The 57,671-nt window shown below is 36.7% G+C and carries 57 protein-coding genes and 2 riboswitches (1 of these 59 running past the window's edge); of the genes, 15 read left to right on the top strand and 42 right to left on the bottom strand.

Features of this window, described 5'->3' with window-relative positions; translation table 11 throughout:
- The 4 genes from HHO41_RS15350 to HHO41_RS15335 form a co-directional block, all read right to left on the bottom strand.
- Nucleotides 1-2,844, bottom strand: partial view of a proton-conducting transporter transmembrane domain-containing protein gene (locus tag HHO41_RS15350; protein ID WP_169100188.1) — the 5' portion only. The gene continues 969 nt to the left of window position 1, outside the view; 2,844 of the gene's 3,813 nt are visible here — the first part of the coding sequence; its start codon is at nt 2,842-2,844; the stop codon falls past the left edge of the window.
- Between the two features lie 50 nt (nt 2,845-2,894).
- Nucleotides 2,895-3,164 carry a ubiquitin-like small modifier protein 1 gene (locus tag HHO41_RS15345; RefSeq protein ID WP_169100186.1) on the bottom strand — a complete coding sequence of 90 codons (270 nt, stop codon included), beginning with the start codon at nt 3,162-3,164 and terminating at the stop codon, nt 2,895-2,897.
- Nucleotides 3,165-3,250: 86 nt separating this feature from the next.
- Nucleotides 3,251-5,053: an aldehyde ferredoxin oxidoreductase family protein gene (locus HHO41_RS15340; RefSeq protein WP_169100184.1), complete on the bottom strand. Its 1,803-nt coding sequence runs from the start codon at nt 5,051-5,053 to the stop codon at nt 3,251-3,253.
- The gene (locus HHO41_RS15335) at nt 5,050-5,532 is read right to left on the bottom strand and encodes a 4Fe-4S dicluster domain-containing protein (RefSeq protein WP_169100182.1); all 483 of its coding nucleotides are present in this window, start codon (nt 5,530-5,532) and stop codon (nt 5,050-5,052) included. Before HHO41_RS15335 ends, HHO41_RS15340 begins: the two co-directional genes overlap by 4 nt.
- Nucleotides 5,533-5,754: 222 nt before the next feature.
- Between HHO41_RS15335 and HHO41_RS15330 the strand changes: the two genes are divergently transcribed.
- On the top strand, nt 5,755-6,612 hold the full coding sequence (locus tag HHO41_RS15330) for a helix-turn-helix domain-containing protein (RefSeq protein ID WP_169100180.1): 858 nt from the start codon (nt 5,755-5,757) through the stop codon (nt 6,610-6,612).
- Nucleotides 6,613-7,056: 444 nt separating this feature from the next.
- Here the strand turns inward: HHO41_RS15330 and HHO41_RS15325 are convergent, their stop codons facing one another.
- The 6 genes from HHO41_RS15325 to HHO41_RS15300 form a co-directional block, all read right to left on the bottom strand.
- A complete protein-coding gene (locus HHO41_RS15325; protein WP_169100178.1) occupies nt 7,057-7,851 on the bottom strand; it encodes an XdhC family protein in 795 nt (264 codons plus the stop codon).
- Between the two features lie 46 nt (nt 7,852-7,897).
- The gene (locus HHO41_RS15320) at nt 7,898-8,764 is read right to left on the bottom strand and encodes an FAD binding domain-containing protein (protein WP_169100176.1); all 867 of its coding nucleotides are present in this window, start codon (nt 8,762-8,764) and stop codon (nt 7,898-7,900) included.
- The gene (locus HHO41_RS15315) at nt 8,749-9,225 is read right to left on the bottom strand and encodes a (2Fe-2S)-binding protein (RefSeq protein ID WP_169100174.1); all 477 of its coding nucleotides are present in this window, start codon (nt 9,223-9,225) and stop codon (nt 8,749-8,751) included. Before HHO41_RS15315 ends, HHO41_RS15320 begins: the two co-directional genes overlap by 16 nt.
- Entirely contained in the window at nt 9,222-11,384 is a 2,163-nt protein-coding gene (locus HHO41_RS15310; protein ID WP_169100172.1) for a xanthine dehydrogenase family protein molybdopterin-binding subunit, read from the bottom strand. The genes HHO41_RS15315 and HHO41_RS15310 overlap by 4 nt, the downstream gene beginning before the upstream one ends.
- 137 nt (nt 11,385-11,521) lie before the next feature.
- On the bottom strand, nt 11,522-12,124 hold the full coding sequence (locus HHO41_RS15305) for a nucleotidyltransferase family protein (protein ID WP_169100170.1): 603 nt from the start codon (nt 12,122-12,124) through the stop codon (nt 11,522-11,524).
- A gap of 343 nt (nt 12,125-12,467) precedes the next feature.
- On the bottom strand, nt 12,468-13,421 hold the full coding sequence (locus HHO41_RS15300) for a TRM11 family SAM-dependent methyltransferase (protein ID WP_248278487.1): 954 nt from the start codon (nt 13,419-13,421) through the stop codon (nt 12,468-12,470).
- A 221-nt stretch (nt 13,422-13,642) separates the two neighbouring features.
- Here HHO41_RS15300 and HHO41_RS15295 point away from each other — a divergent pair, with 221 nt between their 5' ends.
- On the top strand, nt 13,643-13,933 hold the full coding sequence (locus tag HHO41_RS15295; RefSeq protein ID WP_169100168.1) for a hypothetical protein: 291 nt from the start codon (nt 13,643-13,645) through the stop codon (nt 13,931-13,933).
- A 161-nt stretch (nt 13,934-14,094) separates the two neighbouring features.
- On the opposite strand, the gene HHO41_RS15290 is transcribed toward HHO41_RS15295, so the two are convergent.
- Nucleotides 14,095-14,967 carry a DegV family protein gene (locus HHO41_RS15290; RefSeq protein WP_169100166.1) on the bottom strand — a complete coding sequence of 291 codons (873 nt, stop codon included), beginning with the start codon at nt 14,965-14,967 and terminating at the stop codon, nt 14,095-14,097.
- Between the two features lie 183 nt (nt 14,968-15,150).
- On the opposite strand from HHO41_RS15290, the gene HHO41_RS15285 reads away from it, so the two are divergent.
- From HHO41_RS15285 to HHO41_RS15275, 3 genes are all read left to right on the top strand, one after another.
- On the top strand, nt 15,151-15,825 hold the full coding sequence (locus HHO41_RS15285; protein WP_169100164.1) for a uracil-DNA glycosylase: 675 nt from the start codon (nt 15,151-15,153) through the stop codon (nt 15,823-15,825).
- 299 nt (nt 15,826-16,124) lie between these two features.
- A complete protein-coding gene (locus tag HHO41_RS15280; RefSeq protein WP_169100162.1) occupies nt 16,125-17,264 on the top strand; it encodes an SLC13 family permease in 1,140 nt (379 codons plus the stop codon).
- 183 nt (nt 17,265-17,447) lie between these two features.
- A riboswitch (SAM riboswitch) is annotated at nt 17,448-17,553 on the top strand.
- 68 nt (nt 17,554-17,621) lie between these two features.
- Nucleotides 17,622-17,948 carry a hypothetical protein gene (locus HHO41_RS15275; RefSeq protein WP_169100160.1) on the top strand — a complete coding sequence of 109 codons (327 nt, stop codon included), beginning with the start codon at nt 17,622-17,624 and terminating at the stop codon, nt 17,946-17,948.
- Nucleotides 17,949-17,991: 43 nt separating this feature from the next.
- Here HHO41_RS15275 and HHO41_RS15270 read toward each other — a convergent pair whose 3' ends face one another.
- The 8 genes from HHO41_RS15270 to HHO41_RS15235 all read right to left on the bottom strand — a co-directional run bounded on the left by HHO41_RS15270 (nt 17,992) and on the right by HHO41_RS15235 (nt 26,935).
- Nucleotides 17,992-18,213 (bottom strand): hypothetical protein, encoded by a 222-nt coding sequence (locus HHO41_RS15270; protein ID WP_169100158.1) that lies wholly within the window; start codon nt 18,211-18,213, stop codon nt 17,992-17,994.
- A gap of 292 nt (nt 18,214-18,505) precedes the next feature.
- On the bottom strand, nt 18,506-19,285 hold the full coding sequence (locus tag HHO41_RS15265; RefSeq protein ID WP_169100156.1) for a hypothetical protein: 780 nt from the start codon (nt 19,283-19,285) through the stop codon (nt 18,506-18,508).
- A 180-nt stretch (nt 19,286-19,465) separates the two neighbouring features.
- Entirely contained in the window at nt 19,466-21,805 is a 2,340-nt protein-coding gene (gene helD / locus HHO41_RS15260) for an RNA polymerase recycling motor HelD (protein WP_169100154.1), read from the bottom strand.
- 280 nt (nt 21,806-22,085) lie between these two features.
- Complete coding sequence (locus tag HHO41_RS15255; RefSeq protein WP_211171179.1) at nt 22,086-22,736, bottom strand: vWA domain-containing protein; 651 nt, start codon at nt 22,734-22,736, stop codon at nt 22,086-22,088.
- Nucleotides 22,737-22,811: 75 nt separating this feature from the next.
- Nucleotides 22,812-23,834: a macro domain-containing protein gene (locus tag HHO41_RS15250; protein ID WP_169100150.1), complete on the bottom strand. Its 1,023-nt coding sequence runs from the start codon at nt 23,832-23,834 to the stop codon at nt 22,812-22,814.
- A gap of 43 nt (nt 23,835-23,877) precedes the next feature.
- Nucleotides 23,878-24,564 (bottom strand): phosphatase PAP2 family protein, encoded by a 687-nt coding sequence (locus tag HHO41_RS15245; RefSeq protein ID WP_169100148.1) that lies wholly within the window; start codon nt 24,562-24,564, stop codon nt 23,878-23,880.
- A gap of 52 nt (nt 24,565-24,616) precedes the next feature.
- On the bottom strand, nt 24,617-26,047 hold the full coding sequence (locus HHO41_RS15240) for a PAS domain S-box protein (protein ID WP_169100147.1): 1,431 nt from the start codon (nt 26,045-26,047) through the stop codon (nt 24,617-24,619).
- Between the two features lie 234 nt (nt 26,048-26,281).
- Entirely contained in the window at nt 26,282-26,935 is a 654-nt protein-coding gene (locus HHO41_RS15235; RefSeq protein ID WP_348981293.1) for a DsbA family oxidoreductase, read from the bottom strand.
- A 230-nt stretch (nt 26,936-27,165) separates the two neighbouring features.
- Between HHO41_RS15235 and HHO41_RS15230 the strand changes: the two genes are divergently transcribed.
- Complete coding sequence (locus HHO41_RS15230) at nt 27,166-27,855, top strand: Dph6-related ATP pyrophosphatase (RefSeq protein ID WP_169100145.1); 690 nt, start codon at nt 27,166-27,168, stop codon at nt 27,853-27,855.
- A 132-nt stretch (nt 27,856-27,987) separates the two neighbouring features.
- Here the strand turns inward: HHO41_RS15230 and HHO41_RS15225 are convergent, their stop codons facing one another.
- The 5 genes from HHO41_RS15225 to glnA form a co-directional block, all read right to left on the bottom strand.
- Nucleotides 27,988-29,394, bottom strand: a complete 1,407-nt coding sequence (locus HHO41_RS15225; protein ID WP_169100144.1) for a DUF2252 domain-containing protein — start codon at nt 29,392-29,394, stop codon at nt 27,988-27,990.
- Nucleotides 29,395-29,616: 222 nt separating this feature from the next.
- Nucleotides 29,617-30,069: a hypothetical protein gene (locus HHO41_RS15220; protein ID WP_169100143.1), complete on the bottom strand. Its 453-nt coding sequence runs from the start codon at nt 30,067-30,069 to the stop codon at nt 29,617-29,619.
- A gap of 169 nt (nt 30,070-30,238) precedes the next feature.
- Nucleotides 30,239-30,436 carry a gamma-type small acid-soluble spore protein gene (locus HHO41_RS15215; RefSeq protein ID WP_169100142.1) on the bottom strand — a complete coding sequence of 66 codons (198 nt, stop codon included), beginning with the start codon at nt 30,434-30,436 and terminating at the stop codon, nt 30,239-30,241.
- A 65-nt stretch (nt 30,437-30,501) separates the two neighbouring features.
- Nucleotides 30,502-30,762 (bottom strand): CGCGG family putative rSAM-modified RiPP protein, encoded by a 261-nt coding sequence (locus tag HHO41_RS15210; protein WP_169100141.1) that lies wholly within the window; start codon nt 30,760-30,762, stop codon nt 30,502-30,504.
- Nucleotides 30,763-31,433: 671 nt separating this feature from the next.
- Nucleotides 31,434-32,789, bottom strand: coding sequence for a type I glutamate--ammonia ligase (glnA, locus tag HHO41_RS15205; RefSeq protein ID WP_169100140.1), 1,356 nt, complete (start codon nt 32,787-32,789; stop codon nt 31,434-31,436).
- A gap of 212 nt (nt 32,790-33,001) precedes the next feature.
- Between glnA and HHO41_RS15200 the strand changes: the two genes are divergently transcribed.
- On the top strand, nt 33,002-33,583 hold the full coding sequence (locus HHO41_RS15200; protein ID WP_169100139.1) for an LOG family protein: 582 nt from the start codon (nt 33,002-33,004) through the stop codon (nt 33,581-33,583).
- An 85-nt stretch (nt 33,584-33,668) separates the two neighbouring features.
- Here HHO41_RS15200 and HHO41_RS15195 read toward each other — a convergent pair whose 3' ends face one another.
- From HHO41_RS15195 to HHO41_RS15185, 3 genes are all read right to left on the bottom strand, one after another.
- Nucleotides 33,669-34,466 carry a LysM peptidoglycan-binding domain-containing protein gene (locus tag HHO41_RS15195; protein ID WP_169100137.1) on the bottom strand — a complete coding sequence of 266 codons (798 nt, stop codon included), beginning with the start codon at nt 34,464-34,466 and terminating at the stop codon, nt 33,669-33,671.
- A gap of 158 nt (nt 34,467-34,624) precedes the next feature.
- The gene (locus HHO41_RS15190) at nt 34,625-34,867 is read right to left on the bottom strand and encodes a hypothetical protein (RefSeq protein ID WP_169100135.1); all 243 of its coding nucleotides are present in this window, start codon (nt 34,865-34,867) and stop codon (nt 34,625-34,627) included.
- Nucleotides 34,868-35,013: 146 nt separating this feature from the next.
- On the bottom strand, nt 35,014-35,526 hold the full coding sequence (locus HHO41_RS15185; protein WP_169100133.1) for a hypothetical protein: 513 nt from the start codon (nt 35,524-35,526) through the stop codon (nt 35,014-35,016).
- A 202-nt stretch (nt 35,527-35,728) separates the two neighbouring features.
- On the opposite strand from HHO41_RS15185, the gene cidR reads away from it, so the two are divergent.
- From cidR to HHO41_RS15170, 3 genes are all read left to right on the top strand, one after another.
- A complete protein-coding gene (gene cidR, locus HHO41_RS15180; protein WP_169100131.1) occupies nt 35,729-36,625 on the top strand; it encodes a cidABC operon transcriptional activator CidR in 897 nt (298 codons plus the stop codon).
- A 243-nt stretch (nt 36,626-36,868) separates the two neighbouring features.
- The gene (locus HHO41_RS15175) at nt 36,869-37,240 is read left to right on the top strand and encodes a hypothetical protein (RefSeq protein ID WP_169100129.1); all 372 of its coding nucleotides are present in this window, start codon (nt 36,869-36,871) and stop codon (nt 37,238-37,240) included.
- Between the two features lie 182 nt (nt 37,241-37,422).
- Nucleotides 37,423-37,932 carry a hypothetical protein gene (locus HHO41_RS15170; RefSeq protein WP_169100127.1) on the top strand — a complete coding sequence of 170 codons (510 nt, stop codon included), beginning with the start codon at nt 37,423-37,425 and terminating at the stop codon, nt 37,930-37,932.
- Between the two features lie 49 nt (nt 37,933-37,981).
- Here HHO41_RS15170 and HHO41_RS15165 read toward each other — a convergent pair whose 3' ends face one another.
- A complete protein-coding gene (locus HHO41_RS15165; protein WP_169100125.1) occupies nt 37,982-38,287 on the bottom strand; it encodes a BC1872 family protein in 306 nt (101 codons plus the stop codon).
- A gap of 100 nt (nt 38,288-38,387) precedes the next feature.
- Entirely contained in the window at nt 38,388-39,143 is a 756-nt protein-coding gene (locus tag HHO41_RS15160) for a GNAT family N-acetyltransferase (protein WP_169100123.1), read from the bottom strand.
- A 298-nt stretch (nt 39,144-39,441) separates the two neighbouring features.
- On the opposite strand from HHO41_RS15160, the gene HHO41_RS15155 reads away from it, so the two are divergent.
- Nucleotides 39,442-40,377 (top strand): HD-GYP domain-containing protein, encoded by a 936-nt coding sequence (locus HHO41_RS15155; RefSeq protein ID WP_211171178.1) that lies wholly within the window; start codon nt 39,442-39,444, stop codon nt 40,375-40,377.
- A 77-nt stretch (nt 40,378-40,454) separates the two neighbouring features.
- On the opposite strand, the gene HHO41_RS15150 is transcribed toward HHO41_RS15155, so the two are convergent.
- Complete coding sequence (locus HHO41_RS15150) at nt 40,455-41,405, bottom strand: exonuclease domain-containing protein (protein ID WP_169100121.1); 951 nt, start codon at nt 41,403-41,405, stop codon at nt 40,455-40,457.
- Between the two features lie 159 nt (nt 41,406-41,564).
- Between HHO41_RS15150 and HHO41_RS15145 the strand changes: the two genes are divergently transcribed.
- Nucleotides 41,565-42,134: a M15 family metallopeptidase gene (locus tag HHO41_RS15145; RefSeq protein ID WP_481747100.1), complete on the top strand. Its 570-nt coding sequence runs from the start codon at nt 41,565-41,567 to the stop codon at nt 42,132-42,134.
- 50 nt (nt 42,135-42,184) lie between these two features.
- Here the strand turns inward: HHO41_RS15145 and HHO41_RS15140 are convergent, their stop codons facing one another.
- From HHO41_RS15140 to HHO41_RS15105, 8 genes are all read right to left on the bottom strand, one after another.
- Nucleotides 42,185-44,125: an ABC transporter permease gene (locus HHO41_RS15140; protein ID WP_169100117.1), complete on the bottom strand. Its 1,941-nt coding sequence runs from the start codon at nt 44,123-44,125 to the stop codon at nt 42,185-42,187.
- Nucleotides 44,100-44,867 carry an ABC transporter ATP-binding protein gene (locus tag HHO41_RS15135; protein WP_169100115.1) on the bottom strand — a complete coding sequence of 256 codons (768 nt, stop codon included), beginning with the start codon at nt 44,865-44,867 and terminating at the stop codon, nt 44,100-44,102. The genes HHO41_RS15140 and HHO41_RS15135 overlap by 26 nt, the downstream gene beginning before the upstream one ends.
- Nucleotides 44,868-44,978: 111 nt before the next feature.
- Nucleotides 44,979-45,578 carry an undecaprenyl-diphosphatase gene (locus HHO41_RS15130; protein ID WP_169100112.1) on the bottom strand — a complete coding sequence of 200 codons (600 nt, stop codon included), beginning with the start codon at nt 45,576-45,578 and terminating at the stop codon, nt 44,979-44,981.
- Between the two features lie 484 nt (nt 45,579-46,062).
- The gene (locus HHO41_RS15125) at nt 46,063-46,239 is read right to left on the bottom strand and encodes a hypothetical protein (RefSeq protein ID WP_169100110.1); all 177 of its coding nucleotides are present in this window, start codon (nt 46,237-46,239) and stop codon (nt 46,063-46,065) included.
- A gap of 69 nt (nt 46,240-46,308) precedes the next feature.
- Nucleotides 46,309-47,280: a sensor histidine kinase gene (locus HHO41_RS15120; RefSeq protein ID WP_169100108.1), complete on the bottom strand. Its 972-nt coding sequence runs from the start codon at nt 47,278-47,280 to the stop codon at nt 46,309-46,311.
- The gene (locus HHO41_RS15115) at nt 47,277-47,981 is read right to left on the bottom strand and encodes a response regulator transcription factor (RefSeq protein WP_169100106.1); all 705 of its coding nucleotides are present in this window, start codon (nt 47,979-47,981) and stop codon (nt 47,277-47,279) included. Before HHO41_RS15115 ends, HHO41_RS15120 begins: the two co-directional genes overlap by 4 nt.
- Nucleotides 47,982-48,094: 113 nt before the next feature.
- Nucleotides 48,095-49,354, bottom strand: a complete 1,260-nt coding sequence (locus tag HHO41_RS15110) for an MFS transporter (RefSeq protein ID WP_169100104.1) — start codon at nt 49,352-49,354, stop codon at nt 48,095-48,097.
- Nucleotides 49,355-49,475: 121 nt separating this feature from the next.
- Nucleotides 49,476-50,702 carry a MerR family transcriptional regulator gene (locus HHO41_RS15105; RefSeq protein WP_169100102.1) on the bottom strand — a complete coding sequence of 409 codons (1,227 nt, stop codon included), beginning with the start codon at nt 50,700-50,702 and terminating at the stop codon, nt 49,476-49,478.
- A 201-nt stretch (nt 50,703-50,903) separates the two neighbouring features.
- Nucleotides 50,904-51,083: riboswitch (Lysine riboswitch) on the top strand.
- Between the two features lie 127 nt (nt 51,084-51,210).
- Here HHO41_RS15105 and dapA point away from each other — a divergent pair.
- Complete coding sequence (dapA, locus tag HHO41_RS15100) at nt 51,211-52,098, top strand: 4-hydroxy-tetrahydrodipicolinate synthase (RefSeq protein ID WP_169100100.1); 888 nt, start codon at nt 51,211-51,213, stop codon at nt 52,096-52,098.
- A gap of 71 nt (nt 52,099-52,169) precedes the next feature.
- On the opposite strand, the gene HHO41_RS15095 is transcribed toward dapA, so the two are convergent.
- From HHO41_RS15095 to HHO41_RS15085, 3 genes are all read right to left on the bottom strand, one after another.
- Nucleotides 52,170-53,165, bottom strand: coding sequence for a DUF3231 family protein (locus tag HHO41_RS15095; RefSeq protein WP_169100098.1), 996 nt, complete (start codon nt 53,163-53,165; stop codon nt 52,170-52,172).
- Nucleotides 53,162-54,268: an NAD(P)/FAD-dependent oxidoreductase gene (locus HHO41_RS15090; protein ID WP_169100096.1), complete on the bottom strand. Its 1,107-nt coding sequence runs from the start codon at nt 54,266-54,268 to the stop codon at nt 53,162-53,164. Before HHO41_RS15090 ends, HHO41_RS15095 begins: the two co-directional genes overlap by 4 nt.
- Before the next feature lie 201 nt (nt 54,269-54,469).
- Entirely contained in the window at nt 54,470-54,901 is a 432-nt protein-coding gene (locus HHO41_RS15085) for a hypothetical protein (protein WP_169100094.1), read from the bottom strand.
- Nucleotides 54,902-55,068: 167 nt separating this feature from the next.
- On the opposite strand from HHO41_RS15085, the gene HHO41_RS15080 reads away from it, so the two are divergent.
- On the top strand, nt 55,069-55,542 hold the full coding sequence (locus HHO41_RS15080) for a DUF4231 domain-containing protein (RefSeq protein WP_169100092.1): 474 nt from the start codon (nt 55,069-55,071) through the stop codon (nt 55,540-55,542).
- A 69-nt stretch (nt 55,543-55,611) separates the two neighbouring features.
- Here HHO41_RS15080 and HHO41_RS15075 read toward each other — a convergent pair whose 3' ends face one another.
- Complete coding sequence (locus HHO41_RS15075; RefSeq protein ID WP_169100090.1) at nt 55,612-56,409, bottom strand: S1C family serine protease; 798 nt, start codon at nt 56,407-56,409, stop codon at nt 55,612-55,614.
- A 340-nt stretch (nt 56,410-56,749) separates the two neighbouring features.
- Between HHO41_RS15075 and HHO41_RS15070 the strand changes: the two genes are divergently transcribed.
- Complete coding sequence (locus HHO41_RS15070) at nt 56,750-57,571, top strand: basic amino acid ABC transporter substrate-binding protein (protein WP_169100088.1); 822 nt, start codon at nt 56,750-56,752, stop codon at nt 57,569-57,571.
- The last annotated feature ends 100 nt before the right edge of the window (nt 57,572-57,671 follow it).

The following is a 57,671-nucleotide window of genomic DNA, read 5'->3' as shown; positions in this document are numbered from 1 at the left end:
GGTGCCTCCCATAATAAAGAAAAACTTAATAAGGCTGTATGGCGCACTTTTTAATAAGACGGAAGATATATATCCGCTGACAGGTGTTGGCGCAGTTGCAGGATGCATCTGGTAGTCAATTCGAAATGGAAGTACCGCAGCTTTCATAAGGAATCCAACCGTAATGAGAACCAAGCCTGTTCCAGCCATACCTAAGTCAACATCCTTTAAACGCTCCCCTACGACACCCATTTCAAAGGCGCCTGTTTTCGCTGTTATAATAAGGATTCCTAAAAACGCAATACTTGCGCCGATATAATTAAAGATAAAATACTTGAAACCTTCTTTTAGCGCCGCTCTCGTCTCCTCATGGATGATGGAGAAATATAACGTCCAGCTACTCATAATTTCCCAATATATAAAGAAGGAGAAGAAGTCCTTGCTTGTTGCGACACCAATCAGTCCGCTAATCATCATTAAGAAAAACATGTAATAGCGGTTTTGAGCATGTCCGTGTCCCATATATCCCAAAGAGTACATCACATTGAGCAAACCTATGAAGGCAATCAGCAGGGCAAAGCTTAAAGAGAAAATATCGAACTTTTCATGTAAAACAGAAATGGAGATAAGTGTTGCAGACAACACTGCGAAAGAAAGCCACCCGGCAACTTTCGGAGAACGTTTACCCAAAAAGTACACAGCTAGACCACCAAGCATCGGGATGATGACGATTACAGGCCAGTTCACCTGAATCTGAGGGATGAATGTAACCGTTATCCCTCCTTTGAGTGCAACAGCCTTCGCCGCAGATATTACCAGCTTTAATGCAAATTGAGGAAACAGTCCGTTAAAAATCACCAGACCAGTGAGTAAACCAATAGGGACAAGCATGGACCAATGTCCATCTTTTACGGCAGCCCCTTCATATTTTTCAAAGAATAATGTTTTGATCAGCCTTATGTAATAAATCGCAGCAAAAATGCTGCCAAATAGAATCAAAGCCGCGATATACCAATTACCTGAGTTAACCGCTGCATACAACATAAGAAACTTACTGATAAAGCCGTTGAATGGAGGTAAACCGATAATGGCTAGGATACCAATTGACATGCATCCTACGGTAAACGGCATTACCTTTCCAACTCCCTTTAATGCATTTAAATCTCTTGTGTTCAGTTTATGCACCAGTATGCCTGCAGAAAGGAATAGCAGACCTTTCATGATTGCATGATTCAAAACATGATAAAGTCCAGCAACCATGCTCAAATATGTTCCCAATCCAAGAATGGAAACAATCTCGCCTATCTGTCCCATAGTTGAAAATGCCAGCAGTCGTTTTATATCTTTCTGGCGTAAGGCCATGATCTCTCCATAGAGAGACGTTATGATTCCTAAAATGGATATGGTCAAGCCAGTATAGGTTAGCTTTCCAGCGGACCCTAATTGAGTCAAGATACCTACCCCGAAAATAGCAAACACAATTCTCACAAGCCCATATATTCCTATTTTAGTAAGGACACCTGAAAGAACGGCTGAAACAGGTGACGGAGCTTGAGGATGCGCTTCAGGCAACCAGCTGTGCATTGGCACAAGACCTGTTTTAACACCGGTTCCAATAACAAACATCACGATTACTGTCATTAGGAGTCCCGGCTCCAGCAAAGGAAGTTTTTCTGAAATCATTCCCATGTCAAGAGTTCCGGTTTTGTATTGCAACGCCAAAATCCCAAACTGCATTATATAGGCTCCGGACGTACACATCATAAAATACTTAAAACCGGCTTTTAATACCTTTTGTGTCGGTTCTTGAACGATTAGCAAATATGATGCCCAGGTCATCAGTTCCCAGAACACATAAAAATTTCCAAACTTTGTACTCGTTGCCACGCCGATCAAACTGCCTAAAGTAAGCAGCATAAAGAAAAAATAACCATTGTTGCACTTTTTATTTTTAAAATATCCAATTGAATAGATGATAGCTAATAACATAATAATTGAAATAATCAACGCAAAAAGTTTGGACAGGCCATCGATTCTCCCGTCAATCCAAACCATTCCAACTGTCGCTGCGGCAATACAAACAGCTAGTGCTCCTCTCAGCTTCGGCCAAAAAAGGCCCATAATGAAAACGAAAAAAGCGCCGATATAAGGTATCAATACCAGCAAAGGCCATTGTGAATCCAAAACAGGTAATTCAAGCTTGGATGTCCCAAACACTAAATTTGCCAAATTCCCACTAAACCTTATTAACGGTTCGGGAAAGAGTGATGTCAACGCAGTAAAAGTTGCTAGAGCAATTACCGCTCCGTAATTGATCTTATTAAACCACACAGATGTATTATCCGGACTATCGGGGTTAGGAGCAACCTCCACAGCTTCAGCAAAACAGATTTGATGCAAAATCCTGATAAAATACCACGCTTCAATAATACTGCCTATCATTGCCAGTGCGGCATAAACATAATTACTGTTTTCTATACAAGCGTATACAATTAGAAATTTGCTGATAGACCCCTTAAATGGGGAAAGTCCCATCACAGAAAAGATACCAAAAGCAAACAACGTCGAAATGAATGGTGAAGTTCTACCAGTTCCTGTTAATTTCTCAATGTATTGCGTCTTACCGCGCTTTGTTATGACAAATGCAGCAAGAAATACCAAACCCCTCATAAGAATTTGATATTCTAGATGGAGAAAGCCACCTGTCTGCCCAACAAAAGTACCGCTTCCGATACCGAGTAAAATATATCCTATTTCAGCAATCGAAGAATATATCAGTAATGCCATTAATTTTTCAGTTTTCATAACAGCAATGACTTCAAAGAGCAGCAAAATTATGAGACCCATAAATGGCAATGCGTTCAATCTTTTCCCCCCTCACCTGACTTTTTTTAAAGTAAAAAGGTTGATATCAATCAACCTCCTGCCACAACAGGGAATATACAAATTAAATCATCTTGGTTTAATTTTGTTTGAATCCCCTCACAATCTTCTATATTCCGTCCATTTACAAGAATAATGATTTCATTACTAAGCTGTTTATCCTCAAAAACTTTTTGTTCAAACTTTTTGCCATACTTTCTGCAGAGTTTCTTTAATAGCTCTTCGACTGTTTCGCACTGATCCATATTTGATTGTTTCGTATGCGTGTAATCCCTAATATAGGCAAAAAATTTAATCATCATAAAATAATCACCTGAGATTGAATTTACCGACAGGCATATACGCGAAATATATAACCTGTCGGCATAATTTGTTTCAGTATTTTCTATTATTCTATCGAAAGCTCATTCCTTTTTATTTCTGATGGAACACCTGCTTCATCCCAGCCCCTTAAGGCATAGTATTCAGGAAGCATAACATCCAGTTCAGTAACCTTGCCTTTTGCAGGTCCCTTAGAAATTGGTTCGGTCAATAATCTCGGAGGTAGGGTATCATCTCTCTTTGTGAACCCGTACTTAAGATTGATCATCTTCTCCAGGTTCCATGTTCTTTCACCGGATTGAAGAATCTCTTCATCCGTATAGTTTATGCCTGTTGCTGTCCTGACCATTTCGGCAATCTCAGGCAAGCCTATTGCGAAAGTGACAAAAAGGCACATTCCTACAGAATCGACTACAGCCGTAAGATCCTGGAATGTTTTTAGCATGGCAGGCTTGCCTTCGGTCACAAGTGGATCCATCTTTACAGGCAATCCAAGTATTTCAGGTGACGTCAAATACCCGCGGACATGGCAGCCTCCTCGATTTGAGGTTGCATATTCAAGACCCATTCCCTGCAAAGCCCGTCCATCGTATGCCGGCATTTCCTGTTTTTTGACCGTCATTGACAGTTCAGGATGCCCGAATTCATCGGCCATTCGATAGGAGCCTAACGCCAGCTTGTCTCCAAAACCCTCCCTGTAACCAGTCATTCTTGTAAGCTCTACAATCGCGTTGGCATCACCAAAAAGTAAGTCTCTTCCAATATCGTTTGTTGAAGCGTAACCCTTCTCATACAATTCCATTGCACATGCTATTGTTGAACCCATGGTTATCGGATCCATGCCAAGCTCATTGCATAAGAAGTTCGCTTCGCAAATCGCTTCCAGATTATTTACGCCGCAATCTGCTCCAAATGACCAGCCTGCTTCATATTCAGGCCCTTCACCAAAGTTTGTGAACTGAGATCTCTCGATTTTCGTGACCCTGCCACAGCCTATCGCGCAGTCAAAGCAACCTCTATTTCTGATGAGATACTTCTCTGTAAGGGTTTCGCCGCTTGTATCGTCTGCTTTATCAAAAGAGGATTCTTGCCAGTTCCTTGTCGGAAGTCCCCCCGACTCGTTCAGAATATTTACAAGTACCTCTGTTCCGTACGTAGGCAGACCAGCGCCGGTTACCGGATTTGCTTTTATCTTGTTCAATGAATCCATGCATGCATCCATAAATTCCTTTTGCTTTGCCACCGTTATTGAATTCGTACCCTTTACAGCTATTGCCTTCAAGTTCTTTGAACCCATCACAGCTCCAAGTCCCGAGCGACCGGCGGCTCTGTTTTTATCATTCATAATTGTAGCGAACAATACAAGCTTCTCACCCGCCGGCCCTATACACGCAACTTTTGCATCTTCAATCGTTTCTTTCAATAGCTCATCCGTAGTGGCAGGAACTTCCTTACCCCATAGATGGCTTGCATCCCTTAGTTCAATCTGATCATCATGAATATAAAGATAGATTGGCTTTTTAGCTTTACCTTCAAAAATGATGCCATCGTAACCGGCATATTTAAGCTCAGGACCAAAATATCCACCTGAGTTAGAAGCTCCGATTGTACCTGTCAACGGAGCTTTTGTTACTACTTCATACCTTCCTGCGGAAGTAGCCAACGTACCTGTAAGTGGCCCGGTCATGAATATCAACTTATTTTCAGGACTAAGGGCGTTTACATTTGGGTCAACTTCATTTATGTAGATTTTTGTTCCAAGGCCCCTTCCTCCTAGATAAAGCTTGGCATCCTGAAGGTTCAGCGCTTCGGTTTTAATAGTTTCATTTTCTAAATTCACGCGGATAATCTTTCCCATCCAACCGTTCATATACTCTTCACCTCCGCAAACAAATCCTTAAATTTTTCTGCAATTACCCGTTTTTTGTTTATATTGCCAGTGGTGCCATCTACATACTGAATTGCCCCAGCTAGACACACTTTTGCACAATTTGGATCACCATCACACAGATCGCACTTTACGATTTTCTTTTCTCTAGCGCTGAAAGAAATATTTCCGAAAGGACAAGCGCTGATACACATCTTACATACAATACATTTTTCCGAATCTGATACAACAGCGCCGTTTTCATCTCTCGAAAGCGCATTTACTGGGCATACCTTCATACAGGATGGGTCTTCGCACTGCATACACATTACTGGGACTGAAATGGCAGCTTCTTCATAAAATAGTACAGTTACTGCCGATTCCCTCGGGTTGAATTCACCTGTTTTAATAAAGGAACAAATCAACTCACAGCTTCTGCAGTTGGTGCATTTTTCAGGAGAAATCGTTAATATTTTACTCATGATTATCCTGGTTACCGCATTTGCGATGCCAGTTACACCTCCTCTAAACACGTCATAATGATTACGCTTTCACTATAATGTTAATTTTTTTAAAAAACTAACAATTATCTTTAAAAAGTAATGCTATTTTTTTTGTCACGAATTATCCATATCTTAATATGAATCCAAATAGTACTATATCTATGTAAATGCTAGTAGTTAAAATAAGGAGGTGTTTGATAAATGCTGACTAATTTTAATAGAGCTGTTGAATTAGTAGAAGGCTTAGAAACTGATTACACAAAATTACTATATTATGATCTTTCTCCAATGCATTGTGATTACAAATCATATGAAAACACTAGGCTTTGTACAATAATAGAAGGTTGCAAACATGTTTCCATTAATAAGGACATTCAATTTACTTACAAACCTGGCCAATTTATTGTTCTGCCACCCCATGCGAATGTACATATGGATATTGATATCCCTACAAAAGCTTTAGTTTTTGAACTCAACGACAACCTATTAAAAAAGGTTACAGAGAAGATTAGTATTGAAATTGATGCAGATTATAACCTAATTAAAGAAAACAGATTTTTCCTAGGTAAAATAAATGCAGAGCTCGGAAAATGTTTGAGTAAACTTACTAATGTTTCTGCAATGTTTGATAAAAATAAAGAATTCTTGATCGATCTTTATGCTCAGGAATTGGTATATCATTTAGTTCAAATAAAAGGCATACAGCAGATTATAAATCTTGAACATCATCATCCTATTACCCAATCTATCAAATATATCCAAGATAATATCAAACAGCCGATAAGTATATGTCAGTTGGCTAACGATCTAAATATGTCAGAGGCCAATTTCTGTAATTCTTTCAAAAAGATAATTGGAATAACCCCTAAAGAATATATAACCAACCTTAAGCTCACCCAAGCAAAAAATTTGTTGGAATATCACAATGTTACTGAAGTTGCCTATGAACTTGGTTACGAAAATATTTCACATTTCATCGCACTCTTTAAAAACAAATATGGCATTACACCAAAGCACTATAAAAGCATTGGAAAAGTTCCAGTGGTTTATAAATTTTAAGCTAGATTCATCGCTCGCATAATACTTCACCTAGTACAATTCATCATGAGTATTTCTTATAGAAATGAGTGGCTCAAATTACTCCTCTTTTATGATCATCAAAATATTCGCATTTTTTCACTAATGATGATTTTTTTGTATTGTAACTATTTGTCAATAAATTCAACACATTAAACTTCCAATCAAATAATATCCTTAAAACAATACTTGATAATTACTCTAGTATTTATTTTAAGGAAGGTGTTCTCATATGAGTAAGTCGATGATAATAACCTTATTCATCATTTTTGGACTTGTATTTTTAGCAATAATATGCTCGTTATTTGTATTCACCCCTTCCTAACTGCGGATATTGGCAACGGTAGATCATGTCGAAAGTTTTGTTTTGGAATATCAAGCATAATTAAAAACCAGACTCACTGTTTTTTGAGTCTGGTTTTTTGTTTATTTAATTAATTGTTTCTCTTTGCTAGGCTTTAATTCTCTACTTACTTTTATGATTTCACCGATAATGCTAATGGCAATTTCTTGTGCTGTTTCCGAACCAATCTCTAAGCCGATTGGTGAACGGACTTGGTCTAGCTGTACTTGTGTAATACCTTCACTTTTTAATTTTTCAAAAATATTGATAACCTTGCGCTTGCTAGCAACCATCCCAACGTATGCACATGGAAATTGCAGCGCTGTTTTTAAAGCAATATCATCGCGATCCTTTGTAAAAATTGTCACATAGGAGTGTTTATTAAGATTCGCCTCAAGTACCGCTTTACCAATATCCTCATTCACATAAAGGCTGGTCGCGTTCGGGAACCGTTCCTTCGTACAATATCCAGGACGATCATCTACAACACAATAAGGAAATTCCAGAAAATCAGCGAGCTGCGCCATCGCGAGTCCAAGATGTCCGGCTCCTACAAGTACGAGTTCAGGTCTTGGTGTATAGACTTCAATAAACACCCGTAATGTTCCTCCACAATTCATGTGAATTCCGTCTTTTGCATGTTTATTCAATTTATATTCGACGATTTTTGATTTCCCAGCTTGGATGGATTTCACCCCCTCTGAGATAATGTAGTGTTCAGCCAATCCGCCCCCGACTGTCCCCTCAATCGCACCATCGGGATATATGATCATTTTTCCAATATGCCGAGGCGTAGAGCCTTTTGACTCAATAATTGTCGCAAGGGCAAAGGTTTCATTTTCGCGGTTGAGTTGGGCAACTTTTTCCGTTATTAACATGTTTCTCCTCCCTCCTTTTCGGATAAGGATTGTTAGATAATTCCTCCTAGGGATTCGTCCCTATCGTGCTTAGGTAGTATTGCAACAAATTAAGTGCAACTTTTTTTCTGTATACCGCTGTGGAGCGCTGGTCATCGATAGGCTTAATCACTTTAGAAAAATCAGACAATATCCCAGTAATGTCTTTATCAGTTAAAGGAACATGTTTTCCAATCAACTTTTTCTCAATATCAACAGAGCGAACCATTGTAGGTCCAACTGCTCCAAAGGCAATACGCATTTCAGTAATTTGCCCCTTGTTGATTTGGGCTAATCCTGCAAAAGAAACCTTGGCGATGGCATCTGCGTTTCGATTACCCACTTTCTCGAACATCACATAAGTACTATCCTCAAATATTATCGGAAGAATTATTTCAACCAATATTTCATTTTGTAATCGCTGAATCCTTCGTGGTCCTTGGATAAAATCACAAATTGCAACGACTCGGTCGCCATTTACAGAACGCAACAGGAGCTTTGCATTGTATATATACAGTAAAGGTAGAGTGTCACCAGCCGGAGATGCATTACATATATTTCCTCCTAACGTCCCTCTATTTCTAATTGCCGGGGCAGCAATCATCTTAATGGCTTCCTTTAATGGTGATGGTATTAGCGAATTTGTAAGCAAATCACTGTAAGTACAACATGCGCCAATATGCAGATCTTTATCTTTTTGATAAACTAGCTTGAGTTCCGTTAGGTGATCAATGAACATAAGTGGTTTGGATATCTTCGGAGGTGCTCCTCTTCTATTTTTGTATTGAACCATCACATCAGTTCCACCTGCTATGATCATACAGTCCTCGATATTTAATTGATAAAGAGTTTTGTCTAATCGGTCGAATCGATAAGCAATTATTTTTTCTGCCATAATCCATCACCTTTTTGCGCAGCCAGATTAATTGCATCAACAATCATGTTATATCCTGTGCACCTACACAAATTTCCGGAAATGCCTTCACGGATTTCAGTCTCTGAGGGTTTTGGGTTGTTTGATAACAAAGCTGCACTCGCCATAATCATTCCCGGAATGCAATAGCCACATTGTACGCCTCCCGCAACGGAATAGCTCTCATCTAAAACTTTAAACTGCTCAGTATCAATCAGTCCTTCAATCGTTTGAACATCCGCTCCAACTATTGAACCTATTGGAATCAAACAGCTGTTTTGGAGAAGGTTATTTACAAAAACACTACAAGCTCCGCACTCACCTTCACCACAGCCCTCCTTTGTACCAATTAATTCAAACTCATCTCGTAATACATCTAGTAGTCTCATAGTTGCTGGGGCTTTGGTTTCTACAACCCTTCCATTCAGTGTAAAGTTTATCAACCCTTTCCACCTTCTTTCACCTTAAGACTCTCAATAATTTGTTCAGGTGTAATTGGAATTTGCTGAAAAGATGTTTGTAAAGCATCCTCGATTGCTGCTTGAACTGCGGGTGCACCTCCAATTAAGGTCAATTCACCTGCCCCCTTCGCTCCATATGGCCCATCTGCATATGGGTTATCAAATATCTTGCTTTCGATTGTTACAACATCCATTGAAGTTGGTGGTCCGTAATCGGAAATACTTTTTTGTTGAATTCGTCCCTCTTTTGAAGTCATCTTTTCCAAATAACCGTATGCTAAACCCTGGGCCAAACCACCATCAATTTGTCCCTTCATAATCCGTTCATCAATAACTTTACCAACCTCATAATTGCCGTATACTTTTGCTAATTTGACATTACCAGTTAACGAATCAACTTCCACTTCAACAAAATTCACCCCCCACGAATAAGCGGGGTATGCATCACCAGTAAATGTTTTTTCGTCCCAAGGAATCATTTCTCGATGTACATAATGTTCAAGAACCTCTTGCTCAACACCTGATTGCCATCCAGTTTTCAGCTTTTTTGCCGCCCGTTCAAGTAACTTTCCAACAATCATCGTCGTCCTTGATGCAACCGTAGGACCTGAATCAGGTACTTCTTTAGTATCAGGTTCTGGATATAACACATCATCAAATGGAAGATCGAGTTCTTTAGCAACGATTTTGCTTAAAGTTGTTACGATACCTTGTCCCATATCCGAATTTGAGATTTTCAACGATACTCGGTCATCCTTTGATTTAACTAGTTTCACTGTCGCTTTTATATGATCGCGTTCACCACTACCAGTAAACCCGCAGCCATGGAGAAATAATGAGGCCCCAATTCCTTTTTTATACCGGACACTTTGCTGATTAAATTGTTGAAATTCTTCTTTTTTCTTTTTATAATCTGTTCTTGCAAGGAGGTCTTTTACCATTTCTTCCATTAAAATTGGGTCTCTAAATTTGCCTTTGGTTATCGTGGGGTCACCTTGTTTGACGAGGTATTTTCGCTTAAATTCAAGTGGATCAAGGTTGGTCAACTTACTTATGTGCGAGATATGACTTTCAATTCCCGCGAAGCTTTGTGGTGCACCAAAGCCTCTAAATGCACCATTTGGCACGGTATTGGTTTTTAGCACATATCCTTCAGCATGAAAATGAGGAATATTATATACGCCCGCACTGTTTATGAGAGCACGTTGGAGCACAACAGAACTTAATCCTACATTTGCACCACCATCAAGGTAAATCAAAACATTCATACTTAAGATATTTCCAGCCTTATCAAGGGCAGTTCGATATTTGAGTTTTGCTGGATGCCGTTTCGTTGTGACCAGCATATCCTCTGATCGATCAAACACGAGCATCACTGACTTCTTCACAGCCTTTGCAGCAACAGCAACGTGACAAGCCATCATCGATGGATAATCTTCTTTGCCTCCAAATCCTCCGCCGGTAGGGCTTTGAACAACCCGAACCTCTTCATCCTTACAATTTAAAGCATTTAACAGGGCGTTCTTTATATAATACAGACATTGCATTGAACCTTGGACAACGATTTCATCATCTTTATAAACAGCAAGCATTCCCTGTGGCTCAAGATAAACATGCTCTTGATATCCTGTTATAAATTCTTCTTCTATTATTCGGTTTGCTCCCTGCTCTATTTGAGCAATTACGTCTAATTCTTCACCAAATTTATAGTTCGCCATTACGACCTGTGATTTATCGATTTGGTTTATTGCTTCATCCAAAGTATAGATTGCTGGATGCTCCTCAAAATCTACTTTGATTTCAATTAACAAACGATACAGTACTTGCAACTCTTTACCAACGAGCATGAGAATCGGTTCTCCAATATAATTGACCCATTCGTTAGCAAAAATTGGCTGATCTTCGTTGATTATTTTGACATAATTCGGACCAGGAATATTCTCTGCACCGACCACCTCATACCCTTCAGGAAAATTTGGTAATTGAATCGAAATGATTTTTCCATAAGCAATCGGAGAACGATACAATACGCCATAAACCATATTTTCTACTTTTATATCACTGATATAAGTAAGCTGCCCCGATACTTTACCTTTATGATCTTTTTTCGGCACTGAGGTGCTTATGTCTTTGGGATTCATTACATCAACACCCTTCGACTCAATTTTTAAAATAAACAAAACCTTTTCCTACGATTTTATAAATGAGTTTGATGTTTTATGATTTTTTTTATAAAAAAAGCTTAATTCACTATTGTTACAGTCGAATTAAGCTTTGCTCAAATTTTTTCATGCAATGATTGTTGATAATACTTCAACGCCTTTTGATAATCCTCGGGTGTGTCAATATCCATTATTACTCCAGGATCATTAACTGCGAAATAGTTTCTTTTATATTGGTTAAGAACCTCGCGCAAGTTATTTTCAGAATTGGATTCAAGAACTTGCTTCTTAACTTTACTCGATAATTTAATCGGATGACCTCCTTTAAAAGTAAAACTAGGTATGATAACGTCTCCGGATTGTTTTGCTAAATACTTGACTGTTTCTTTGTTAACGAGTGAACAATCTCCTGGTGTCAGAAAGAAGTTTGGAGATTTTATTTCTCTACAACCAGCTTTGATTGAACTGAACATGCCCTGCTTAAAATCTTTATTGAAAACTAAATCAATTCGATAAGTGTAATGAGCTTTAGCGATCACTTTTACAATTTCCGCTTCAATGATTTCTGGTTTATATCCAATGACGATAATTACCCTGCTGCATACTCCTTCAAATTTAGATATGGTATGCTCCAATACAGTCTTTTCCCCTATTGGTAATGTCATTTTATATGCATTGGCGCGGCTAGAATAACCAGCAGCCAAGATGATTGCCTCCATTTGAATACCTCCATAACAGCGTTCCTCCGCTTTTCTTAATAGAATACTATTAATCAAAATCGATTTGATGACATTAAAAATACACCCCAACGACTGTTAGGGTGCACTTAATATCGTAGCTGATGTAATGAATTGAAACTACGATAGGTAAATCACACGAAAAATGTAGCTCCAATGCAACCCATTGAGACTACTTTTGGCTAAGTTTCTTGAAAAATGTAGCTCCAATGCAACCCCTTGAAGTGCTAATAACTCAGTGATCACTTTTTAATGGGGTATCATTAAGTCGAAGTATCCATTCCCGATAACCAAAACCCCGTTAAAGTCCATTTTGTTAACAAAGTTAAGATATACAGACTATAATTTCACGAGTAAATGTTCCCTTTTTTACAATCGCTCTGTCTACAACCGTTAAGCCTGCTGCCGGCAAGATTTCATCGATAGATTCAACGGTCACGATAACCACTCTGTTTGCAATACCTTGTGCGCTTTGGAGCATTTCAAGCTGCTCTTCTGGAGTAATAACGGAGCATAAATTATATGGTAAATCAATGATAGCAACATCATATTTCTTGTCAATATCCCGGATATCAGCTAATTTCACTTCACTCTTGTATCCAAAATGGGCAATATTTTCTCTCGTTCCTTTTAGTATCAACGGGTTTCTTTCACTGCCAACGATATCGATTCCCATCGAAAGCGCCTCAACAAGGACGGTACCAATTCCACAGCATGGATCGATTGCCTTCACTCCAATTGTATTTGGTATTGCAATATTCACAACAGCCCTTGCAACACGCGTATTTAGCGCGGTTGAGTAGCTGTGTGGCTTTTGTTGATGATGAAACCAAACGGATTCACTTTTTTCATATTTACCAAAAAGCCACCTTCCCTCAATGTTTATGACTCCGAATAGTAGCTGTGGATTTTGTAAGTTTGCAACGCCACTTAGTCGTAAGCCAATTTCTTTTTCAATGTTACGGCGCTTATCTGCTCCTTCTTTTATTCCAAAACCTCCTCGTTTTACGTATTTCACCTTGAAAGATTCTCTAAACGGAGGTAGTGATTCCACTTTTTTTAGTAATTCTTCCAAACATGATGCATCTACGATAATTTCAATTCTTTCTTTTATAAACGGGCTTCTGCTCGGTTCAATTTTTTTCGGACTTTCAATTACTCCCGCTTGAGAATCCTCTCCAAACAACGAGCGCATCTCCAGTGCTACCAAATCCCGCTCATCTTGATAACTTGCATAAGTGTATAGATAGTTCATGGTTTTTTCCTTACTTGTATTCAACTATATTTCATCCTCTTTACTTATTCATTATCTTTAATTGACCTATCGCTTATCTTAACGTAGATTGACAAAACTTGCTAAAAAAATGTTGTATTTGCTTGATTTTTATAAGAAATTGACGACAAAATTTTAATCTAATTGTAAAGGAAATATTAAGATAAGCTTGAATTATATATATACAGGGATCGCACCCTGACTCTTTTCGGAAAGGTAGTGATAGTATGAGAGTATTTTTGCTACATCGAAAGGTTCCTAGTCTAACTAAAAGTGTGAAAGAGATTGATGCACGGGAGCTCATCCGGAAAGTTCTTACACGAGTTAAAATCATGACCTTGTTCAGTATGACAGAGAAAGTGAGAAGCGCAACGAGAAAGCTGGCAATACAAGGTAGGTTAACAATCAAACAAGCAAGTAACCTCACTCACATGATCCGAATCCATTTGGAGGAAGTGAAGGGAAAAGTTAGAGTCCTTTCCCCCGAAGCAAAACTATTTATTGGCCCAGGTGATTAATATATAACTCTAATTCAGAGAGGAGGGGTACATGTAACAGTCAAGTTTGATTTATCATTTTGAAAACTTCATAAATAAAATCCTCAATCTGCAGCCGGCTTCTGCAGTGAATCAGCGCTCCTTTGGATCCAAGGAGCGCTGATTTATTGAGTCTATTATTTCTAAACTTGGTTCTTTTCTACAAAAAACATTGAAATCGCCCCTAACCCAACATGAGTTCCAACTGAGACTCCCATTTGCATAATATGAATGTCACCTGAAAAATCTGTTTCACATTCAATTTTTGCTTTTAATGTTTCGGCAACAGTGCGATCTGACGTATACCCAATTATTACAAAATTGGTAACCCCTTGATCAACGCGCTTAACAAATTCTTCAACATAATGTTTTAATACTCTATTCCGACCTCTTTCCTTTGCAACGATGGCCCCTTTTCCATTTTTCATGGTCATAATCGGTTTGAGCATAAGTACCTTTCCAATAAAGGCACTAGCGTTTGTTAGTCTACCACTTTTGATTAAATGGTTTAAATCATCTACTGATAAAAAATGTTTAACCTTAGTTTTATATTGCTCGTTAAATTGGATGATTTCCTCAAACGATGCTCCCTGTTCACGTAGCATCGCACTTTTTAAAACTAACCAACCACTTCCATGACTCATCGATTTTGAATCAACTATATATATTTTTACAGATGAGTGTGGGTTCTCTTCGTAATAATAAGTTTTCGCAAGTTCTGCTGATTGATATGCTCCACTCGTTCCACTCGACATGCAGATACATAATATTTCCTTGTAACCATCGTGTACTGCTTTGTTGAAGATATTTATATATTCCGCCGGACTCGGCATACCAGTTGTTGGAAACTCAGCTAATCCTTTCATCATTTGATAGAATTCATCAGGTTCAATTTCAAAACGGTCTTTGTAAATTCTACCCTCGATATTTATCGTCAATGGCGCTATGCTTATATTATATTGATTCAAGATTTGCGTTGATAAGTCACATGTAGAATCAGCTAAAATTTTGATCATTCAATTCCTCCATTTAGTACATCTTTTTGCCTATACCTATCCCATCTTAATACAGATGATACCTAGATTACTGTGAGCTTTTCTACATATTTAGTAAAATAAGAACTAATTACATGGACAAATCTGATTTTACTTTTCTATAATTATTTTTATTTGTTATAAAGAGAAAGAGAGTGTGTGTACATGATTTTTTCAGGAAATGATTGGGTTGAATTAGTGAAAGAGGAATTTACTAAGCCATATTATCAACAATTACAAGAAACTTTGAAGAACGAATATTGTTCATACGAAATTTATCCAGATCAGAATGATATTTTTAATGCATTGAATCTTACTCCTTTTAAACATACAAAAGTGGTGATTATTGGTCAGGATCCCTACCATGGTCGAGGTCAGGCGCATGGACTGAGCTTTTCGGTTAAACCTGGGGTGAGGATTCCTCCGTCTTTGAGAAATATTTATAAGGAACTCCAAACCGACATCGGATGCAAAATACCCAATCATGGTTATTTAGTTGAATGGGCAAAGCAAGGAGTTTTGCTACTCAACGCGGTGTTAACGGTCCGGGCTGGACAAGCAAATTCACACAAGGCACTTGGTTGGGAGAATTTCACTAACAAAATAATCGAATCCCTGAATCATCGTGAACAACCAGTTGTCTTTATCCTTTGGGGGAATTTTGCCTATAAAAAAGAAAATTTGATTACACGACAGCATCATTTAATTATCAAGTCAGCACATCCAAGTCCATTATCGGCGAATAAAGGCTTCTTTGGCAGCAAACCATTTTCTCGTACAAATGCATTTTTGCGAGAGAATGGATGCAGAGAAATTGATTGGCAAATTTCGGACATTTAATAGTGATTGAATAGCCCTCCTTTCTATTGGTGGGTCTTCTTATTTCTAGCTCAAGTTATATGTATTTTTTGATTTGCATTTACCTGGAGGGTTTTTTCTAGTTCTAGGTAATTGGATTTTCGATTTGCATTTACCTGGAGTGCTTTTTCTGGCTCTTGGTAAATGTATGTTATTTACAATCATTTAACACACTTCGGCGTATCAGCCAAATTTTCATTTAAAAGAATCATTGACATCTAATTAAATTCATTTTAATGTTAAATTTTAATAGAAAAATCATTTACTTGGTGATTACACGAATGAAAGAATTAGTTATTACACAACCCAAAAAGAAAATATCTATTAATCTTAATTTCTTAAAACATGACATCGTTTTTACTATTTCCTTGATTTTGGCACTGTCAAGCTGTGTTGTCCAAACACCGAAACTCGAATATATTAACCTTGAAGTCATGGTCAGTTTATTTAATCTAATGATTGCAATTAAGGCCCTCGAGGAACTACTGGTGTTGGACAAATTCGCCATTTCGATTTTATCGAAAAGCAAACATAGCAGAACAGTATCAGCCATCCTAATTTTTCTAAGCTTCATCAGCTCAATGTTTGTAACAAACGATGTAGCATTACTTACATTTGTACCGTTAACGCTCATTATCAGTAAAAAAACCAATATCAATATGATGGAGACAGTGATTCTGCAAACGATTGCCGCAAATATCGGAAGCAGTATCACCCCGATGGGAAATCCACAGAATCTCTACATTTTTTCGCATTATAAACTGGAGGCAACGACGTTTTTTTCAGCTGTTCTTCTCATCGGCTTAATTGGGTTGATTTTGCTGCTCTTTTCGATAAAAAGACTACCAAACAGAGATTTAAAGTTAAACCTACCTTCAGTCAAATTAACTAGTCGACGAGATACGATTATTTGGGGTATTGTCCTATCTTTTGTCATTGCTTCGATATTTGGTTTAGTTAGCCAATTACTGGCCTTATTGGCGACATTATTAGTAGCAGTTTTCGTAAATCGCAGTCTTTTAATCAAAATTGACTACATATTATTAATTACTTTCGTCTGCTTCTTTATTTTCATCGGAAATGTAGCCAATCTTGATGCTGTACATTCGTTTGCAAGCGGGTATTTAACGAATAGGACTTCGGTTTATTTTAGTTCAATATTCTTGAGTCAGTTCATCAGCAATGTTCCTGCTTCCATCCTTCTTTCAAACTTTACTGGAGATTGGCAAGCTTTAATGGTCGGGGTGAATATCGGAGGACTCGGAACGCTTGTCGCTTCATTAGCAAGTGTGATTTCCTATAAACAATACATCCTAGCCCACCCAAATCAGAGCAAGGCATACCTCGTAAAATTTAGTCTATATAATTTTTCCTTTCTGTTTTTGTTAATACTGTTTCAATTCTTTATTTTATCCTTATAAAATCAAACGGACACCGCTCATCAGCTGTGTCCGTTTTTTAACAAGAGCTTCCCCCTGCAAAAGTTGCCACATCACTTCCTTGTTCAATATCAGATTTGTTGAAAATTAAAAGCGAATATTATTTTATAATGATTGACAAAAACCCATAAAGTCGATTAGTATAGTAGGAAATAAAACATAATACTCTTATCTAGAGAGGTCGAGGGACTGGCCCTATGAAGCCTCAGCAACCATAACACTTTATGATGGTGCTAATTCCAGCAAAACGATGGCTTTTGATCGATAAGAGAAGGTGACTTTATACAAGAACCATTCTCTTTTGGGAGATTATGTAAGTGAGAAAGGGGCATGTATAAGATGAGTCAAGACAACACAATTTTAGAGGTAAATGATTATTTAGATTTATTTTTATATGCAAAGAGCATCAGAGATCAAGCCTGGCAAGAAGAAATCCTAACAAAACTAAAAAATTATGATCAAAAAAAAATTGACCAAAAGAAAGCCGTCCATCACCTTTGGACCGAATTCAGACAATTAAATAACTTACTCCTTGAGCTTTATGATGAATTAAAACAAAATTCAAACAGCTATATAGAGGAGAAAATCATGGAATTAAAAACTAGACGGATTGAAATTTCCCGACAGCTACAAAGTAAAATGAACCCTTCCATTTCATCATTTTAAGACAAAAGAGGAAAGCCTGATTAAAGGCCTTCCTCTTATCTAATTAGCAGCATTTTTCTTTCATGCTTACCATCATGTTCATCATTTCTGTCATCATTTCATCGCACATTTGCATTTTTTTCATCATGTCATCCATTGTCATATTCATATCCATGTCCATGTCCATATTTTCCATTTGTTCCATCATCATTCTCATACAATTCATTTCACACATCATTTTTTCCATAGACGACATCATCATCATTTTCATACACATGTTTTCCATCTTACATTCCTCCAGCTTAATTATTTAGTGATAAATGAAGATTATCGGCCAAAATCTTCATTGCCTTAATTACTTGAGGTAGTTAGATTTATGTATATCTTGTTAGATTAGGATTGAAAATTCCAGCCCAATTGACATGTCAAATTGTCTTATTTATCATAGTCCCAATATATCCCGATATTTAAAATCTTTCAACAAAACAAATGGAATTTATATGAAAAAATGGTAAATTTAACAATTGCTTTCACACTTTAGACAATTTTATCCATTCAACAAAACAAAGAACATTTGTTCAAATCAAATTCAAAATTCTCTCAATCCGATTAATATTTTCCAAAAATTCATGAAAATCTTCATACACATATTCTTGTGAGTGTGCTGTGTTGTTTCGCAGTTCCTCAACGACCCTGAAAAACCGCCCAACATCTGTCTTTGAAGTAAAACCCAACATCGCTAATAGATCTGGTGTTTTTTTAATAATTGTGCCTTTATCAGACAACTGCAGGCATTCAATCAGTGCTAAGCCCTCGTTTTTCTCTTTCCTCGTTTCATGTACTTCTCTAACTTTTGCAATCCTTCCTTCACTCAAGCAACTTTTCCATTGTTCATCAGAATAGGTTCGCTTGATTAATTGCGCCAATTCCATTTCTAGTAGCGAAATTAAACCAAAAACCAACATCCTAATTGGTTGTTTTTGCAAATCAGCAACGGTTATTAATTTTTTTACTTGATTTTTTTCTAAAATAAAAACAGGATACTGTTCCTTTAAAATATGTAATATTTCAAGCAACGAGGTTGATTCCGACACAAGGTCAGCCATAGTGAAGTTGTGGACCTGATTGGAAATAGCAGCATCACTAAGCTCCTCTTTGACTATATAGCCTATCAACTTCCCATTGGACTCCACACCGAAATAATCAAAATCAAGCTCCTCCATTTTTGTTTTGATGACCGTAGCATCGTCTGTTATCGAACAATATACAATGTCCTCAGCAATTAACGAAACCGATAAATTATCGGAATATATTTGACGCAGTGTACGCAGACTTTTGCTCAGATTATGATTTGGCATTTTATTCAGTCCTTATTGTTTTAGTTTCACATAATATTTAATATATCTTACAAATCAGTAGGTAAGTTGGCAAGAAAAAAGGGCTGTCAATTTTTCGGGACAGCCCTGAGTGGAAGTTAAATAAATATCGATAACCAAAGTATTATTTCGACTTGAATAGACGGATGAAAAACGATTTACCTAACTCAATTGTAAAACTTCAGTAGTAATATTTTGCAAAAATCGACTTGGCTCACCAACGCTATATAGTTGCAAATAGTGCATAGCCCTTGTGCAAGCCGTATAGAACAATCTCCGCAGACTCTCATCACCGTATACTTCATCGGATGCATCGTATATGATAACTGCATCAAATTCGATCCCTTTGGCCAAATAAGCCGGAATGACAACAACACCTTGCTCATATTCAATAGAACTACTTTTCACTAATTTCAACTCTTCTATATGGCTTAAGCCCTCATAGGCGGACTTGCTTTCCGCTGCAGATTTACAGATGATAGCAATCGTATTAAACTGTCGCTCCTTCAATTCGACGACTTTTGAAGTAATTTGCCGGTGTAACTCATCGCGATTGGACAATTTCGTCAACTCCGGCTTTTCACCCCACCGTTCAAAAGCAATAATTTGATTTCCTTGTATTAATAATTCACGTGTGAAATCAGTAATTTGCTTTGTAGAGCGATAACTTCGCGATAATCGAATGATATCTGTTTCTTCTTGGCCGTATAAATTTGTAAGGATATGAAAATCAACCATTTCACTCGCATGGGCAAATATCGCCTGATTGAAGTCTCCAAGCACAGTCAGCTTAGCTGCGGGAAACAAACGCTTCAAAAACTCAAATTGAAATGGTGAATAGTCTTGTGCTTCGTCGATAAGTACGTGTTTAATTGAAGAGTTCATCTGGAACCCTTGAATGAGCTCTTTTAAAAGTAAGAACGGTGTCGCATCCTCGTATAATAGTTTTCCATCATCAAGCATTTTCACAGTTAACAGACAAATATCGTTCCATTCTTTTGGTATATTTCGTTTCATCAACAGGTTAATTTTTTCTTGATCTGTGAATAACTGTTTATAGATCCCCGTAAAATCAATAAAATCTAAAGAATGAATCCACTTCCGAAGTGGTTTCATTTTTTTGCGAACAATCATCTGGCTAAGCAGTTTATTCTCCTTTTCATAATCATCAAAAGAATCTTCCGAAAAACCATGCTTTTCTATTAGTTGATTGTATACCTTTTGATATTCATCTTTGCTTAACAATTCGATTTCTTCCTGTACCCATTGTTTTTTTCGTTCAAGCTTTTCAGTTTCTTTGATTATTTTCTCCAACCACTCTTTCAGACTTTCAATTCTATTATGAAAGCGAAGTGAAGTATCGAATTGATAAAACCGTTCTTTAATCTGTTTTGCTGTGACAAGTGGTTTTCCTCGGAATTTTTTTCCTTTAAATACCATCCCAGATTCTTCTAGTGCTTGTCGATATGCCATAATAGTCTCAAAAAAGTCTATCGATGCTTTGTAATTGATACTGGATGCTCTTGACAGATAAGACGGTTCATTAGTTGATGCAGTTAATACAAATTCTAATTGTTCATAAGAATTTTCAAGCTTAAATGCACCGCCCAAGTGATGGTCTAAGTATTCTTGAAAGGTAACTTGCTCCATATTCTCCTCACCAAGTTCAGGTAACACCCTTGATACATAATTATTAAACATAGCATTTGGTGAAAAAAGGATGATTTGATCAGCTTTTAGCCAATCCCGATACTTGTATAGAAGGTAAGCGATCCGTTGAAGCGCTGCCGATGTCTTTCCACTTCCAGCAGCACCTTGGACAATCAAAAGACGCCCTTGGTCATGGCGGATTATTTTGTTTTGCTCCTGTTGAATGGATACCACGATGTTGTGCATATGTTTATCAGTACCATTACCAAGTACTTTCTGTAAAATCTCGTCACCGATCGTAACATTCGTATCAAACATCGATTCGATTTTGCCATCATGGATAATGTATTGCCATTTGTTTTTCAATTCGCCGTAGATTACACCCCCAGGTGTTGTATAACTTGCAGGTCCTGGCGGATAGTCATAATACACGCTCGAAATCGGAGCTCTCCAGTCGTAAATTAAGAAATTCTCACCGCTTTTATCTGTAAGTGTTGAAATACCGATATAGATATTGTCTGTTACAGATTCCCCTTCTTCATGAAAGTCAATTCGACCGAAAAATGGAGTTTCATACATTCTTCGCAAGGCGGTTAATCGATTATAGGAGTGCCTGTGCGTACTTTGATTTACAGACAGTGCTTGAGCTTGTTGTCTAAGGCCAATGATCGTTTCCAGATAATCATCAAACGTATCTAAGTTTACCTTAACTTCATCCCAAAAATGCTTTCGAATATTAACAACTTCATTTCGAAGTTTGCCAGTGTCATTTTCGAGCTTACTTATTTGCTCGGTGATGGTTTCAATTACATTTTCTAGTCTTTCTTGCTCTTTTATTAGTTCATTACTCATCCACAGCACTCCTCAAAAAAATTTGATATTAGAGTTGACTTTTTTGTTCAATTGTAGTAAAATTATAATTGGGATAGTTTATTTATAATAATAATAAACCGTTTCTATATTACTTTATCATACATATTCTCTTCTTTCAATTGATCTCAATATTTATTTTTATACATCTTTAATATATGATTCATTACTGTAACTAGTTTTGCTAACTGGTTATTTTTTATTTTGATGTAAAAAATAAAAAACACGACATTCAATAAATGAATGTCGTGAGTAATAAAATCTATTTTCCCGAACGTTTGTTGAAATCCTGTTCTATATCTTCTTTCCAGCTTCGATCGATTTTCTTACCACTTCTAAACTTCATGACCACTTCATTAACAGCTTCATAGTTTAATTGAGTCCCAATGTTATCAGCGTGGTAATTAACCGCAAAATCTTCATCAATTCCAAAATGAGCAGCAGTTGTGACAGCATCAATATTCGCGCCTAAGAAAATAAACTCCCAGCCAAAATTCTGTTTTTGATGCTCAACCATACCCTTCACTTTTTCAGCTGTAAATTCACGGCTCGCATTTTCCATTCCATCGGTTGTGATGACAAATAACACCTTTTTGGCACGTTCTGCGTCATTCGTTCTTTTTTGCACATTTACTATTTTTTGAATCGTAAAACCAATGGCGTCCAATAATGCCGTTGTGCCACCAACTTCATATTCTTTATCAGTTATTGGAGAAATACCCCTAACATTGATGCGATCGTGCAACAATTCATAATCATGATTGAATAATACCGTAGTAACAATAGCCTCTCCATCAGCATTTTGCTGCTTTTTCAGCATAGAGTTGTAGCCACCAATTGTGTCGGCTTCAAGTCCTGCCATCGAACCACTTCTGTCTAAAATAAATATTAACTCAGTTAAATTCTCTTTCATTTTTAGCATCCTCCGTTCTTTATGAACTAAGGATAACAAAATGTCGAAATCAATTGGTCGCTTTAGAAGCGACATTTAAGCGCCTAATAATATTTGGTCAAATGCAAATAATGCTTCATTAATTTCATAAATGTTGTAGTTAGCTTCTTGAATGAAGTATTTTATTATGACATCAAATTTACTGCTATGCGACAAGGTATATCCTGCCGTTCCTAGCAAATCAATCGTTTCATCCAAGTTTAATTGTAAAGCAATTGCAAACGCAATCGCTGTTTTCTTTTTTGGTGAATAATTTACATCATTGCGGATTTTAGAAAATAAGCGCCGATCAATATTGGCCCGATGATAAGTCTCAGCATCCGTCATTCCCTTTTCATCAATTAGACGAAGTAGCCTCTCGGAAAATGTTTCATCTAACTGGTTAACTAAATCAGTCAAATTCCTTTTCTTCGGAGCATGCTCCATTTGTTCCAAAACATCAAGTACAATAAGCTCTTCTTTGTACACCGGTTCCGCCAGATAATGTTCTTCGATTCTATTTCGATTTAAGCTAAGTGTTTCAGCTTTTTCAACATAGTGTTCATCGATAAATTGATGAATGGTAGAAAATAATTTCTTACTGAACCAAAACGCTTTCTTGTCAAACACCACTAGGTAGACGAGCATATCATTAGTTTGCAAGAAAGAACTTATAGTATTAACCGCAATTTGTAGCGCTTCTTCTTTTGGATAACCGTATATCCCTGCTGAGATCAACGGAAAGGCAATGGAATCACAACGATGCTGCCGCGCAAGATTCAAAGCATTTTCGTATGATGCCTTTAAAAGGTTTGCCTCACCCTTTGAACCACCATGCCAAATTGGACCTGGCGTCGAGATAACATATTTTGCCGGAAGCTTGAAACCTTCGGTAATGACTGCTTGTCCAATCGCACAGCCACCTATCTTATCACAAGCTACTTGCAACTCTTTGGCACCTGCAGCATGAAAAATTGCGCCACAAACTCCACCACCCATTTTCAAAGCAGGATTTGCAGCGTTCACAATCGCATCAACATGCATCTTTGTAATATCATTCCGAACAATTTCAAATGGCATGCTCAGACAACTCCTTCTTACTTGACCAAGGAGGTAATCCCCCTTAGTTTTTGTTCACAAAATCAGACCTTTCTTTTGATACGTGGTTCCTCGCAAATTGTTTATCTTTATACCATTGGAAAACCCAAATAGAAATGGAGAGCCAGAAGCCGCTCGCCATATAACCTGCAATGATATCGCTTGGATAATGAACTCCTAAATAAACCCGACTTATCCCAATTGTAAATATAAACAAGCCACTAAGGAGAATCAAAACCGTCCGTCCAATGCGGGTCGGGATATGTCGCCACAATATAAATGCAACAATCCCATAAAACGCCATCGCATTCATGGCATGACCACTCGGAAAACTGTACCCTCCAATTTCAATAAGACGATGAAAATCCGGGCGGACACGTTGGAAAAACTCTTTTAAAATCCGATTAATTATAGGAGTACCAATCATTACCAAAAAGACTAAAATGAATTCAGAACGACTTCTTGTGCGCAAATGTAAAAGCAACAAGACTATCATCGATAGAACTATAACCGATTCAGTATTTCCTATCATCGTAAAAAATTTCATAATTGGAGTCAGAACTGGATGTTCTAGCCCTTGAATAACTGATATGAGATAACTGTCAAACATAAGAATCTCATGCCTACTTATTGCAATAGCCATCACAATAAAACCGATAAGACAACCTACAGTAAGTATGAAGGCTCCAAACAAACGTACTTTTAAATTCATTATAAATATCCCTTCCTCTTTCCAAAAAAAGCCAATAAATCACTCGTTCATTTTACCTTAAATGATATAAAGGAAGCAATATTTTTACTGTCGTACCTACGCCCTCTTCGCTTTCTATGACCATTTTTCCTTCATGATCTTCGATAATGTTAAGACTAGTCATAAGGCCAAGTCCAGTACCCTTTTCTTTCGTAGAATAAAAGGGCTCACCTATTTTCGCGAGTCTCTCTTTGGAAATCCCACATCCATTATCTTGAATTTTAATACAAGCATACTCATCTACTTTATTCAAATTAATAATCACAGTGCCATTCTCCTCTAAGGATTCCATCGCGTTTCGTAACACATTAAGGAGAACTTGCTTTAGCGAATTTTCATCTCCGGTAATTTTCAGCATTTTATCCATTTGGACAATCAGTTGTTTATTTTCCAATAACGCTTCCGTTTGAATCAGGCTCACGACATGCGTGATGAGCTGGTCTATATTGAGTTCAATCATTTTTCGATTAACCGGTTTAGCCAAAGCCAAAAACTCAGTAATAATACCCTCAATCCGCTTAATTTCACTAAGAATAATCTCGATAAAATACGGATCATACTCTCTTTTATCAGAAAGTAACGAAATAAATCCTTTAATCGGAGTTAGCGGATTCCGAATTTCATGAGCAACTGCAGCAGCCATTCGCCCGACAATTGCTAACCTTTCAGATTTATTTAGAAGCTCATACGTCTCCATTCTTTGTTGGATGTCCCGTGAAACTGAAATAATTTCCGTTAATTCTCCTGTTTCTTCATCAAAGACGCCTTTAATATTGGATTCTACCCAAATGTATGTACCATCTGCTTTTTTGACGCGATATGAAAATAGGGGTGCTGTATCATTTCCCGCAATTAATTGATGATGATGCTCATTCACTCCATCCATATCTTCTGGATGGATATAATTATATGGAGAAGTAGAACCGATTAGTGCAGCTGTATCGTATCCTAAAATACTGGTAAAAGAAGGTGAGATGTATTGGTATACGCCATGTAGATCATGGAGCATAATCATGTCTGAGGAATTTTCCGCCAATAAACGATACACTTTTTCACTATTTTTCAAGGATTGGAGCATCGAATGCTTTTCTGTTATATCAATTACTTGGGCGAACATATATTGTTCTTTAGTTTCTGGATCAGTAATGCGAGAAACGTTTAAAGTACCATGTATAATGGCTCCAGATTTATGATAATAACGTTTCTCAAGCTGATAATATTGTCTTTCTCCACGAATTAACTCTTTCATTAATAGAAGATTAATTTCATAATCCTCAGGATGGGAAATATCCTTGATAGACATCCCACTCCATTCTTCCTTTGAATATCCAACAAAATTGTAAAATGCCTTATTCCCAATCGATGTCATGGTATCCAACGCAATAAGCATTTGCGGGACATGAGATTGTTCAAAAACTTCTCTAAATAGATCAGAACGGACCATTGATAGCCTCCTACTAACGCAAACCGTCTTTATCAACTAACTTGCTAAATCGAAAATTAGTATTTCTGAAAAATTATGAGATTACCAATCTTTTACTTTGAATCTCATATAACTTATTTTAACAGACTTAATATTTTTGAAAATCTATATTTTGGTATATTTTATTAAAAAAAGCAATAAAAAAAAGCACCATCACTCTATGTGGCGCTTTTGTTAATGTTATCATAAAATGATTTATTTTTTGGGGATTTCACAACCATCAGCATCACAGAACGCTTCATCCTGATTGTTCAATTTGGTGATTTCATCCTCAGTAATTATTTTATGCAATGCTTGGACAAACATTTCAGTTGGTTGTGCACCAGTAATCGCATATTTGTTGTTAATTAGGTAAAACGGTACACCCGTAACGCCATATTGTTTGGCGGTTTGTTCATCAGAACGAACTATAGCGGTCATTTCATCACTAGCGAGAACCTTTTCAACAGCATCCCGATTTAATCCTACTTCTACCGCCAATTCAGACAACGTTTCATGATCACCAATATGTTTAGATTCAATGAAATAAGCTCGAAGAATCCTTTCAGTCATCTCATTCATTAATCCCTGCGTTTTTGCATACATCGTTAGTCGATGAGCATCAAAAGTATTCGTTAAAACGAGCGTATCCATTTGATAATCCAAGCCTACTTCATTCGCCATTTGGACCATTCTTTGGTTATTAGCCTTCGCTTGTTCAACGGTCATGCCATATTTTTTAGCAATCACTTCATGAATGTTTTCCTTTATTTCTGTTCCAATTGTCGGGTCAAGCTCGAAGCATCTGTATGTTACTTCGATTGGATGGTCAATTTGTTTGATAGCGTCCTCCAGACGCCTTTTGCCAATATAGCAAAATGGTCAAGCAAAGTCGGTCCACATTTCAATATGCATATTTATCACCTCAGGTAGTTATTCTAGTATAGTATAGAGGCTTCACCGCAAATTTACACGTGATTTGACTTGTAAACTTCTATCCAAGGCGCCTTTTAAAGTTTACCCCAAAAACCCCAACTGAAGAAATCATGATAAAATGGACTAAACCATTATTATTTAGATGAATTAGGAGAATGATTTGAATGACTGAATTAAAAGATTGGAAAAATGGTGCACACGGGCGTAAGTTCATTTCTTCATTTAGCGGTGGAAAAGATAGTGTCCTAGCTTTGTATAAAGCTTCAAAAGTTGGAGAAGCCATTGGATTGATTGTGATGATGGAGGAAGAGGGCAAGCGTTCAAGATCTCATGGAATGCCACCAGAACTGATTCGCGCACAAGCAGAATCAATTGGATTACCGCTTTATTCTGCTGCCGCAAGTTGGGAAGACTACGAAAAAGTGTTTATTCAGCTATTAGAAATCGCAAAAAACGAGGGTGCCGAAGTATTAGTGAATGGTGATTTAGATATGCCAGAACATGGCTGTTGGCATGAAAAAGTTACAAATCATGTTGGATTGAAGCTAGGCATGCCATTATGGAAAATGGATCATCGCAAAACCGCCGAAGAGTTTATTGATTTAGGTTTTGAAACAATGATTGTCACAGTCAATTTATCTTTAGGAATGGTTAAAGAAGATTTGGGTCGCACTTTAACACATGAATACATAAAAGAACTAGTAGCTCGCGGGATTGACCCTTGCGGAGAAGGCGGCGAATTTCATACTACGGTAGTCGATGGACCCATTTTTAAACATCGAATTCCGGTTCAAAAATGTGAAATTGTGAGCGATGGTGAATATGCATTTTTGCCATTGGAACTAAAGAACTAATACAGGCTGCGGATTATTTAATAAAATTTTTGAAAAATCCAACCGTCTAGTGAAACAGCTACTTCAATAGCACGATTTGAATCATTATAAATCGTGCTATTGACTATGCTCAATATTTCTTTGCTCCAATGTTCAGGAATTTGTTTCACCTAGAACTTGAATTGGTTCATTTTCGGTTTTAAGGAATTCTACTGCTTCTTGATCCCCGAATTCTTTTTCCACCCATTGCCTGAACATCTGATAATCATTTTTAACTTGTTCCTTATAGGATTGAGAAACTAAAACTAATTGAGTTTTGAACGCATCAAAATCCTCTCCTATCGCGTTTAAAATTTCTGCTTCGCTATGATAGGAAAACAAATCTGATTGATAGTCTACATCAGCACGGGCATGTATTTTCGCGGTAAGTTTACCCATTATTTCAAGCGTAGAATCAATATCTTTCAATTGCTCCAATTGGCTAGCCTTGATTTTCTTCTTGTATGGTGATCGTTCTCGAACATAAAAGTGACGGTCATTGATTGTCAAAAAACCCAAATGTGGATCTTCTAGGTGATGCATCGCCTTTTGTGTGGCAACAACCCGTTCACCTTGATGTTCGTATTTTTCCCAAAAAGCCTTCTGAAATGGAAGAAAATAGGCTGGAATTGGCGTGCGAACCTCTTTAACCTCAAGAACTAAATCGTCTAGTCCATTCGCATCCTTTCCACCCTCAATTAATAGATAATATCGCTCAAGTCCAATCGAGGCAGTACCAGCGCCATGTTTTTTGGCAATATCTTTAATCGTATAATACTTTAAATCTCTTTTGTCTTCCGCATCCAAAGAACGATAGTAGTCAGCTATGCAAGATTCAATCACGTTTCTCTCTGCTTCACTTATAGGTTGAATCTCATCCGACCAAGCAAAAACTCGTTTATTATCTTCATTAATATAAGTAATATCCTTTAAAAGGTGACTACCCTGTCTTTTTTGCAGTTTTTTTAAGGTTTTCTTTACCGGACCAGTAGTATTTTTCGATGTAAATGAGAAGGAAAAAGGGTTGTCTTTTAACTTCTTAAATCTTTTCAACTGGCGATAATATGAATCGAGGTATTGGATAACTCTCTCTCTTTGTTCTTCATCAGTCAAAGACATTTCATCACAAAACAAAGCAATACTGACCGACATGCGCAACACATCATATAAATACGAACCGATATAGCCCTCATCAAAATCATTTACATCGAAAACAATTTCTCCCTGTTCGTTCTGGAAGGCTCCAAAATTCTCCATGTGCAAATCACCTTGTATCCAAGTAGGCTTATCATCTGGTGTATGATACGGGAAAGGTACTATTGACATGTCATAATAAAATAAATAAGCGCTGCCTCTGAAAAATCGAAATGGACTTTCCAGCATTTTTTGGTATTTTTCAAATCTTTTATTTTGATTAAGATTCATGCATTGTTCATCAAACTCATTTAATATTGTTTCAATCAACTGCATCCGAAGTGTTTTTCTAGTATTTTTCACCCGTTCTAACATGATGGATCCCATCTTAATCTCCCCCTACCTTTGTATACTCCTTGTTCATTAATAAATAGTATATTTTTCCAACTCACCTTAACTCTATCATAACTTCATCAATTTTGCAGGGATGCTTTTCTTAGGAATTACATTAATTAATTTGGTAGGAAGCATATTCTCACCATTATAAAATAGCAAAGCGCCAACCCAACGAATGGATAGGCGCTACTGGTTATTTTTCAAAAAAATCACTTATGCAAACGCTAAACGTAATAAAGCAAATTCAACAATTATTCCAACGATTATCCAAGTAACAGCCGGCTTGATGATGGGTGTTAACTCACCATGACTATTTATATGTTGTTTATATGGTTTTGTAAGGATTACTAAGTATAAATAATAATATAGTAAACAAGCGAATTTATATCCGTAACGCACCACTTGTGCCTTTATGAGAAGCGCCCCACTGAATACAAGATGAAACATCCAATATTTTGACAGCAATAGGATGATTCCTACCGCAATAATAGAATAACTATATTTTTTCGGAATATTAAACCAATTTGCATTTTTTGTTCCTAAAACCATTATCGGTATCACACCACCAATAAATGCGATAAAAAAGAAATGGTAAATATTGTAAGTCTTCATTTCGCTTATTTGCTGTTCTACGGTTAACTGAACAGAATGACTCGTTTCGTTCATCTAGCTGCCCCTTCCTACATCTTTATTAACCTTATCGTGCCACGAAACTGAATTTTAATCGATATATTTATTTTGAAAATATAGTGACAACACTTTAAATTCTAAACAAACAAAAACGACACCCAGCTAAAAAGGTCAGTGTCGTTTTGTTTTAAAAATCCTGAATAATTCATTGCTTGTTATTTATATTGGATTCCTTAAAATTTGTATTTCTATTTGGTTCGCCCTTGACACCAGTTGTTCTGGCCAGCAATTCTTTCACTTCATTATAAGAAAGTCCAGATTGTGCATTTAATCGTTTTACTTCATCAATATTTGTTCCTACGACAGTATATTGGTCATTATTTTGATTAACACTTCCATTCATCACAAGAACCTCCACTATTACGTTTTGACTATCATTTACTATATACGGAGATTTTATGTAATGAATTATAGTTTCCAAACTCGCAACACATAGCCACCACAGCCACATTGATCGATAAATTTCCATTCGATTGTATTACCAAAGATTGATATCAATGGCTCCGATAAAAATAAGTCTGGTTGACCAAAACCTTCTGGTGTAACTAGATTTACATAGCAACCAGACGCCGTCTTTTCTACCGCCCCAAGAGCCTCCTTAATGACTAATTCGAGGTTGCCTTCATATTCATCATGCTCTAGTGAAATGGACCAATTTTTTTGTTTCATGACAATCCTCCCATTCGTATAGTTATCATTGTAATACGAAGTGAGAGTTTAATTATTGATTTGAGTCACACTCTTACTTTTTTTCAGCTTCATGACGTTTTTTCTTTTCCTTCCATTGATCAAATGTCATTCTACTTCGAGCAGTGTCGTTAAGGTACTGAATGTATTCGGAAGTCAATACAAAAAACATTTCAACCACCTCCATTGACTTATCACTAATGTATGCGCTTTCAAAGATATTGTTGACAAACTCAAGCAGGTAGTTTTTGCAGTAAATAAATATAAACGGCATTTTTCGCAAAGAATGTTGCTTTTTAGCGTTCTAGGTATAGCCCATCTAACAAGATTAGTATAGCCACAGGATAAATTTATTCCTCGGTTTCTAGCGGACACAGAATACCTTATTTGCAGTAAAATCCTTCATTAAAAAGGTTTGTGGACATTAGGTACCTTATTTTGCCAAAATCTTGAAAGTTAGACAGTGATTTGGGCAAATAGAGGATTCAATGTCCGCTTCCATCTCGAAAATACCATTATTAGCACAAATAAAGGATTGGATGTCCGCTAAGTATTGTTTCCAACCACGCAACATTATTTTAGAAAAGAGCAGTAAAAAAGACTGCCGACAGAAGTCGACAGCCAAATCATGAGTGCCAATGCAAATTAAAAAATTAAAACTTAGTATGATAGTTTTCGATTTCCCAAGAAGAAATAGCTGTACGATAGCTATCCCATTCTGACTTTTTCAATGCAACATATTCTGTGAAAACATGTTCACCAAGCGTATTAGAACCGATTTCTCCCGCTTCTAATTCTTTTACTGCTTCTTCTAAGCTTCCAGGAAGATTTTCAATTCCTTTGAATGCTCTTTCTTCCGCATTCATATGGAAGATATCTTCATTGACTGGAGCTGGAGCTTCAAGTTCTTTTACGATTCCATCTAAACCAGCAGAAGCAATCACAGCGAATGTTAAGTAAGGGTTAGCCGCTGGATCTGGGCATCGTAGTTCGACACGAGTCGCAAGACCTTTTTTGGCAGGAATTCGGATTAATGCTGAACGGTTAGAAGCTGACCAAGCAAGGTAAACCGGAGCTTCGTAGCCAGGCACTAAACGCTTATAAGAGTTTACTAGTGGGTTTGTGACTGCAACAAAACTCTTAACGTTCTCTAACACCCCAGCGATAAATTGATAAGCTTCTTTAGATAATTGTAATTCATCAGACGGATCGAAAAATGCGTTTTCGTCACCTTTGAAGAAAGACATATTTACGTGCATACCAGAACCGTTAATACCAAATACAGGCTTTGGCATAAAAGTAGCATGCATACCGAATTTCTTTGCAATCGTTTTAACAACCCATTTATAAGTAGTTGAACGGTCAGCGGCAGTTAAAGCATCTGCATACTTAAAGTTAATTTCATGTTGACCTTCAGCAACCTCGTGGTGTGATGCTTCGATTGTAAAGCCCATTGCTTTTAATGCACGGTAGATTTCTAAACGAACACGTTCACCTAAGTCATGTGGAGATGGCTCGAAATAACCTGCTTTATCTGTAAGTTCTTGTGTTGCATAACCATTGTCATCATTTTTGAATAAGAAGAATTCTAATTCTGGTCCAACTGAAATCGAATAGCCTTGATCAGCTACGCGGTCAACTGTTTTCTTAAGGACGTTTCTAGTGTCTCCTTCAAAAAGAGAACCATCTGGATTTGTCACCGAACAAAGGAAACGAGCTTCTGAATATCCAGGTTCTTCTGTCCAAGGAAGAACTGCAAACGTGCTAAGATCTGGCTGAAGGTAAAGGTCCGATTTGTTAATTGGCGAGAAACCTGTAATAGACGAACCATCGAACATCATCTTACCTTCTACAACATCTTCTAATTGTTCAACCGTAACGGTTACATGTTTTAAAATTCCCTCAAGGTCAACGAATTGCAAGTGTAAAAGTTCAACGTTTTTTTGTTTAATAGTTTCTGAAATTTGCGCTAAAATTTCTGTAGCATTTGAAATAACCGTATTGTTCATGTTATATAACCTCACATATCCACGTATAATAAATCTAACATCTGTTTTTCATTATATTTAAATCTACATAGTTTGACAACATTTTTTTTAATATTTTTCGAATATTTATGCAAGATGACTAAAATACTCCTGATTCATAACTAAATCGTATACTTCAAACTATATATTCAATATGATAAGTGTATAGAAGATTGTTTAGGAGGTGGCACACTTTGAACACTATTGCAGTTTTTTGTGGTTCAAAACGTGGAGCGACAGATTGTTATGTAAAAGAGGCTCAAGCACTTGGTTATGAGCTTGCTAAGCGGAACATGACATTAGTGTACGGTGGATCAAGCTTGGGAATAATGGGGGTTATCGCTGATTCAGTTCTTGAAGCTGGTGGAAAAGTAATTGGTGTTATGCCAAATTTTTTGGACACGAAGGAAAGAACGCATAAGAATTTAAGCGAACTACATATTGTTAGTTCCATGCATGAACGGAAAGCCATGATGGCAGATTTAGCTGATGGGTTCGTAGTCTTACCTGGTGGCCCAGGAACACTTGAGGAATTTTTCGAGGTATTTACATGGGGGCAATTAGGGTTGCATCATAAACCTATCGGAATTTTAAATACCGACCGCTACTATGATCCATTGTTAGCGCTGTTTACCCATATGATTAACGCTCAATTTATGGACGAAAAATTTCAATCAATGACACTTGTTGAATCAGACCCATCAGACTTGCTCAATCAGATGCAAAATTATCAACCGGTTCACGCAAAGACATATTTAAACGATGATCGAACATGATGAATTAGTTTATAAGCTAACAGAATGTCCGATAAAATAATTGCAGGGGTGCTCGACACATTGAACCCCTGCAAAAGGACTCTTCCTAAAAAACAACAAGCGTTCTCACTAAGTCCTGAATACTTCCATCATTTGCGCTTCTGGTATATACCCAAAGTTCGCCCAAATTTGTCGTTGGTTTATGGTCAAACGGGAGCGTACTGGTAAAATTCCCATAGGCTGGCGCACCTTCACTTGCTGTGGTAAATCGCTCATTTGAGACGATTATTCCGTTAAAGTCCCTTACCTGATGTAAAACATTAGCCTCAAATGAACGCGCCTGACCATCTATGGTTTGCCCAGACTTAATTGACGAACCTGGGTGCGGCAACCACACAACGATGTTTCTGGAAGTTGGCATCGGAATAATTAGATGATGACCAGGCCAAATCAAGTCCGGTTGAAAGCCAGGTCTACCCTGATTTGCTGTTACGATGGCTATCATGGGAATCCCAAATTTTTGTGAAATCGTGGCGAGTGTATCATTAACCTGAATTTCGTATATAAAAGCTGGTACTTGTAACTGTTGGTTCGGGTAAATGAGGTTTGGATTAACAACACGATTTACTCCTGACAGTAAATCTGGAAATGTTCCAAACTTATAAGAAATTCGATTGATATTATCGCCAAACGGAATGATATATGAGACTTTTCCGGAATTTATAGGGGTTGTGACCAATAATACATTTCCTGGATGAATAAAGCCAGGATCTGTTACGGGTGGAAATAAATGATTGATTTTTAGAATCTCCTCCACTGAGCTGTTAAGTCTGCGGGAAATGGCATACAATGTATCACCTTGTCTCACAGTGTAAATGTAGGTTTTTCTAAAAATAATCGGCATGTCTTCCCCCCCTCATTCTTTGCATAGATTTAATACATCATATATATGCTACTCTAACTGCTAGAATTCTTTTGTTTCACTTGAAAGGATTTTTCGAAAATATCCTTAAAATACGAAAAAACACTCGCATCAAATTAAGCGAGTGTTTTAATTGATTTTTATTCTGCGTATTTTACTCCAGCTTGTTTGATGTTATTAATATCAGATGATGTACATGGTGTTACTGCATATGTCATTTCACATTTTGGGCAATTCATGATAACCTTCTCAAAAATAAATGTTTCCCCGCAGCCACACTCAATTTTATGTAACACATTTGGTTCAAAATGTGCCTTGCCTTGTTTTTTTACGTGATCAACGATCGCTTTACCATCCGTAAATGGCCCACATCCACAGCTCATTTTTTAACCTCCAAGTCTTTCTCAGTGTTGAATGATCTCTAATAGTTTAAAAGTAACATAGAGTGAAATGAAAGCCAAATATCAAAAGTCACACCTTCATTGTTGATTTATGACTTTTACATTGCCATCTTATCAAAGTTAATATATTAGATTAATGAGTGACAGAAAACTCTAAAATAAGTTATATTCTCAAAAGAAACTTCCATAATGGAAGATATCTCTAATTTCGCATCGTAAACAATTACTTCATTTTCCGTAACATACAGATGTTCTTTGTAATGATGATTAACTACATACCCTTTGACATTTTCACAAATTAGCACAATTGGAACAAAAAGATTTTGCAAATTTCGCAAAGGAAATTTCCATTTCCTCACCATTTCATGTAAATAATCTTCAGGTACATATTGCTCTAATGCAAACTGAGTAGCAACCATTTCATCTGTTGACCAGGAAGATATCCTATTCCAGTGTCTATAAATATGACCAATCTTAACATCCTCAAGAAGATACATTGTACCCCTATATAAACGCGGGACAGTTTCTCCGAGATCTTGAATTAAAGGATATAAGCCATCTCGTAATTCTCGTGTTCCTAAATACTCATCCAGGACGTATTTCTCATTTCTTGTTAAAGGTGTAGATATTATCTCAGTCATAATAGGTACCTCCTTTAAAAATCTGAAATTATACTTCTATTTAGGAAAGTTACTATAATTCAATTTTAATGAATGATATTTTTAATTTCTTACGCAAATATCACACTTTGAAAATTTCTTACAAAATATAATGTCGAAATTTTAGTAATATTGTTAAAATAGTGTTAGAAATATTTTTTAACTAGAAACTAGGTGCACGAACATGGACATTAAGCATTTGCAGTATTTTATTGAAATATCAAAGTTTAATAGCTTTTCAAAGGCTGCAGATAGTTTATTCATCACACAACCAACAATAAGTAAAATGATAAAAAATCTCGAAATTGAGTTAGGAGTTTCATTGTTTGATCGCTCACGAAAGCAACTTGCATTAACAGATGCTGGAAAAATCATCCTTGAACAAGCAAAATTAATTGATAAAGCATTTAATAATTTAGAAATGAAGATTGATGATCTCACCGGACTAAAGACTGGCCAAATTCGAATTGGTCTACCACCAATTTTTAATGCCCATAAGTTTTTGCAAATGGTCGGGTTGTTCCATGAAAAATTTCCAGGGATCACTTTTCATATAGAAGAATCTGGTTCAAAAAAAATCGAAGAAGACATTGAAAACAATTTACTCGATGTTGGAGTAATAGTTCTTCCGACCCAAAACCAGCTCTTCAACTATTACGCTTTCATGGAAGAAGATTTGAGACTCATCCTCCACCCTGCTCATCCTTATGCAAAGAAAGAGGTAGTCCAAATTTCAGATTTGGCAGCGGAATCTTTCGTTTTGTTCAATAAGGATTTTGTTCTTAATGACCGTATTATCCAAGCGTGCTTAAAGGCTGGGTTTAAGCCTCACATTATTTCAGAAAGCGCCCATCTTTTCTTTATTGAGGAAATGGTAGCCAATAAGCTTGGAGTCTCTTTATTACCTGAAAGTATTTGCACAAGACTTGGGGACAATGTCAGGTCGATACGTGTGGAGAATCCTTCAATCAGCTGGAGCTTGGCGATGATATGGGGTAAAAATCAATATATTTCTTACGCAGCAAAGGAATGGCTTCAATTTACGATTGAACAACTAAAAACTACAGCACTCGAAAAATGATTTGTTAGGAAAATAATTCAGGAGGATAATATAACTGATTTTTCTAAAAATTACCCCGTAATTGATAGCTGTCATGATAAACGCTTTCATAGATAAAAGCTATACAACCAATAAAATTTAACCATTTTACAGGAAAAGAAACCCGTCGTAGACTAAGTAATAATCAAGTTGCAAGTATGATAAGAACTGAGTCATTACGTTTCACCAACTGTACCATGGAACAAATTTGAGGGGGAAATTTGATTGATCACTTTTAATTGTCTCACTGATTTAGAACAAGTGTATCAAGCTTTGGAAAATTTGAAAAAAAATTATCCTAATATTCACAAAAAACTAGTAGAAATGGTGTACCTTACTCGGGCACTTAACTTTAAATTTCAATATATGGGCGCTTTACTTATGGATAAAGAACCATCAGAATTCATTCCTAATTCAGTTCATGACTCTGTACTTCGTTTATATAATCGTGAATTACAAGCATTGAAAAATGATCCTGATTTTCATGAATTACAACAGATCATTTCAAAATTTGCTCAGACCGGTTTTACCAATATCAGTCATTTATTACTGGGGACTGAGCCGGAATCTTTAGTAGGACCAACCGTTGAGAAATAATAACGGTTCGGTCAGTAATTAGTTTACACCCAAACTTTTCATACAACTGTAGAAACAGGCATAGATCCATCGTGATCTATGCCTTCTTTTTGATTTTTGTAAAACATATTTCGATAAAACTTCAAAATCCACATATGACCACTGGTATTCGTACAAGCCAACCTACTACTTATGAATAAGCTATGTTAAATGATCTGGAAGTGCCTTTAACATATCATGCTATTTGGGAGGTGTGTGAAATAAATGTAAAATTGGTAATCAATCCCGTCCTTACTTTTATAACAGCCAAGGGGAGTAGGTACTGGATCGATAAAAGTGGACGTTCCCAAAGATATAAATTTTATCACTTTGACGGAACCATAAAAGGCCAAGGCTTAAAGGAACTATATGATTATATTGTTTTTGTTAAAAATTCTGATGCTGATATCATTGCCGAGGCTACTGCGACCACAAACAAATGGACGATGGTTATCCGTAATAAACAACTTTTCATCATCACCTCTAAATCAAACAACATAAACATAGTATCGGGTCCAATTGATATTTATTGTTATCCTAAACTTGGATTCGCGCCAATTGAAATGATGAAAATAAAGTATGATAAGAAATTCGAGGGATATTTAGTGCAAAAATATTACCATATTGGGAATGAAATTATTGATATAGAATTAATAGAAGCTAAAAATGATTGATTCAAAACAAAAACCAGGTTTCTTTTTAGAAATACCTGGTTTTTTATTCCTATAACCAACCTTCAGGAATACCGCTGTTGTCAGCAATCTCAAACGCCGCATTCGTAATTGCTTCAGGTAAAGTATGACCTGTCGCACAAATTTCGTTAAAACAAACCTCTAAATCCCCTTTTTGAGTATAGGAAAATCCGAACTGTTTTAATTTACCGACGATGACCATTGCGTGATCAAGGTTTTGTTCCGGTTGAAACTCGTGATCGTATATAAAAGTCCCTGTTTCAGGGTCATGCCATCGATCCCATCTATTTAACTTCCAACCCAAGATTCTTCTTGCAATCACTTCGATTTTGTTCATCTACGCTGATCCCCTTTAGCTATAATTGTATATTTTAACATCTAAAAGAAAATCAAACAAAAGAGATGCACCGTTGAGATTATTCATTTTTATGTAAACCTTATTCTTCCACCTTCATCACTTCATATTTAAAGGATTGATACTGATAATTTTGTTTTTTATACATGTCTCTAGGTGTATCTTCTCCACTTGCCACAAGTATCACAGTCTTTTCTTTGAAGTGATCCATAACATATCTTTGAATGCGACTGCCAATTCCTTTTTTTTGAAAGTCGTCTAAAACAACTAAGCTATCAATTTCTAAGGTATCTTTTGTAATAATTAGGTCGACTGTTCCTGCTGGGGTCCCAAGATAGAATGCAATTAGTTGCTTAAAACATTCATTTTGGAAATTCCGTTTGTGTTGGGCTTGTCGCTGGTCGGCATAGTCAAGCCCATATTTGTAGTCCAGTTCATATTGTAACTTCAAGTATGTATCTATATTGTCCATCGTTACTGGCAAAACAGAAATCACTGAAGTCACCGTTATTGAAGGGAAATCGTTCGGATGAATCCAATACAACTCTAGCCTACCTGACAGATAGTTATTGCGAAACAAATATTCCCGTACCTCCGGCAAGATTATTTCATTTTCAGGGAAGTAAAACTTTAGATGCTTTTGATTATACTTTTGATGGTACGCTCGTAAATAATCCTCTGCTTGTATAAATTCCGATAATGTCGGATTCTCTTTAAACTGTAAATAATTACAATCATACATTAACAATAGTTCTGGGTTATGATTATGGATGTATGATTCATTTTCAAATACCGTAGATCCATAATGGTTGGTATTTTCAAAGGTAATTACACTCATCACGATTCCCCTTCATCCTTGTAGATTTGTGACCTGCCATTATTCTGACAAGATTACTGAATGACATAGTTCTTTTGGCATCATTTCGACCCGATATGTTTCTATTTTGGCTATTCGCTTCGCGTAGGAAAATTCCTTCCGATTTTCCTATTAATGTATAAACAAGAGGAAAATGTCACAATCTGTTTGAAATCTTGATAGTTATTACTTACAAGTATCCTTTAAAATTGCTTTAATGAGTTAATTTGCCTATTTTTCATCCACTTGATATTTTAAATACACAACGAGGGTGTTGGACTTGAATAAGATTAATTTCTTTGTGGATAATACTGGTCTATACAGATGGCTATTCATCGTTTTCTTTTTATTTATTCCGATTATTAATTACTGGGTATTTGCAGCTAATTCCTTATATGTATTAACTACCATATTTTTGGGAATTGGCTATTATTCAAAGCCCAAATGGTTCCATATTATTTTCACTTTTATTATTGTTTTACAAAGATCTATCATTGTTCATGACATTGATCGACCTGCAACATTTATCATCCGCTTATTTGTGTATTTAGTCGTCACTGTCATTTCAGTCGAAGTAATTAAACAATTTAAAATCCAAAAAAATAATAAAACTGAAATCATTATGGCTATTTCAAAATTATTAGATTCGAGGGACGCTTACACAGCGAACCATTCGGAGAATGTGGCAAAATATTCATTAATGATTGCCAGAGCAATGGGTATGTCAAAAACAGATTGTAAGGCTATTTATTTAGGAGGTTTATTGCATGACACTGGGAAAATCGGTGTTCCAGAATCTATTTTAACGAAGCCTTCAAAATTAACAAATGATGAATATGAAATTATTAAAAACCACCCTTTAATCGGATACGAATCACTTAAACATGTGTATTCGATAAAAACAACGGGTATTCTTGATATGGTAAGGTTTCATCATGAACGCTATGACGGAAAAGGCTATCCGTATGGATTAAAGGGAAAAGATATTCCGCTCACCGCTAGAATTATGGCAATTGCCGATTCCTTTGATGCAATGACTTCAAAGCGTGTTTATAACGATGCGCGGAGTATTGAGTTTGCAATGAGTGAAATCGTGTCTAACAAAGGAGCTCAATTTGACCCTGACATTGCCGATGTATTTTTAAACATTATTAAAAATAAGAGCATGCCAGAAATTAAACAGAACTTTTTCCATAAATTCGAAAAAATCGGTTAAGAAAACCCTCTAGTTACCTAAATGGTCAACTAGAGGGTTTTTTATATGCTTGACTGGTACCAAATGCGCTCACTATTTTACAGATTAGTCGGCTCTAGCAATTGAACAAACTCTGCCTCGTTAATGATTTTAATTTCAAATCCCTTTTCAATTAGAGCATAAGCCTTTACTTCCTTTGTGCTGATCCCCTTTGCTCCTACCAACGATTTATCTTGCTTACCAACAACAAGATACTGGGTATTTCGACTTACACCACTTTTAATGATTCCCCCGACATTAACAGCCTTTTGCATCGCGGTCTCTCTTTCCATCATGCTTAATTCACCTGTAAACACAATCTGTTTATCATATAATGGATGATTGCAAGCTAATTCCTCACAAGCTGGTGCAATTTCATTTACATCGATTTTCTTGAATTTTTGCGTTTGTTTTCGATAAAAGCTTGTTTGGTGCTTAAGCTCTGAAAACGATTTAACGAGAATACTTGTTCTGTAAGTCTGTAAAAATGTGTGGATCGATTTCCGGTTCTTCAACTGGACGCTTTTTATCACTAATTCGGCACAAGCTCTTGCATCTGCGAGTGCATTATGGTGATCGTTGAGCACAATTCCAAACCACTCTGTTCGAGCTTTCAAAGAACCCCGCACCCCATTGCCACCACATGCTTTTGCGCTAATTTGAATGCTGTCGGCGAACCTAAATTCAGGAATCTCGAGCGAATACTCAACTAAACAACTTTTTAGTACACTCATATCAAATTGAGCATTGTGAGCAATGACCAAGGTTTCTGAATTAAAATACGATTTTATTTCATCCCAGACTTTATCGAATTTATCTGCCCCTTGTACATCTGTCCTTGTCAAACCGTGTACTTTCGTCATTTTTTCATCAAAAATAAGGCTCGGAGGCTGAATTAGAAAATATTTTTCATCAACAATCTGGTTATTGTTTACAAAAACCATACCTAAGGAACAAGCACTGCTCAAATTATTATTGGCAATCTCAAAATCTATCGCAATGAAATCCATACTATTTCACCCTTTTGAATTTTCTACTACTAATTCTCTCATTTTCCCATAAATTTTTAAAATGGAGAATTAAAATTATCACCCTCTCTTGAAACTATCTTCCAATATTAATCGTCTATAGTAATATGATGATAGTTTCGTATGAAAGGAACATCTCCCTTGAAAATAAAATGGATTCGAAATACCTTCACCACGGTCATCCTAATCACCATCGCTATTTTCATTTACTTTCAGTTCGTTTCAAAATCAATCGTAACTCAAACAAGCGAAATGCCTACCTCACTTCACCCGATTGTTGAGGAGCGCACTAATCTTTTAATAGAACAAGCGGCTTCAAAAGGAATCGTTGTGATTATTACTGACGGCTTCCGCAGCATCGCAGATCAGGATATATTGTATGAACAAGGCAGGTCAACCGAAGGGAATATTGTCACGCATGCTAGAGGTGGAGAATCCTATCATAATTATGGACTTGCTGTTGATTTCGCTCTGAAGGATAGCGGAGGAAACGTGCTTTGGGACCGACAATTCGATGGAAACGGAAATGGTATCGCAGATTGGTCTGAGGTCGTGACGTTAGCAAAAGAACTTGGCTTTGAGTGGGGTGGAGACTGGATTAATTTTAAGGATTACCCTCATTTAGAAATGAATTTTGGTCTGGCCATCGATGATTTGCAGCGGGGCGAGCGTCCACCTGATGGGGCCTTAACTGTGAATGGGCAATCTTAAAGATAGTAAAAAGTCCTAATGAACCATGAAAATGGCTCATTAGGACTTTTTTAATAGATTTCTTTATTTAGCTGCGTTAAATATGATTTCCTCATAATGAAAAAGTAGATTAAATGAAACAAAAAGAAGCTCCCTAACACTACAGCAAAATTATCAGCTAGTGTAACTGAACCGGCCGTGCGCTCTACTAATACTTGTAAGGCCAGGTAGGCAACACTGCTATGAATCATTGCGATAACAAACGGTAGAAAAAACAATACACTCATTTCACGCGTTACTACTTTGCTAAGTTCCTTTCTACCAAGTCCAATTTTCGTGAGCATACGGTATTTCTCTTGGTCCTTCTCTAAATCGGTAAATAATCTGAAATATAGGAAACTTGAAGCAAAGACAAAGAATACAATACCTACAAGTACCGTCAAGATTGAGAAGATTCCGTTTAATTGCTGAATCATATTCCATTGTAAACTTAAAAAAGTTACATAATAATCTTGCTGACCTGTTCTGTTTTTCATTTCTGGCGCAACTTTTTTCGCCACAGACCAGGTATCCTTCCAATCTTTAACTAAAAAGTCATAATAATTTTTTATTCTTAGCGAACCGTTCCCGTCCTTCTTAATCTGTTCCGCTAACGCCGTAAAGTTTTCGTCAGCTAATATATAAATTGGAAAAAAATCACCAAAGTACTTATTGGTTACAATTTGCTTGATTCTAACCTTTTCCATTCCTTCATGCAAAGTCAATTTAGACCCCTTATTTGGATTATTTTCCGCTGTTGAGCCCTTTATCGCAACTGTTTCTGATGGATTTTCTATATCTACTGTCTTATAGCCTAACTGCTTTGCATATTTATTGTAATCTGATGCTTTTATTGTTTGGACATTTCCTGTGAGTCCGACATACGAAACGAGTGTGTAGGGCAACTCTTGTTTTTTCAACTCATTTTCAATTACAGCAATATGCCCCTGTTCATGTGTGTTCCCCAAATAAGATTCATATTCAATCGCATATGGTGTATCTAGCTGATTAATCAATACATCCCCTACTGCTGAAGAGGTTCCAATGGCTGTAAAGGCAACCGCTGAAAGAACTGAAACAAGAAAAAATGTTACGGCATTATCCTTAATTCGATAGACAAGCTCAGATACGGATAGAATATTTGTTTTCTTAAAAAACAAGCGCTCGTTACCTTTAACCGCTTTAAGTGTATAGACACTTAGCTGTGTAAAGAAAAAGTATGTTCCAGCACAAACGAGCAAAACCGTCATACCTATATAGGTGAACACAGCCTGAGTAGACATTTCTTTAGCAAACATAGTGAAATAAAATACGACCGCATAGCCAGCTCCAATCAGCAGCATTGCCAAAGCTGACAAAAAAATCGAAGCTTTCGGGGTTGACTTTGGTTTCTCTTCAGACTTAATTAACTCAACCAACTTCGTCACTCTGATCATTTTAGAGGTGAAAAATGAAATAATCAGAAACAATACTGTAAAACCTATGCCTGTAATAGCAATCGCCTTACTAGGAAAATAGAACGGTAACCCCTTCTCCACAGTCAGAATAGACGCTGACACAAGCAGGATTAATTTTGAAAAAACCAAACCCATTCCTATTCCGATAATCGTTGCCATCGTTCCTATGATGATATTTTCATAAAATACAAGCTTGTTGAATTGTCGTGGTGATAGCCCCAGTATCATCATTATTCCGAATTCCCGCTTCCGCTTTTTTAAGAACGAACTTACAGAATAAAGAATAAAGAAAATCGAAAAAATGTAGATAATGTATTGTGAAACTTGAAAGCTTCCTTTCCCAAAAGAATTCATTGTTTGACTAAGTTCTGTAATATTCCCCTTTAAAGCAGGATGATAGGCGATTAGACCAAATGTAAAAAAGATGATGACCGCAAACGTGCTACTTAAAAAATGTCCTAAATAAACTCGTTTGTTTCGAGCGACATTATTAAATGCGAATTGCCGAAAAGTCATGAGTATCCCCTCCTAAAAGCGACAGTACATTCATGATCTTTTGATAGAACACCTGCCGGCTGTCACCATTATAGATTTCGTTATAAAGCTCACCATCTTTGATGAAAATAACCCGACTGCAATAGCTGGCTGCCATTGGATCATGTGTAACAAGCATCATCGTTGTATCCGCTTTATTTAATTTTAACAATAGTTCCATCACGTCCCGGGCAGATTTTGAATCTAGGTTCCCGGTAGGCTCATCAGCTAGTAATAACTGTGGTTGATGAATTGTGGCCCTGGCAATTGCAGTTCGCTGTGCTTGACCACCTGAAATTTCATACGTTCGCTTATCAAGAATCTCTTCTATTCCAAGTTTCACTGCAATTTCCGTTAATTTCACGTTCATTTCCTTAATATCCGTACCATCAAGGGTCAAAGGCAACAGGATGTTTTCCTTCACTGTCAAAGTAGGCAATAGATTAAATGATTGGAATACAAATCCAAGCTGCTGACGACGAAAGGCAGCAAGTTGTTCCGGATTTAGCGTATGTGGATTCTTCCCATTAATGAAAACCTCTCCAGATGTCGGTGTATCAATGGTCGAAATCACATTTAACAGTGTTGTTTTTCCACTGCCGGATGGTCCCATGATACCAACAAATTCACCTTGCTTTATTGTCAAATCAATATTGGATAAGGCTTTATAAGAAACTTTTCCGTTATAGATTTTTGTTAATTTTTCAACTTTTAGTGTTTCCATGCTAGTTACTCCCCTTCTAATCCATCTTTTCTAATTTCAGTCTACCCAAAATACGTTGGAACACCTATTGATTAACCTTTCAATTATCTTACAACTGTGTAAGATTGAGCTTTACATTTCCTTTGATTGCTTTTTTTGGGTCAGTATCATTTTCTCTATTTTTTCATAAATGGATAGAATCTTTTTTGAAAAATTTAGCTTGGAATTCAACCAATAAATGATGAAAGCAGAACTCATAGCAATTAACGCACCAGCAAGCACGTCGAATGGAAAATGTACGCCTACTCCAATTCTTGATATGGCAGTCACAACCGCCAAGGCCATCCATGAAAGGCCTTGCTTTTTACGAAAAAACCAAATCGAAAAACTCACTGAAAATAACAAAATCGTATGATCACTTGGAAACGAATTGTCGATGGCCTTGTTAATGAGCTGATTGACATTATCCAGCTCGGCGAAGGGTTGATTATTTGAATGAAGTTGCCCAGCAAGCTTACCGAGGATTTCGGCAAGAACAAATGAAATACCAGCATTCAACAACATGATGCGATTTTTTCCCTTACGTGTAAACCAAAAGACAATAGTACCCATCATCAGCATTAACACTGTATATTCCGCAAAAAATTCAAAGATTGGATTCATAACAGGATGGTTTATTCCGAGGTCGTTAATTGAACGGAACCATTTAATATTTAACTCAGATAAGTTCATTCATAGTACTCTCCTTTTCTTTATATAAGGAGACTATAGCTGAAGATTGGATGAGTTCCTATCGAAGTTCCTTTCACAAAGGTGACAGGGGTGTAAGATTTAAGGTATGATATGGTGCTTTTACTGAGTGTGGTTCAAATACTTAATAGGATTTTGGCGTAAAATCACAGTTTTTGATTTTGGTCTGCTTTGTTAAGGGACATTAGAGACCTTATTTTTATTAAAATTCCAATATTTGATTTTTAGCGGACACAGGATACCCTATTTGCCTAAATTAGTGTGGTATGATAAGCTTTTCGCCAATATAAGGTCTTCCGTGTCCGCTACGACCCTAAAGCTTGTCCTTTTTCTCGAAATAAGGTCTTCTGTGTCCCCCCACTAATTAACCACAAAAAAATACGCTAGTTTAGCGCTATTTGGCTGAGTAAACCGGAATAAACTCGCAAATATAAAAGCATGTGCGGTCCACACATGCTTTTCTGAATTACTCTATGTAACCTTTTTCCTTCATATGCTGGTAAGCAGCATCCTTGCTTTCTGAATCAATCATGTATTCAAGCTTATCGTCGACGAATTTAGCGCACTTGCCACCAAATGGCTTAAGCTCGGCTTTGATTTCTTTAATATCAAATTCGCCTTTTGCTAGATATTTTACCTTCATTATTCAACACCTCCTACCATTAAATATAGACAAAGAGTTACTCAGATTCAGTGATAAAGATTACTGTGATCAGAAAATGATCCGCACTGTTGTTCCTTCCCCAACCTTTGAATCCAACTCAATAGAATGATTTAATTTTCCTAAAACATCCTTCACTAAATACAAACCCATTCCAGTCGATTCCTTAAACAATCGTCCATTTTCCCCAGTAAAAAACGGCTGAAACACCCTCGGTAAATCTGAGGTTGGTATTCCCACACCTCTGTCAGTAATTTCAAGAATGACATTATTATTGTTTTTTAGAGAAGTAATGGTGATTTTCTCACGAGAACCAACGGAATATTTAATTGCATTCGTGATAATTTGGTCAAGAACAAAACGAAGCCATTTCCCGTCTGTTTTTATTTTGAGATATTGGTCCACTTTTAATTCTGGATAAACGTAATTTCGAATAAAATATTGCTTGTTATCAGAGACTACCTTACTCGTAATTTCAAACAAGCTAACTTCTTGAACAAAAAAATCCTCTGTGAAAGATTCCAGGCGTGATGTATAAAGTGCCATTTCTAGGCCTTTGCGCAGTCTTAAAGTTTCTTCAGCAATACTTTCAAAGCGAGGGTCATCCTCGTTTTGAGTAATTAATTCAATCACAGAAAGCGGTGTTTTCATTTGATGAACCCATTGATTCATAAAAGTAATGCGGTCTTGTTGCTTTTCCTCCCATTTCCCAAGCTGTTCCTGATATTGCCGATATTGTTTATCAACCATATTATCAATTGCCATTGCAAGTGGTGAACTATTTGTAACGGTAATAGACTCATCTAATGTATGTGGGGGGGCTGAAAGCTTGTTATAAAGCCTTGCTTCACTAAAATATCTGAAAGCAAGATAAAGAATCATGATAAAAACGAATAAAAATGCCGCATAGCTTAATATAAGAATACTACGGAACCCTGCAAACCAAATGACGGCCAACACAACCGTAAGCTGAATCAATGAGAAAATAAGCAATGGGATATGTTCTCGGATAAACAGCTTCATTGTGACTCCTTTTTCCAGGTTGGGTTTAGACGGTAGCCTGCACCGCGCACTGTTTCAATTGCACCTTCAACGCCCATCTCAGCCAACTTTTTTCTCAACCTGGTCATATTAACGCTGACAGTATTATCATCAACAAAGCTCATATCATCCCACAATTTTTCCAAAATCTTATTGCGGCTCATAATTTTAGGGTAGCCGATTAAAAACATTTCCAAAAGTTCGGCTTCCTTTTTGGTAAATATGGTAGTAATTCCATTAAGCGATGCTTCTAGTCGTTCTGGATAAAGAATGAGTCCTTCTAGTTCAACAAGCCGCTCCGCTAATTTAGGGGCGTACTCCCCATAAACGCGTCTCAAATGACTGCGAATTTTGGCCATAATCACTTCGTAATGAAATGGCTTTGTAATATAATCATCTCCACCATTTTCCAATGCCATCACTTGGTCCATATCACCACTTCTTGCCGAGATAAAAATAATTGGACAAGTGGAGATTGTCCGGATTTGTCTGCACCAGTAGTATCCGTCAAAGGTTGGCAAGTTTATATCCAATAATACTAAATGAGGTTGAAATTGTTCGAAGTCTATTAACACCTGGTCAAATTTTGTTACGACTTTCCCTTCATATCCATATCTTTCTAAGTATGATTGAAGCAATTCAGCAATTTTTACATCATCTTCAACAATCAAGATTTTTTCCAAACGAATCCCTCCAACACCAAAACCTTAAGCTTACATTTCAAAGATAGCAAATTTGCGATTGGAAACATAGCAGACTTTTTAGATACTTAAACAAATGTATGAAAACCATAATATCAGATTTTATTTTTTACAAATGTTCTCAAGTTAACGAGGAAAAATAGCATACCTCCTGAGATTGGCATTATATACGCAGGTAAGCATTTTAATAGAAAACCCGAAAGCAATACAGCCAAAGGGAGCATGACTTTTGCGATACTAATTCCGATGCTTAATACTCTTCCTCGATATTCATCTGGTATTTCAGTTTGCATAGTGTAGGCCATCGGTATATCAATGAGTGCCACTGAAAACCCAATAAAGAACATGATACAGCAGTAATAGAGAATCAAGACTATGTTTGAAAACTGAAGCGCTTCAAGAATCAAGGGCACTCCCAGCAATACCATGCATAAAGCCAAACCGTTACTAATCTCCCTCAACATCTTTTGATAGGCAAACCACGCCATAATACGCTTAACAAGCAATGCTCCGGCCAACATTCCAATTGGCATAGAACCTTGAATAATCCCCAAATCCTTTGCTGTAAGCTCAAATACCTCAACGACGATATATGGCAATGGAACTGTGATTGCATAACCAGTGAAAAAGTTAATGGCTATCAAAAGAACAAACAATCTCATCATGCTTTTTCTTTGAGCTAAATAGCGAAAACCATCCTTCATATCTTCAAATACTTTGATTTTCACTTTAAGCCCAGATTCTGTCTTATTAAAGCTAAAATCCATTAGCAATATCAATAATCCAGATACAAAAAATGAAACACTATTAAAAACAATGAACAACTTAATATCTAACACACCATAAGCAACACCACCGAGCATTGGGCCAAGAATCATCGCCAGCGAATCAATTGATTTACTTATAGAATTAATACTCATTAATCGATGCTCTGATACAACGTTAGGCTTTGCAGCTTCCAGTCCAACAGCAAAAAAAGTGGTGAAAACCGTAAGCAAAAAGGTCGCTATATAAATGATAATAACATTAAGGCGAAACCAGCCTGACCCTAGGTAGACTATGAGAAGTAACAATCCACTGAGGAAATCCATTGTTACAACAAGTTTCTTTTTATTTACTTTATCGGCAATGACACCCGCAAATGGAAAAATCAATATCATTGGGACAACCCCGAGCATGAGTGTAATCGCAAAGCTTAACGGGGAAGCAGTCAGCTTTAATACATACAATCCTATTGCAAAATTAAAAAGTGCTGACCCAAACAACGAAACCGTTTTGCTTGTAGCATAAAGGAACAAGTTTCTTCCTTCAATCCGACCCTTTCCCTTGTAAATCGTATATGGAATCACATCCATCTTAAATTCACCCCACCTAAACTTTAACTTTGTTCTTTCCTAAAGTTTAAGTGGTCGGGTCAACTCCATATCAAGTAGGCAAATAACTAAATTTTCGAATGAAATTGTAAAAAAGGTCGGGTTAACCCGACCTTTTCCCAAAGTATGAATATGTATAAACCTCTTCACCCTTAACGAAAAAGTCTTCATACTTTCCCCCATGGTTAAGAATATCAGACGCTTTTTCCTCAATTAACTCATACTTCAACTCAACGATATGATTCTTTATGATTGGGAATGAAAAATTTGATCTTACTTTCGGGGTAATCTTACTCTTACTGCTGAATCGATTAAATATGAAAAAGGATCCCAATAAATATCCGTTTTCTTTAACAAGATGATTCACTTTCTTTAGTAAAAAACTTTCATTCTCAAACGAATAATTGCTTGAGCCTGTATGATCAATTAAAATATCGATTGAATGATGTACAATGGGGATTTCCATGAAGTCTGCACAAATAAACAACACATTTCGTTTCAGATTCGTCCTTTCAAGTATACCCTTTAAAAACCGAAGCTTTTCTAGATTATGATCAACTGCGATATAAAGACAATCCTCAGGTAAATCATCATACATATTACGTAGGAATATACCTACTCCTGAGCCCAACTCAAGTAGCACTTTTTGTTGCAAATTTAAACCATCTAATTTACGTTTGGACCACTGCAGACTGTTATATATATTTTGCAAGTAGTCTGAATCGGTAATCATAATGTATTCATTCATATGGCTTTCGAGTTGGAGGTCATCCGGTGATGGGATAAATGGTTGATTAACAACAATAATTCCGGATTGAATGGTATGCTCAAGCTCACAGCCACAAGAAAGGATGCCCTCAATCACTTGATTCTGACTAATGGAACCATTTTCAAGACTAAGCGATTGACCACAGTTAGAGCATTTTAGCCAATTTAATGAATGAATTTGTATCCCTGTATTAGCTTTTGAATGATAACTTCTTTTAGATAATTGTTCCAGTTTTCTATCCAGTTTTTCTTTTATTTGCTGCAAAGTGTTGATTTCTTTTTCTACCTTATCACGCTTCGTTAGAAATAGTGATTGATAATAGGCATCTTCTTCATACTCCGTCAATTTGCCAATATTCTTATAAAAGAAAAATAATTTAATTTCATTTAATTGAAATCCCATTGCTTTAAATTCTGAAATCATTTCCAAATCTTCTTGGCAGCGATTATCAAAATTGTACTGCCCGCCCTTTTTCTCAGGGACGATTAAACCCATATCCATATAATGGCGAATGGTATCGACACTAACTTCGTTCAATTTAGCAAATTGACCAATTTTCATCTGCATCACCTCAAACGTAACAAACTCCTACTTTTTCATTATATCCTTAACATTATCCATGTCACCATTTGAAAGATGATTTATCTAGGCGAATGCAAAGTTATTCAATTTTCTTTCAAGTTAGAAATTACTCTTGATATATGGGGGAATATTTGTTATATTACAGACAATTAAATATTTTTCTTACTTCAAACCTTTTGAAGTGAGTATAGAGGCGCAGAGACCATTAGTAAGCGATTGGAGGACAATGAGATCCAGTGATAATTGCCGAAAGGGGAATTTGCCGAAGTTGAGAGAATCTCATTATTCTTGAAGCTGGGTCTGCATTAAATAAGTGCAGAACTGTCATATAGGAATTCTATATGGAGGGCTATCTCACGCATCGGAACGTCTTTAGTTTATGTTCTTTTGCAACAGCGAATCCCTCGTTGTTGCTTTTTTGCGTTGATTTTCGAGTAGCCTTATCCCTCTAATTTTTTAATAAAATTATAAAAAGGATGAGGAAAATATGAGTTTTGGACAAGTTTTAACAGCAATGGTTACACCATTTGACGAAAATGGTGATATTGATTTTAATTCGACGAGAGCACTCGTCAATCATTTAATCGCAAATGGTACTGATGCGATTGTCGTGGCAGGTACTACCGGGGAATCCCCTACACTTACTTCGGATGAAAAAGTGGCTTTATTTCAGTTTGTTGTTGAGATTGTTGCTGGCCGGGTTCCTGTTATTGCTGGAACAGGATCGAATAACACTAGAGCATCCATCATTTTAACTAGATTAGCCGAGGAAGCTGGCGTAGATGGAATCATGCTCGTTACCCCTTACTACAACAAACCAAATCAAGAGGGAATGTATCAGCACTTTAAGGCTATAGCTGAAGCAACAACATTACCGATCATGCTTTATAATATTCCTGGGAGAAGTGTTGTCAATTTAGCCGTTGACACAGTTGTTCGTCTTTCTGAAATCAACAATATTGTTGCGATTAAAGAAGCGAGTGGGAACCTTGATGCGATGGCAGAAATAATTGAAAGAACTCCTGAAGACTTTCTATTGTACAGTGGTGATGACAGCCTAACTTTACCAATTCTAGCAATTGGCGGTGCAGGGGTTGTATCGGTTGCTGCTCACATTATTGGTAACGAAATGCAAGATATGATCAACCATTTCAAAAATGGACATTTACGTATTGCTGCAGCCGCCCATCGTCAACTACTTCCAACAATGAAGGCTTTATTTGCTGCGCCGAATCCAACGCCTGTGAAAACCGCACTTAATTTGGCTGGTGTTAATGTTGGCGGTGTTCGTTTGCCATTAGTGCCTCTGGATGATAAAGAAACTCAAGCACTAGTAACTGCGCTAAAGCAAGGAAAAATTAACGTGCTTAATTAGTGCACCAAATGTTGATGGCCACTTGCTCAGTCTAGTGGCCATTTGTATTTACTATCCTAAAATACCGGCTGTTAGGCATCTTTTCTAGTTATTGCTCCCGGAACCTTTTCTAGCCATTCTTTCTGAATAAGTAATTTCGTTAATTTTTCCGCAAAGATACCTGATTTACTGATTTGGGTCGAATATTCCTTGAGTAAATCATGCTTCATTACCGAACCCAGCGCAAATCCATATTGAGAAATAAGCGAACCAAATAAACCGGCTAAATGACAAATCATCATTCGGTCTGAAAATACTCTTGTCTTAGAGTCAGTTAGTTCAGCAGTATAGCTCGGGGGAATCGGTAAATCATCATCTGATAACATGTCGTATAGACTATGATAATGCTCTTTAGCGATGTTTCTACCTTTCAAAAATATATCGGATATTTCAGCTGAGGTTGTCGTTTGTGCAAAACCTATACAAATTGTTTCAATTAAAATTAATAATTCAACAATTACATAAAGATTCGCCATTTCCATACTGTTCAAGGGCCTAGTATCACCCAGCCATCCATCCAAATAGCTTGGTTTATGTATTTTTTCTTGACTGGTAGGAGCTGGTAAAGTTGGAGTGCGCCAATAAACTCCTTTATTCAGCATCAAATTGACTACTCTATCATTTAATTGAATCACATCAGTTATACAGCTTTTATGATAATTTATTACATCGGCCCTGGTCGAAAAAAAGAGTGCGCGAATATGAAATTCAGCACCTAAACGTGATCCATTTAGCAAATAAGATAGGAAGAATCGATCGGTGAATATCATTGGTGCAGTTGGATTCATATCGCTTTTTGAGAATCCTGCAGGTAACGGATACCCCTCTTTTGACAATAACTCCTTTCTTTTGATTAGCAATTTCTGGGCAATTTCTATCGCAAAGCTGAATAGCTCTTTGATTTCTTGATCTTCCGCATGTTCGTAAAAGGTCTTCAAATACCAGATTGACATTTCGTTTATTGAGTAACCAGTCCATAGGTATCCGAGTTCTGATGATGTTAACGCTATCATCTCTTTATTTTTCAAAATTGGCTTACTCCTTTCTTCAAATAAATATAGGGGCGCAATAAGTAACTCGCTACTTTTAAAGGATCAAACACTTTCGTCTGAAACAATTTCTCCCCCCAATATCCATCCAATCCTCGAATGATGCTATCGATTCCACGATTGGTTAATTGCTCCATACCTCTTCGGAGAATTAATGAATTTTCATAACTACTTCGAAGGGGTTGCATTAATTCTTGATAATTTCCTTTTCCGCATAAATCAAAGGCAGCAAACACTCCACTTAACAAAGAGCAATATTGCCCGAATCCCATAAAGGGCATCATGGTCCCGAAGCAATTACCGATAAAGAATGTATTCCCAATTCGTGCTGAACGGCATATTCCGATTGAATAGTGAGTGATTTGGAATTGGTCGGTTATTTTTAATTCCTGTTTCCACTCGGAACGAAGCTTTCCAATTAATTGTTCGAATAGTACTTCAATCTCCACTCCTTGATTTTCCAGCAAATCTGGAATCGCAACAGATAGTGATCCCTCTTTTTCTGAAAATGGAATGAAAAAGCAATATCCAAATGGAGCCAATTCATAATCCAACCATGCCATCACAGTATTGCTGTCAAAGCTCCCCTCAATGGTCGCTCCTTTTATTGAAACTGTTAAATCTTCGCTAAAATTCCCCAATGCTTTTACGTATGCACCATCACCTGTTGCCATCACAACATGCGTATGCTCCTGAAGCAATTGTTCGTAAGTCTTCACTGAATTGAACTGAATGGACGATTGAACTTGTTTCGCTAAATGTGATTCAAAAGACTTTTCATCTCTTCCACGAATATTAATAAATCCAAGTGGTGTCTTGATTTCTGCTGTTTCCTCTTTTGAAAAAATCTTGATTCTCCTGATATGGGCAGTTGGATTAAGAAAAATCCCATATTTGTCTGCCAATGTTGCAATCGAATCTTGCGAAGGTCCAGAAAAAATAGACATGAGTGTTTCACCGTTAACAAACCTGTCGCCAATTTTGTCTCTTTTCTCATAAATGGTTGGCCTAATCCCATTTTTCTCAAGTGTTATCGCACATGCCAAACCTGATAAACCCGCACCCATGATGGCAATATTCATTGGAAAACATCTCCCAGTTTTGTTTTTACAAACAAAGTATTCCCGGCCTCAGTTTGAAAAATGTAAATTAATTTCCAATTTTGTTGAGGATTTACTATTTTATAAAGTGAAGTAGCTCACAAGAAAACACAAAAGGACTCGATGAAACGATTTCCACAAGTCCTATGCACAAGATTTCATATTTATTAAGTTTATCGATAATCATAGATTGATTGTATTCTTTCTCAGATTTTCGGGATGCTGCGAATACTGAACGTACCCCAATATTAGCTCAATCACTCCGACGCCAAACATAGTTGGTTGCAAGAAGCTATACTCGTTTACCCAATAAACCTCCGCAAGAATCCAGATAATCATTGCCACACCAAGCCCCATTGTCATTAAGCCAGAAAAACGGTGGTTTTTAAATGATAATAAGGCTCCAACCAAACTTAATACACCGTTAACTGAAAATAATGCTAGTCCCGGAATGAAATAAGTTTCAAACGGAGAATGATTGATGAGATTCTCGCTCAACTGTAAATACTCCCCGTTCGGTTTTAGCATCAGCATCAAACCACAAACTACCCCTCCAACACCAATAAACACAAGTAAAGTTCCCGTAAAGAAGTACACTACCTTTGACTTTTTCATAACCCAATCACTGCTTTCATTGGATTTGGAATAAAATCTGAACGAACAAAAGGTGGTATTCCTACTCACATTTTACCTTTAATTGATGATGGTGCAAAACATTATTATGTGAATATGATAATCAAAAAGATTGTTCCACATCACTTTGCATGAAAGGAAAATAACATATGCAAAATCAGGTGAAATTAGATCTTTTATTTAAAGATATAGATCATACGATTCACATTTTCGAAAAACGACGAGAACGCCATAAGAATAAAGCCATTATCCTGAAGCTATCGTCAATAATTGGATCAGCACTCGTCACTGTTTTATTAGGACTTAATAGTATACAAAACAACATCATTACAGATATCACCATACTACTGTCCGCACTTATTACAATTTTTAATGGAATTGAAGGATTTTACAATCACCGTAGCCTCTGGGTTAAGGATGTCAAAACCTTGACGAGCCTGAGAGAATTAAAGCGAGATTTAGAATTTTATATCGCTGGAGAATCTGAGGAGCAAATATCTGTCAAAGCGTTAACAAGATATAAAGAACGGCTTCAAGATATTTGTTACGATGATGTTAAAACATGGTCGAAAATCAAAGAAGAACAAAACTTGACTGAGCAAGAAGAAAGGCTATACAAATAATATTGACATAATCAACTTACCCCACAATATTCATTTTGTAAAAAAGTCACTAATTGAGGTGACTCTTTTTTATTCCTCCAGCCCACTAGGTAAACGCGTTACAACTTCATCGATTGGAATAGCCAGTCCCTCAATAGCTTCGCCTGAATTTACCTTAGGGATTGTTGAGGCGAACACAACCGCCACAACTTTACCTTCTTCATCAATTACTGGACTCCCACTATTTCCACGGTAAACTGGTGCAGTCACTTCAAGGACGGGAATCTCTATACCGTTTACTTCTCTTAACCCAATCATTTTCCCCCTATTGGCAATCTGATAAAATGCCAATGGATTTCCGATCACAAATACCTTCTCTCCATTTAACGCTTCTAAACCTTTCGCCAGATCAAGTTCTGGTAGGTTCTCTCCAGCAATCTCCAAAAATGCCAGGTCCACGTTAGGATATTTCTTATCAACTTTTGCTTTAAAAGTGTGTCCATCTGAAAAATGAACCAAAATTTGCTTCATATCTTCGATAACATGAAAATTTGTAATAATATACCCTTCTTTAGAAATATTAAAGCCGGTTCCTTTAACATTATTGCCTTCTACTGCAACGACTGCTCTTTTATACCGCTTAATATCGTCACGTTGTGAAAGCTGAAAAGATATTTTTAAAAACTCCATCGCAGGAAGGTTAATATATGTGGAAAACACTGAAAATGTGCTAATTAAAAACACAAGTGCTATCACTGCAGCCCCGGAGCGAATCATATTTTTTCGCCGCTTTATCCATTTTTCTTTGCTAGGATCAATTTCTTCCACTAAAAAATCTTCAAGAGATGGCTCATCAAATCTTTGCTGATCTTCGCTATTATGCTCCATTGCATTCACTTCCCCCACCACTCGAATTATTAGTTACTGTACCATAATTCCTATTATACTTGATTTAAGTGCTTTCAATCGATTGCATAATTTCAGTGATTCCATGCAAGGATAAAGATAAAGAGGTCATAGAAACTAATGGCGAAAAGCTTTAATGTAAAAAAATCGACACTGCAGAAGAAGAGGTATTAATTTCTTATTTTAATATAAGATTATTTATACGTTTTATTGCATAAATAAACAAAACACATTATAATAAATTTTGTTGAAAAAATATTTTTAGATATAAATAATCTATCAACCGCGTAAAAAACACAATGAATTAGGAGGAATTTATTAAATGAGCAAAAAATGGACAATGTTTTTTATTATGTTACTATCTTTTACCTTAGTTTTATCAGCTTGTGGTACTAATAAGGATAAGTCAGAGGGTACTGACTCAAAAGACAAGGCAAACAAGAACCTACGTGTCGTAACAGCTGCTGAATATGCGCCGTTCGAATATATGGATAAGGGTGAAATCGTTGGTTTTGATATCGATTTAATTAAAGCGGTAGCAAAAGAAGCAGGTTACAATGTCACGATTGATAACGTAGGCTGGGATCCACTATTTGTAGAGATTGGTGATAAGCGCGCTGACCTTTCTGCTTCAGCCATTACCATTAATGATGACCGTAAGGAAACATATGATTTCTCAATTCCATATTTCCTTTCAACTAATATGATTATGGTAAAAGAAGGAAGTACGATTAAAACTGCTGAGGACTTAAAGGATAAAAAAGTTGCAGTACAAAATGGTACAACTGGACAAGAAGCTGCAGAGGGCATTTTAGGAAAAAACAACGAAAATGTGAAGAAGTTTGAAAATATCCCACTTGCAATTATGGAATTGAAAAACGGTGGTGTTGATGCTGTTGTTGCTGATAACACAGTTGTTGAAGAATATGTAGCAAACAATCCAAAAGAAAAGCTTGTTGTAATTGAAGACGAAACCGCATTTGCTTCTGAATACTTTGGATTCCTACTTCCAAAGGGTAGCAAATTAAAATCTGATCTTGATACTGCAGTAAAATCAGTGATTGACAATGGTACTTATGCGAAGATTTACAAACAGTGGTTTGGTGCTGAGCCAAATCTTGAAAAGCTAAAAGAACAACAGTAATAAAATAGAGTAGGCGCATGAATTACTCATGCGCCTCTCACAGTTCCGTACGTGCGGGTCATCGCATACGGCTCCTCCATAATTATCCCCGTTGGGGATG

Source organism: Bacillus sp. DNRA2 (assembly GCF_012843265.1).
GTDB lineage: Bacteria > Bacillota > Bacilli > Bacillales > Cytobacillaceae > Bacillus_BU.
This window is presented reverse-complemented; position numbering and strand designations above follow the sequence as displayed.

Excerpts from the sequence above, each read along its gene's own strand:
- HHO41_RS15285 (WP_169100164.1), top strand. The coding sequence starts at position 15,151 with ATGATTTTTTCAGGAAATGATTGGGTTGAATTAGTGAAAGAGGAATTT.
- cidR (WP_169100131.1), top strand. The coding sequence starts at position 35,729 with ATGGACATTAAGCATTTGCAGTATTTTATTGAAATATCAAAGTTTAAT.
- HHO41_RS15105 (WP_169100102.1), bottom strand. The coding sequence starts at position 50,702 with ATGAAAATTGGTCAATTTGCTAAATTGAACGAAGTTAGTGTCGATACC.
- HHO41_RS15275 (WP_169100160.1), top strand. The coding sequence starts at position 17,622 with ATGAGTCAAGACAACACAATTTTAGAGGTAAATGATTATTTAGATTTA.
- HHO41_RS15270 (WP_169100158.1), bottom strand. The coding sequence starts at position 18,213 with ATGGAAAACATGTGTATGAAAATGATGATGATGTCGTCTATGGAAAAA.
- HHO41_RS15240 (WP_169100147.1), bottom strand. The coding sequence starts at position 26,047 with ATGGTCCGTTCTGATCTATTTAGAGAAGTTTTTGAACAATCTCATGTC.
- helD (WP_169100154.1), bottom strand. The coding sequence starts at position 21,805 with ATGAGTAATGAACTAATAAAAGAGCAAGAAAGACTAGAAAATGTAATT.
- HHO41_RS15320 (WP_169100176.1), bottom strand. The coding sequence starts at position 8,764 with ATGGCAGAAAAAATAATTGCTTATCGATTCGACCGATTAGACAAAACT.
- HHO41_RS15195 (WP_169100137.1), bottom strand. The coding sequence starts at position 34,466 with ATGCCGATTATTTTTAGAAAAACCTACATTTACACTGTGAGACAAGGT.
- HHO41_RS15225 (WP_169100144.1), bottom strand. The coding sequence starts at position 29,394 with ATGGGATCCATCATGTTAGAACGGGTGAAAAATACTAGAAAAACACTT.
- HHO41_RS15345 (WP_169100186.1), bottom strand. The coding sequence starts at position 3,164 with ATGATGATTAAATTTTTTGCCTATATTAGGGATTACACGCATACGAAA.
- HHO41_RS15120 (WP_169100108.1), bottom strand. The coding sequence starts at position 47,280 with ATGAAGCTGTTTATCCGAGAACATATCCCATTGCTTATTTTCTCATTG.
- HHO41_RS15140 (WP_169100117.1), bottom strand. The coding sequence starts at position 44,125 with ATGACTTTTCGGCAATTCGCATTTAATAATGTCGCTCGAAACAAACGA.
- HHO41_RS15310 (WP_169100172.1), bottom strand. The coding sequence starts at position 11,384 with ATGAATCCCAAAGACATAAGCACCTCAGTGCCGAAAAAAGATCATAAA.
- HHO41_RS15130 (WP_169100112.1), bottom strand. The coding sequence starts at position 45,578 with ATGAACTTATCTGAGTTAAATATTAAATGGTTCCGTTCAATTAACGAC.
- HHO41_RS15160 (WP_169100123.1), bottom strand. The coding sequence starts at position 39,143 with ATGAGTGTAATTACCTTTGAAAATACCAACCATTATGGATCTACGGTA.
- HHO41_RS15230 (WP_169100145.1), top strand. The coding sequence starts at position 27,166 with ATGACTGAATTAAAAGATTGGAAAAATGGTGCACACGGGCGTAAGTTC.
- HHO41_RS15125 (WP_169100110.1), bottom strand. The coding sequence starts at position 46,239 with ATGAAGGTAAAATATCTAGCAAAAGGCGAATTTGATATTAAAGAAATC.
- HHO41_RS15150 (WP_169100121.1), bottom strand. The coding sequence starts at position 41,405 with ATGGATTTCATTGCGATAGATTTTGAGATTGCCAATAATAATTTGAGC.
- HHO41_RS15335 (WP_169100182.1), bottom strand. The coding sequence starts at position 5,532 with ATGAGTAAAATATTAACGATTTCTCCTGAAAAATGCACCAACTGCAGA.
- HHO41_RS15090 (WP_169100096.1), bottom strand. The coding sequence starts at position 54,268 with ATGAATATTGCCATCATGGGTGCGGGTTTATCAGGTTTGGCATGTGCG.
- HHO41_RS15220 (WP_169100143.1), bottom strand. The coding sequence starts at position 30,069 with ATGAACGAAACGAGTCATTCTGTTCAGTTAACCGTAGAACAGCAAATA.
- HHO41_RS15280 (WP_169100162.1), top strand. The coding sequence starts at position 16,125 with ATGAAAGAATTAGTTATTACACAACCCAAAAAGAAAATATCTATTAAT.
- HHO41_RS15110 (WP_169100104.1), bottom strand. The coding sequence starts at position 49,354 with ATGGATGTGATTCCATATACGATTTACAAGGGAAAGGGTCGGATTGAA.
- HHO41_RS15290 (WP_169100166.1), bottom strand. The coding sequence starts at position 14,967 with ATGATCAAAATTTTAGCTGATTCTACATGTGACTTATCAACGCAAATC.
- HHO41_RS15135 (WP_169100115.1), bottom strand. The coding sequence starts at position 44,867 with ATGGAAACACTAAAAGTTGAAAAATTAACAAAAATCTATAACGGAAAA.
- HHO41_RS15215 (WP_169100142.1), bottom strand. The coding sequence starts at position 30,436 with ATGAATGGAAGTGTTAATCAAAATAATGACCAATATACTGTCGTAGGA.
- HHO41_RS15295 (WP_169100168.1), top strand. The coding sequence starts at position 13,643 with ATGAGAGTATTTTTGCTACATCGAAAGGTTCCTAGTCTAACTAAAAGT.
- HHO41_RS15165 (WP_169100125.1), bottom strand. The coding sequence starts at position 38,287 with ATGAACAAAATCGAAGTGATTGCAAGAAGAATCTTGGGTTGGAAGTTA.
- HHO41_RS15070 (WP_169100088.1), top strand. The coding sequence starts at position 56,750 with ATGAGCAAAAAATGGACAATGTTTTTTATTATGTTACTATCTTTTACC.
- HHO41_RS15330 (WP_169100180.1), top strand. The coding sequence starts at position 5,755 with ATGCTGACTAATTTTAATAGAGCTGTTGAATTAGTAGAAGGCTTAGAA.
- HHO41_RS15265 (WP_169100156.1), bottom strand. The coding sequence starts at position 19,285 with ATGCCAAATCATAATCTGAGCAAAAGTCTGCGTACACTGCGTCAAATA.
- HHO41_RS15170 (WP_169100127.1), top strand. The coding sequence starts at position 37,423 with ATGTTAAATGATCTGGAAGTGCCTTTAACATATCATGCTATTTGGGAG.
- HHO41_RS15080 (WP_169100092.1), top strand. The coding sequence starts at position 55,069 with ATGCAAAATCAGGTGAAATTAGATCTTTTATTTAAAGATATAGATCAT.
- HHO41_RS15255 (WP_211171179.1), bottom strand. The coding sequence starts at position 22,736 with ATGAAAGAGAATTTAACTGAGTTAATATTTATTTTAGACAGAAGTGGT.
- HHO41_RS15185 (WP_169100133.1), bottom strand. The coding sequence starts at position 35,526 with ATGACTGAGATAATATCTACACCTTTAACAAGAAATGAGAAATACGTC.
- HHO41_RS15325 (WP_169100178.1), bottom strand. The coding sequence starts at position 7,851 with ATGTTAATAACGGAAAAAGTTGCCCAACTCAACCGCGAAAATGAAACC.
- HHO41_RS15210 (WP_169100141.1), bottom strand. The coding sequence starts at position 30,762 with ATGAAACAAAAAAATTGGTCCATTTCACTAGAGCATGATGAATATGAA.
- glnA (WP_169100140.1), bottom strand. The coding sequence starts at position 32,789 with ATGAACAATACGGTTATTTCAAATGCTACAGAAATTTTAGCGCAAATT.
- HHO41_RS15075 (WP_169100090.1), bottom strand. The coding sequence starts at position 56,409 with ATGGAGCATAATAGCGAAGATCAGCAAAGATTTGATGAGCCATCTCTT.
- HHO41_RS15085 (WP_169100094.1), bottom strand. The coding sequence starts at position 54,901 with ATGAAAAAGTCAAAGGTAGTGTACTTCTTTACGGGAACTTTACTTGTG.
- HHO41_RS15305 (WP_169100170.1), bottom strand. The coding sequence starts at position 12,124 with ATGGAGGCAATCATCTTGGCTGCTGGTTATTCTAGCCGCGCCAATGCA.
- HHO41_RS15245 (WP_169100148.1), bottom strand. The coding sequence starts at position 24,564 with ATGAATTTAAAAGTACGTTTGTTTGGAGCCTTCATACTTACTGTAGGT.
- HHO41_RS15250 (WP_169100150.1), bottom strand. The coding sequence starts at position 23,834 with ATGCCATTTGAAATTGTTCGGAATGATATTACAAAGATGCATGTTGAT.
- HHO41_RS15340 (WP_169100184.1), bottom strand. The coding sequence starts at position 5,053 with ATGAACGGTTGGATGGGAAAGATTATCCGCGTGAATTTAGAAAATGAA.
- HHO41_RS15190 (WP_169100135.1), bottom strand. The coding sequence starts at position 34,867 with ATGAGCTGTGGATGTGGGCCATTTACGGATGGTAAAGCGATCGTTGAT.
- dapA (WP_169100100.1), top strand. The coding sequence starts at position 51,211 with ATGAGTTTTGGACAAGTTTTAACAGCAATGGTTACACCATTTGACGAA.